Annotated in this window: 46 protein-coding genes (2 of these 46 only partly in view); 28 read left to right on the top strand and 18 right to left on the bottom strand. The window is 66.9% G+C overall.

Features of this window, described 5'->3' with window-relative positions; all coding sequences use genetic code 11:
• The 5 genes from rfbD to HLH29_RS07435 form a co-directional block, all read right to left on the bottom strand.
• Window positions 1-221 carry the 5' end (the start) of a dTDP-4-dehydrorhamnose reductase gene (gene rfbD / locus HLH29_RS07415; RefSeq protein WP_182965314.1) on the bottom strand. Its footprint begins 688 nt before the window's first position, so 221 of the gene's 909 nt are visible here — the first part of the coding sequence; the start codon lies at window positions 219-221; its stop codon lies off the left edge, out of view.
• Window positions 221-772, bottom strand: a complete 552-nt coding sequence (gene rfbC, locus HLH29_RS07420; RefSeq protein WP_182965316.1) for a dTDP-4-dehydrorhamnose 3,5-epimerase — start codon at window positions 770-772, stop codon at window positions 221-223. The genes rfbD and rfbC overlap by 1 nt, the downstream gene beginning before the upstream one ends.
• Window positions 769-1686, bottom strand: a complete 918-nt coding sequence (gene rfbA / locus HLH29_RS07425) for a glucose-1-phosphate thymidylyltransferase RfbA (protein WP_408871947.1) — start codon at window positions 1684-1686, stop codon at window positions 769-771. The genes rfbC and rfbA overlap by 4 nt, the downstream gene beginning before the upstream one ends.
• On the bottom strand, window positions 1683-2753 hold the full coding sequence (rfbB, locus tag HLH29_RS07430) for a dTDP-glucose 4,6-dehydratase (protein ID WP_182965318.1): 1071 nt from the start codon (window positions 2751-2753) through the stop codon (window positions 1683-1685). Before rfbB ends, rfbA begins: the two co-directional genes overlap by 4 nt.
• Window positions 2754-3033: 280 nt before the next feature.
• Window positions 3034-4527, bottom strand: coding sequence for an LTA synthase family protein (locus HLH29_RS07435; protein WP_182965320.1), 1494 nt, complete (start codon window positions 4525-4527; stop codon window positions 3034-3036).
• Window positions 4528-4669: 142 nt separating this feature from the next.
• Here HLH29_RS07435 and HLH29_RS07440 point away from each other — a divergent pair, with 142 nt between their 5' ends.
• From HLH29_RS07440 to HLH29_RS07460, 5 genes are all read left to right on the top strand, one after another.
• Entirely contained in the window at window positions 4670-5845 is a 1176-nt protein-coding gene (locus HLH29_RS07440; RefSeq protein ID WP_246373925.1) for a glycosyltransferase family 4 protein, read from the top strand.
• 123 nt (window positions 5846-5968) lie between these two features.
• On the top strand, window positions 5969-6976 hold the full coding sequence (locus HLH29_RS07445; RefSeq protein WP_182965322.1) for an NAD-dependent epimerase/dehydratase family protein: 1008 nt from the start codon (window positions 5969-5971) through the stop codon (window positions 6974-6976).
• A 247-nt stretch (window positions 6977-7223) separates the two neighbouring features.
• Window positions 7224-8903 (top strand): capsular polysaccharide export protein, LipB/KpsS family, encoded by a 1680-nt coding sequence (locus HLH29_RS07450; RefSeq protein WP_246373927.1) that lies wholly within the window; start codon window positions 7224-7226, stop codon window positions 8901-8903.
• A 41-nt stretch (window positions 8904-8944) separates the two neighbouring features.
• Window positions 8945-10144, top strand: coding sequence for a glycosyltransferase family 4 protein (locus tag HLH29_RS07455; protein ID WP_220791423.1), 1200 nt, complete (start codon window positions 8945-8947; stop codon window positions 10142-10144).
• Between the two features lie 53 nt (window positions 10145-10197).
• Window positions 10198-11391 (top strand): capsule biosynthesis protein, encoded by a 1194-nt coding sequence (locus HLH29_RS07460; RefSeq protein ID WP_182965324.1) that lies wholly within the window; start codon window positions 10198-10200, stop codon window positions 11389-11391.
• Here HLH29_RS07460 and HLH29_RS07465 read toward each other — a convergent pair.
• The 6 genes from HLH29_RS07465 to HLH29_RS07490 form a co-directional block, all read right to left on the bottom strand.
• The gene (locus tag HLH29_RS07465; RefSeq protein WP_182965326.1) at window positions 11364-12650 is read right to left on the bottom strand and encodes an aminotransferase class I/II-fold pyridoxal phosphate-dependent enzyme; all 1287 of its coding nucleotides are present in this window, start codon (window positions 12648-12650) and stop codon (window positions 11364-11366) included. The genes HLH29_RS07460 and HLH29_RS07465 overlap by 28 nt on opposite strands.
• Window positions 12647-19714, bottom strand: coding sequence for a type I polyketide synthase (locus HLH29_RS07470; RefSeq protein ID WP_182965328.1), 7068 nt, complete (start codon window positions 19712-19714; stop codon window positions 12647-12649). The genes HLH29_RS07465 and HLH29_RS07470 overlap by 4 nt, the downstream gene beginning before the upstream one ends.
• A gap of 903 nt (window positions 19715-20617) precedes the next feature.
• Window positions 20618-21634 carry a DNA polymerase III subunit delta gene (holA, locus tag HLH29_RS07475; RefSeq protein WP_182965330.1) on the bottom strand — a complete coding sequence of 339 codons (1017 nt, stop codon included), beginning with the start codon at window positions 21632-21634 and terminating at the stop codon, window positions 20618-20620.
• The gene (locus tag HLH29_RS07480; protein ID WP_182965333.1) at window positions 21631-22380 is read right to left on the bottom strand and encodes an LPS assembly lipoprotein LptE; all 750 of its coding nucleotides are present in this window, start codon (window positions 22378-22380) and stop codon (window positions 21631-21633) included. Before HLH29_RS07480 ends, holA begins: the two co-directional genes overlap by 4 nt.
• 4 nt (window positions 22381-22384) lie before the next feature.
• Complete coding sequence (leuS, locus tag HLH29_RS07485; RefSeq protein WP_182965335.1) at window positions 22385-25000, bottom strand: leucine--tRNA ligase; 2616 nt, start codon at window positions 24998-25000, stop codon at window positions 22385-22387.
• Between the two features lie 120 nt (window positions 25001-25120).
• Window positions 25121-25645 carry a DUF3576 domain-containing protein gene (locus tag HLH29_RS07490; RefSeq protein ID WP_182965337.1) on the bottom strand — a complete coding sequence of 175 codons (525 nt, stop codon included), beginning with the start codon at window positions 25643-25645 and terminating at the stop codon, window positions 25121-25123.
• A gap of 321 nt (window positions 25646-25966) precedes the next feature.
• On the opposite strand from HLH29_RS07490, the gene HLH29_RS19985 reads away from it, so the two are divergent.
• Window positions 25967-27934 carry a glycoside hydrolase family 3 C-terminal domain-containing protein gene (locus HLH29_RS19985; RefSeq protein WP_338030199.1) on the top strand — a complete coding sequence of 656 codons (1968 nt, stop codon included), beginning with the start codon at window positions 25967-25969 and terminating at the stop codon, window positions 27932-27934.
• Between the two features lie 189 nt (window positions 27935-28123).
• Here HLH29_RS19985 and HLH29_RS07500 read toward each other — a convergent pair whose 3' ends face one another.
• Entirely contained in the window at window positions 28124-28879 is a 756-nt protein-coding gene (locus HLH29_RS07500) for a competence/damage-inducible protein A (protein ID WP_182965339.1), read from the bottom strand.
• An 80-nt stretch (window positions 28880-28959) separates the two neighbouring features.
• On the opposite strand from HLH29_RS07500, the gene HLH29_RS07505 reads away from it, so the two are divergent.
• Window positions 28960-29868: an SMP-30/gluconolactonase/LRE family protein gene (locus HLH29_RS07505; RefSeq protein WP_182965341.1), complete on the top strand. Its 909-nt coding sequence runs from the start codon at window positions 28960-28962 to the stop codon at window positions 29866-29868.
• Window positions 29869-29919: 51 nt separating this feature from the next.
• On the opposite strand, the gene HLH29_RS19855 is transcribed toward HLH29_RS07505, so the two are convergent.
• The 3 genes from HLH29_RS19855 to HLH29_RS07520 form a co-directional block, all read right to left on the bottom strand.
• Complete coding sequence (locus HLH29_RS19855) at window positions 29920-30921, bottom strand: bifunctional GNAT family N-acetyltransferase/(deoxy)nucleoside triphosphate pyrophosphohydrolase (RefSeq protein WP_182965342.1); 1002 nt, start codon at window positions 30919-30921, stop codon at window positions 29920-29922.
• A 16-nt stretch (window positions 30922-30937) separates the two neighbouring features.
• Window positions 30938-32023 (bottom strand): aromatic ring-hydroxylating oxygenase subunit alpha, encoded by a 1086-nt coding sequence (locus HLH29_RS07515; RefSeq protein ID WP_182965344.1) that lies wholly within the window; start codon window positions 32021-32023, stop codon window positions 30938-30940.
• A gap of 216 nt (window positions 32024-32239) precedes the next feature.
• On the bottom strand, window positions 32240-33139 hold the full coding sequence (locus tag HLH29_RS07520; protein WP_182965346.1) for an ATP-binding protein: 900 nt from the start codon (window positions 33137-33139) through the stop codon (window positions 32240-32242).
• Window positions 33140-33270: 131 nt separating this feature from the next.
• Between HLH29_RS07520 and yajC the strand changes: the two genes are divergently transcribed.
• Window positions 33271-33651, top strand: a complete 381-nt coding sequence (yajC, locus tag HLH29_RS07525) for a preprotein translocase subunit YajC (protein ID WP_182965348.1) — start codon at window positions 33271-33273, stop codon at window positions 33649-33651.
• A 70-nt stretch (window positions 33652-33721) separates the two neighbouring features.
• The gene (locus HLH29_RS07530; protein WP_246373929.1) at window positions 33722-35143 is read left to right on the top strand and encodes a sugar porter family MFS transporter; all 1422 of its coding nucleotides are present in this window, start codon (window positions 33722-33724) and stop codon (window positions 35141-35143) included.
• Window positions 35144-35216: 73 nt separating this feature from the next.
• On the opposite strand, the gene HLH29_RS07535 is transcribed toward HLH29_RS07530, so the two are convergent.
• Window positions 35217-35825, bottom strand: a complete 609-nt coding sequence (locus HLH29_RS07535) for a superoxide dismutase (RefSeq protein WP_182965350.1) — start codon at window positions 35823-35825, stop codon at window positions 35217-35219.
• A 162-nt stretch (window positions 35826-35987) separates the two neighbouring features.
• On the opposite strand from HLH29_RS07535, the gene HLH29_RS07540 reads away from it, so the two are divergent.
• Window positions 35988-36836 carry a squalene/phytoene synthase family protein gene (locus HLH29_RS07540; protein WP_182965352.1) on the top strand — a complete coding sequence of 283 codons (849 nt, stop codon included), beginning with the start codon at window positions 35988-35990 and terminating at the stop codon, window positions 36834-36836.
• 34 nt (window positions 36837-36870) lie between these two features.
• Here the strand turns inward: HLH29_RS07540 and HLH29_RS07545 are convergent, their stop codons facing one another.
• Window positions 36871-37767: an NAD(P)-dependent oxidoreductase gene (locus HLH29_RS07545; RefSeq protein ID WP_182965367.1), complete on the bottom strand. Its 897-nt coding sequence runs from the start codon at window positions 37765-37767 to the stop codon at window positions 36871-36873.
• Window positions 37768-37880: 113 nt separating this feature from the next.
• On the opposite strand from HLH29_RS07545, the gene msrP reads away from it, so the two are divergent.
• The 3 genes from msrP (at window position 37881) to HLH29_RS07560 (ending at window position 41401) form a co-directional block, all read left to right on the top strand.
• Window positions 37881-38837, top strand: a complete 957-nt coding sequence (gene msrP / locus HLH29_RS07550) for a protein-methionine-sulfoxide reductase catalytic subunit MsrP (RefSeq protein WP_182965369.1) — start codon at window positions 37881-37883, stop codon at window positions 38835-38837.
• The gene (msrQ, locus tag HLH29_RS07555) at window positions 38837-39448 is read left to right on the top strand and encodes a protein-methionine-sulfoxide reductase heme-binding subunit MsrQ (protein WP_182965371.1); all 612 of its coding nucleotides are present in this window, start codon (window positions 38837-38839) and stop codon (window positions 39446-39448) included. The genes msrP and msrQ overlap by 1 nt, the downstream gene beginning before the upstream one ends.
• A 456-nt stretch (window positions 39449-39904) precedes the next feature.
• On the top strand, window positions 39905-41401 hold the full coding sequence (locus HLH29_RS07560; RefSeq protein WP_182965373.1) for a malate:quinone oxidoreductase: 1497 nt from the start codon (window positions 39905-39907) through the stop codon (window positions 41399-41401).
• 65 nt (window positions 41402-41466) lie between these two features.
• On the opposite strand, the gene HLH29_RS07565 is transcribed toward HLH29_RS07560, so the two are convergent.
• Window positions 41467-42081 (bottom strand): LabA-like NYN domain-containing protein, encoded by a 615-nt coding sequence (locus tag HLH29_RS07565; RefSeq protein ID WP_182965375.1) that lies wholly within the window; start codon window positions 42079-42081, stop codon window positions 41467-41469.
• A 219-nt stretch (window positions 42082-42300) separates the two neighbouring features.
• On the opposite strand from HLH29_RS07565, the gene folK reads away from it, so the two are divergent.
• The 15 genes from folK to HLH29_RS07640 all read left to right on the top strand — a co-directional run.
• The gene (gene folK, locus HLH29_RS07570; protein ID WP_182965377.1) at window positions 42301-42798 is read left to right on the top strand and encodes a 2-amino-4-hydroxy-6-hydroxymethyldihydropteridine diphosphokinase; all 498 of its coding nucleotides are present in this window, start codon (window positions 42301-42303) and stop codon (window positions 42796-42798) included.
• Window positions 42799-42873: 75 nt separating this feature from the next.
• On the top strand, window positions 42874-43269 hold the full coding sequence (rpoZ, locus tag HLH29_RS07575) for a DNA-directed RNA polymerase subunit omega (protein WP_182965379.1): 396 nt from the start codon (window positions 42874-42876) through the stop codon (window positions 43267-43269).
• Window positions 43270-43273: 4 nt separating this feature from the next.
• Window positions 43274-45586, top strand: a complete 2313-nt coding sequence (locus HLH29_RS07580; RefSeq protein ID WP_220791424.1) for a RelA/SpoT family protein — start codon at window positions 43274-43276, stop codon at window positions 45584-45586.
• Window positions 45583-45993 carry a holo-ACP synthase gene (gene acpS / locus HLH29_RS07585; RefSeq protein ID WP_182965380.1) on the top strand — a complete coding sequence of 137 codons (411 nt, stop codon included), beginning with the start codon at window positions 45583-45585 and terminating at the stop codon, window positions 45991-45993. Before HLH29_RS07580 ends, acpS begins: the two co-directional genes overlap by 4 nt.
• A 144-nt stretch (window positions 45994-46137) precedes the next feature.
• Window positions 46138-46926, top strand: coding sequence for a signal peptidase I (lepB, locus tag HLH29_RS07590; RefSeq protein WP_246373931.1), 789 nt, complete (start codon window positions 46138-46140; stop codon window positions 46924-46926).
• Window positions 46923-47672, top strand: coding sequence for a ribonuclease III (rnc, locus tag HLH29_RS07595; protein ID WP_182965384.1), 750 nt, complete (start codon window positions 46923-46925; stop codon window positions 47670-47672). The genes lepB and rnc overlap by 4 nt, the downstream gene beginning before the upstream one ends.
• Before the next feature lie 47 nt (window positions 47673-47719).
• Complete coding sequence (gene era, locus HLH29_RS07600; protein WP_182965386.1) at window positions 47720-48613, top strand: GTPase Era; 894 nt, start codon at window positions 47720-47722, stop codon at window positions 48611-48613.
• Between the two features lie 132 nt (window positions 48614-48745).
• Window positions 48746-49486, top strand: coding sequence for a UMP kinase (gene pyrH / locus HLH29_RS07605; RefSeq protein ID WP_182965388.1), 741 nt, complete (start codon window positions 48746-48748; stop codon window positions 49484-49486).
• Between the two features lie 95 nt (window positions 49487-49581).
• Window positions 49582-50148 carry a ribosome recycling factor gene (frr, locus tag HLH29_RS07610; RefSeq protein ID WP_182965390.1) on the top strand — a complete coding sequence of 189 codons (567 nt, stop codon included), beginning with the start codon at window positions 49582-49584 and terminating at the stop codon, window positions 50146-50148.
• A 142-nt stretch (window positions 50149-50290) separates the two neighbouring features.
• Window positions 50291-50968 carry a polyprenyl diphosphate synthase gene (gene uppS / locus HLH29_RS07615; protein WP_220791431.1) on the top strand — a complete coding sequence of 226 codons (678 nt, stop codon included), beginning with the start codon at window positions 50291-50293 and terminating at the stop codon, window positions 50966-50968.
• Window positions 50907-51863 carry a phosphatidate cytidylyltransferase gene (locus HLH29_RS07620; protein ID WP_182965461.1) on the top strand — a complete coding sequence of 319 codons (957 nt, stop codon included), beginning with the start codon at window positions 50907-50909 and terminating at the stop codon, window positions 51861-51863. The genes uppS and HLH29_RS07620 overlap by 62 nt, the downstream gene beginning before the upstream one ends.
• A 37-nt stretch (window positions 51864-51900) precedes the next feature.
• Complete coding sequence (gene dxr, locus HLH29_RS07625) at window positions 51901-53058, top strand: 1-deoxy-D-xylulose-5-phosphate reductoisomerase (RefSeq protein ID WP_182965392.1); 1158 nt, start codon at window positions 51901-51903, stop codon at window positions 53056-53058.
• A gap of 70 nt (window positions 53059-53128) precedes the next feature.
• Window positions 53129-54232: an RIP metalloprotease RseP gene (gene rseP / locus HLH29_RS07630; RefSeq protein WP_182965394.1), complete on the top strand. Its 1104-nt coding sequence runs from the start codon at window positions 53129-53131 to the stop codon at window positions 54230-54232.
• A 292-nt stretch (window positions 54233-54524) separates the two neighbouring features.
• Window positions 54525-56810, top strand: a complete 2286-nt coding sequence (gene bamA, locus HLH29_RS07635; RefSeq protein ID WP_338030200.1) for an outer membrane protein assembly factor BamA — start codon at window positions 54525-54527, stop codon at window positions 56808-56810.
• Between the two features lie 7 nt (window positions 56811-56817).
• On the top strand, window positions 56818-57671 hold the 5' portion of the coding sequence (locus HLH29_RS07640) for an OmpH family outer membrane protein (RefSeq protein ID WP_182965396.1). The gene runs 46 nt beyond the window's last position; the window shows 854 of its 900 coding nt (coding positions 1-854); it begins with the start codon at window positions 56818-56820; its stop codon lies off the right edge, out of view.

Raw genomic sequence — 57671 nt, forward strand, 5'->3', positions numbered from 1 at the left:
CTCTCCGCCGCGTCCACTGCCGTCCAGGCGGCGGCATTCACGACCAGGGCGGGGGAGAATGCGGCGAACGCCGCCGCCAGCGTCTCCGGCCGGTCGAAATCGAGATCCGGCCGGCCGGCGCAGCGCAGACCGGGACGGCCGGAGCCCGCCAGGGCGGTCGCAAGCTGGCCGGACCGGCCGATGACGAGAACCGGGGCGACCGGGATCGGGGCGCCGGTCATCAGAACCAGTCCCGCACCGTGGAGAAGTCCGGCGCTTCGGCGTCCTTGTCGGACAGGATCGCAGCACCCGGTGCCACCGGCCAGGCGATGGCCAGCTCCGGCGAATCCCACCGTACCGACCGCTCGCTGTCGCGATCCCACAGGTCGGTGCATTTATACTGCACTTCGGCATCGTCGGTCAGGGTGCAGAAACCGTGCAGGAAGCCGGGGGGGATCCACAATTGCGATCCATTCTCCGCACTCAGTTCGGCCGCGACCCAGCTGCCGAATGTGGGCGAGGCCTGCCGTGCGTCGACCGCCACATCCCAGATCGCGCCGCTTGTACAGCGTACAAGCTTGCCCTGGGGGTGCGGGGCAAGCTGGCAATGCAGGCCCCGGATCACGCCGCGCTGGCGGGACAGGCTGTGATTGTCCTGCACGAAGGGCTGGGTGATTCCGGCCTCGGCCATCGTGCGGATATTATAGGTTTCGCAAAAGAACCCGCGCGCATCGGCAAAACGACGTGGCGTCAGCAGCAGGATGTCGGGAATGGCCAGGGCTTCGATTTTCATCGTCCGGCCTCCCCGTCCGCCATGTTTCGCAACAGGCGGCCCAGCTCGGTCTTGTGGACTGTCCTGGCGATCTCGCGCAACTGCTCGGCGTCGATGAAACCCATGCGAAAGGCGACCTCGGCGGGTGACCCGACCAGCATGCCCTGCCGGGACTGGATGGTCTGCACGAACATGCCGGCCTGGAGCAGGGCGTCGGGGACGCCGGCATCCAGCCACGCGCAGCCCCTTCCCAGTTTTTCGACCTGGAGCGAGCCTTCCTCGAGATAGATGCGGTTCAGGTCGGTGATTTCCAGCTCGCCCCGGGGCGAGGGGCGGATCTGCCGGGCGAAGGTGCTGACGCGGGCATCGTAGAAATACAGGCCGGTGACCGCCCAGTGCGAGGCCGGATTGGCAGGCTTCTCGACCAGGGTGCTGGCGCGGCCCTCGGCATCGAAAGTCACCACGCCGTAGCGTTCGGGGTCGCGCACCTGGTAGGCGAACACCGTCGCCCCGCTGTCGCGCCTGGCCGCCCCTTGCAGCAATATGCTGAGATGGTCGGCGAAGATCAGATTGTCGCCCAGTGCCAGGGCGCAGGGGGCGCCGGCCAGCCAGTCCTCGGCGATCAGGAAGGCCTGGGCGATGCCGTCGGGGCTGGGCTGGACGCGGTAGCTGAAGCGCACGCCATATTGCGCCCCGTCGCCCAGCAGGCGCTGGAACTGCGGCAGGTCGTCGGGCGTGGAGATGATCATGATGTCGCGGATGCCGGCCAGCATCAGCGTCGACAGCGGGTAGTAGATCATCGGTTTGTCATAGACCGGCAGCAACTGCTTGCTGGTCGCCAGCGTCATGGGGTGCAGCCGCGTGCCCGATCCTCCGGCCAGCAGGATGCCCTTCATCCCGGCCTCCGTTACCGGCTTTCCCACAATCATGCTCATCGGCTGCCCTCTGCCGGGGCCATCCCCAGACGTTTCGTGCTGTCATGCCGGGCCTGGAGCGCGGTCCACCAGTCCCGATGCTCCAGATACCATCGCACGGTGCGGCGCAGGCCGGTTTCGAAATCGTGGCGGGCGCGCCAGCCCAGCGCGGCCTCGGCGTGCGAGGGGTCGATCTCGTAGCGGAAATCGTGCCCCGGCCGGTCGGTGACGTAGCGGATCAGCCGCGCGTGTGGCCCCGCCGGGTCGGGGCGCAGTTCGTCCAGAATCGCGCAGATGGTCTGGACCACCTGAATGTTGGTGCGCGGCTGGCGGGCGCCGATGGCATAGGTCTCACCCGGCCGGCCGCGCTCCACCGCCAGCACCAGGGCCTCGGCATGGTCGTCGACGAACAGCCAGTCGCGCATGTTGCCGCCATCGCCATAAACGGGCAGGGCACGCCCGGCGATGGCGTTGATCGTCACCAGCGGGATCAGCTTCTCGGGGAAATGCCAGAACCCGTAATTGTTGGTGGTATTGGTGACGAAGGCTGGCAGGCCGTAAGTGTGCTGCCAGGCCCGCACCAGATGGTCCGACGCCGCCTTGGACGCCGAATAAGGGCTGCGCGGGTCGTAGGGTGTGGTTTCGGTGAAGGGCGGATCGCCCGGTTGCAATGTGCCGAAGACTTCGTCGGTCGAAATATGATGGAACCGGAACGCCGCCTGGCGGCGTAGGTCTAGCCCCGACCAGTATTCCCGCGCGGCTTCCAGCAGGGTGAAGGTGCCCAGCACGTTGGTCGTCATGAACACGCCAGGGCCGTCGATCGAGCGGTCGACATGGCTTTCGGCCGCCAGATGCATCACCGCGTCCGGCTGATGGGAAGCGAAGATCGCCCGCATCGCCGCCCCATCGGTGATGTCGGCCCGTATATGCAGGTAGCGCGGGTCCGCCGCGACATCCCCTGTCGAATCCCGCGTGGCGGCGTAGGTCATGGCATCGACATTCACCACGGAATGGCCAGTCGACCCGATCACATGCCGCACGATCGCCGAACCGATGAAACCGCATCCACCTGTTACGAGTATGCGCACACTCTTGCCTCGTCTGTTGGTATGGTCATGCTACAATCAAAAAAACACGGCGCAAGAAAATAAATCTTATGGGATGTCCCGTTATTCTATATCTTATTATCCAATCATTATTGTTTATTTAACATCTGTGTGAAGCCGAGTGCATCGCGTCGTCAGGCTCAGGGTGGTGCGCATCTTCTCCCCCCCGTGCCTGCAACGGTTGCGGTGAAACCGAGTTGCGAAATCGGAAAAAAGGGCCGCGAAAACCGCCGGTTCCCGGGCGGATAGGCACAGGGTGCGCCTATCCGCGCAGCCTGTCCGGCAGCGGGATATGCTCCTTCATGCATCCGGCGAGTGCGCGGCCCAACTGGTCGACGCGAATGTCATGGCGTGGGCCGGCGGGGCGCGTGCGGTCCAGAATGAAATAGTCGGTCGAGGCGCCGATATGCGCGCCATCGTTGAGCAGAACCGGCAGGCTGGGCTGGTGGTCGCCATAGAGTGCGAAGATGCCGCCATCCTCGTTCAGCCACCGGGAGGCGGCGAGCTGGCCGATCATGCGATCCGTGCCCATCAGACTGTCCAGGTAACCGCCCAGCATGGGGGCGAACGGGCTGTCGGTTTCCGCCCGGGCGGCCCACGGGCCGTGGTTGGCGACCGTGATGGCGAACACGAAGACCGGCCGTGTCTCGCGGGCGATGAAATCGTTGATCCAGGCACCCAGCGCTTCGTCGGGGACCAGTTGGCCGCGCCGGGAGTCAAATGCCTCGCCGCCGATGAAGTGATCGAAGCCGAGATTGGGCATGACCTTGTGCCGGCCATAGAACCGGCGGTCATAGGGATGCACGCACACGGTCTGGTAGCCGGCCTGGCGCATGCGGGCGGCCAGCGTGTCGAGCGGCCGGCGCGCGAAGGCATAATAGGGATTGAAACGGTCCAGCCCCAGTTCGGACGGCGCCGCCCCGCTGATGGCCGCGAATTCGCTGCGGGTGGTATTGGCCCCCCACGAATCGACATCGAGGCGGCCATGGCGCCACGCCTGGGCGCGGCAGGCCTGGTATTCCGTCAGCGGCGACGACAGGCTCGGGTCCAGCCGGCCGATATCGAAGAATGATTCGGCCTGGACCAGCACGACCGGGGGCTTGTCGGCCGGCACCGTCACGATACCGAAGCTGCAGGCAGCCTGGCGCGCCGGCCGCTCCTGGCGCGAGCAGAGCGTATGGGCGGCGAAGCTGCCCAGCATGCCCAGCGTCTTCGCATCATCGACCGGGTCGCCGGTCGGCCGCAGCCGGCGGATCACGCTGGCCATGACGTTCAGCGACGGCTGCCAGAAATAGGCGGCGATCGGCACGATCAGCAACAACGCCCCGATGAGCCGCGACAGGACCGGGCCACCCGGCATCGAAGCGGGCTCGACGGAAAACAGCCATGCCGTCGCCCCCACCAGCAGGCCGCCGATACCGTAGAAGACGGCTGGATGGACATAGGGCAGGTAGAAGCGCGGGTGGGTAAAGACCAGCAGAAGCTCGCTGGCATCGGCAAACACGATCGGCTCGCGCAGGACCTCCCGCTTGGTATGGTCGGCCAGCAGCAGGCCCGCGGCCAGCACCACCCACAGCAGCGCCGACGAGGCCGGACGACCGGTCAGCAGCGCAAGCGACAGCCATAATATGAGGGCGACCGCCACATCGGGCAGATCGTTCCTGATCGGCCTGAAGGGTCTGCCGCCTGTTATCCTCAGGATGACAAGCGCCACGATCGCGAGGCCCGATACGGCGGCAATGGTCCAGCCCGGCATCCTATCCCCCTGTTTTCTGTGCGTCGTGCGCCACGGCTGGGTGTCGCGTCTTGGCAGTCGGGATCGTGCTCGGCAAAATTCCGGTTCTCGTCGGCAGGTGATCGATGGGGCATGTCCATACAGAGAAGAGGGAGTTTTTGCCATGCCCGTACCCATGCCGAAGATCTGGCTGGATGCCCGCAACACGAATCGGGCCGGCGGCACGGGGGTGGCCCGCTATACCGAGGTGATCGCGGAATGCCTGACGGATGCCGGCATGCCGCCGACATATCTGACCGATTACGCCCCGGGCACGGCCCCGGCCAACCCGCATGCCCTGGGCCGGCAGATATGGCGCAGGTTGCAGAGCATGCGCCCGCGCTACCCTGCGGCCCTGCGGGGGGAAGGGCCCATGCCCTATGCGGTCTGCCCCGACATCTTCCGGATCGCCCATGTCACATTCACCCATCAGGGCAGGCTGGCGCGGGTCGGCACATCGGCGCCGCCGGACATCATGCACTGGACCTATCCCCTGCCCATCCGGCTGGAAGGCGCGCGGAATGTGGTCACGGTCCACGACGCCGTTCCGCTGACCCACCCGGACCTGACCGGCATCGATCCCGAGCGCTATCGGCGCCTGATGCAGGCCCTGGCCGAGAGCGCCGATGCGATCGTGACGGTTTCGGAGACCGCGCGACAGGATATTGCCGCCCAGTGCGGCATTTCGCCGTCACGCATCCACAACCTCTCCCAGGCTGTCGCGTTCTCGGAGGAGGAATTGCGGCTGGCGCGCGCTGCCCGGCCGCCGGCGCCGCCCGGCTATTTCGTGCATGTCGGCCGGGTCGAGCAGCGCAAGAACATCTGTCGCCTCGTCGCCGCCCATGCACGCAGCGGAACGCGCCGGCCGCTGGTCCTGATCGGCCCCGACGGGGATGACAGGCCGGATTACGAGCCCTTGGTGGGGGATGTGCCGGTCATACGCCTGCCCTGGAGCGATCGCGCCACCCTGATCCGGACGATGCAGGATGCGCACGCCCTGCTGTTTCCCTCGCTGGCCGAAGGGTTCGGCCTGCCGATCATCGAGGCGATGGCGCTGGGCACGCCGGTTCTCACCGCGCGGGGGGGCGCGACGGGGGAAGTCGCCACGGAAGATGCCGCCATCCTGGTCGATCCGCTGGACGTGTCCGATATCGCGGAGGGAATCAGGCTATTGGATGGCTGGGGTGGGAATGATCCGGCCCGTCTGGCCCTGATCGCCAGGGGAGCGGCGCATGCGACCCGGTTTTCGCCCGACGCTTATGTCGACCGGTTGCGTCGGTTCTATTGTTCGCTGATGTGACCCGCGCCGTGGCGACCTGCCCATCCACGGGGGGTGGTGTATAGACCTCCCGGTATGTTGGTCCGGGACCGGTCCGGCCAGGGCCTGGAATGGCTTGTCCGGGGTCTTTCTGGGAGGTTCCCGATGCGTGTTCTCGTGACCGGCACCGCTGGATTTATCGGGTTTCATATTGCCAGGCGGTTGCTGGAGGAAGGATACACCGTCATCGGTCTCGATGGCATCACGGATTATTATGATGTTTCATTGAAACGCAGGCGCCACGCCCTCCTGCATCGGTTCGATAATTTTTCGTCCCATGAATTCATGCTGGAGGATGCGCAGGCCCTGCATGACGTGTTCGCGCGACGGACACCGGACATGGTCATGCATCTTGCGGGCCAGGCGGGTGTTTCCCACAGCCTGGATGCTCCCGGCACCTATGTCGATTCCAATATCGTCGGAACGTACACGCTGCTGGAAGCAATGCGTCGGAACCCGCCCAGGCATTTCATGATGGCATCCTCGTCCTCGGTCTATGGGGCGAACACGGTTCTGCCTTTTTCCGAAACGCATCGTTGCGATCATCCGCTGAGCCTGTATGCGGCGACGAAGAAAGCGGCCGAGGACCTTGCGCATTCCTATGCCTGCGTCTGGAAAATTCCGACGACGGTCCTGCGTTTCTTCACGGCCTATGGTCCGTGGGGACGGCCGGACATGGCGCTTTTCCGGTTCATTGCCGGCATATATGCCGGCAAGCCGATCGCGGTTTACAATAACGGCAATATGGAGCGCGATTTCACCTATATCGACGATGTGGTGGAGGCAATCTTCCGGCTCTCCCGGGTGGCGCCCGAAAAAGCGGCAGAGAGCGATCCGGGGAGCAGCCCCGTGGCGCCCTATCGCGTGGTCAATATCGGGAACGGTCAGCCCGTCAGCCTGACGGCATTTATCGAGGCGATCGAAAAAGCGACCGGTCGGCCATGCGTGCGCCATTATCTGCCGATGCAGAAGGGCGACGTACCGCGCACCTGGGCTGACTGCTCCACCCTCAAGGCTCTGACCGGCTTTCGCCCCTCGACGCCGCTTCAGGTCGGCATCGATGCGTCCGTCGGCTGGTACAGGCGCCATTACGCAACGGCCTCCACCCCGTGAACGAACCGGCGGTCATCGGCGTCGTGGCTGTTGATGACACTTTCCCTTCAACGAGAAACGACTGATCCTGTTCCGTCTTTTTCGTGGCGGCGCATCCTGTTGCAGGACCGGAGATTTTTTCGTGCAGGAACATGCGTGCTAAGAAGCTGTCCTACGCGTTTTCGACCGGGGAGGGGTGAATGCTGGCAGGAAAGGTCCCGGAGGCTACGATCTGGTCCATTGTCCAGTCGATCGGTTGGCCCCGTCCATGACCGGATTGCTGCGGATACCACCTTTCCATCGGTCGGTGCCCATCCTCGCCCGTGCATGTCGGCATGCGGCGCCAACCTTCCCCGTGCCGGAGTCGGAGCGGGAGGAACTGGTCGGCCGGATCGTGCGCGAGCGGGTCGGCGGATGTTTCTGGGCGCCCGATCCGGGGCAGCGCCGCCCGGTCCTGGTCGTTCTCTCCCGGAAAGGGCCCGAACGAAGCCGCCTGGCGACCATGCTGAAACAGGTACTGGCGGTGCATGCCGCGCGGGATGTCATGCTGGTCCGGCGGGGGCCGAGGCAGCCGGCAGCCGGCCTGGCACGCCGGCTGGGCATTGCGCATGTGCCTTGGGAGAGCGACCCCCATGCGCTGCTGGACGGCGCGGTGCGCGTCTATGCCGATGCCGTGGGCGATATTGCCCGGCTGGCGACCCTGCGCGGCCTGCCCGTTGTCCTGCTCGGGCCGGAAGGAGGGCGCGAGGAGCCCTTCCTGCGCACTGATGTGCTGGCGGATCTTCTGGATCGCACGGCGTATGTGTGCCCCTTCACATCCTCTCCGATATCCTGTGCCGAGGCGATCGCGCTGCTGGCCGGCTGGCGCCGCACGATCATGGCCAATCGCCAGATCGGCGCCTGTCTGGCCATGTCGCGATGGAAACGGCGGCGGATCGCCGATTTCCTGGCAACCGCGCCCGGCGCGCCACCCTTTATCGAGGATTTTCGCGCCGGGCTGCAGGGGGCTCTCGCGGTCTGGGCAACACGCCAGCCGCCGGGCCTGGATGAGGCCGCCCGCAGGACCGGAACACCCGTCTGGCGTGTGGAGGACGGCTTCGTCCGCTCCATAGGGCTGGGCAGCGCACTGATGCCGCCATCCTCGATCACCATCGATACGCGCGGGATCTATTATGATCCGGCGCGGGAAAGCGACCTGGAACATATCCTGCAGACCGCCACCTTCGACCCCGCGCTGCGCGCCCGGGCCGGAAAGCTGGTCGAATCCCTGGTCCGGCGGGGCATTTCCAAATATGGCGCGGGTCGTGCGGTGGCCTTGCGCGAATCGTGGGACACCGGGGGGCGGCGGACGATTCTGGTGCCCGGACAGGTGGCGGACGATCAGTCGGTACGGTGCGGAGGCGGCCGGATCGGTGGAAACCTGGAACTGCTGCAGACCGTCCGGCGACATAATCCTGACGCGTTTGTCGTCTACAGGCCTCACCCGGATGTCGAGGCAACCCACAGATTGGGCCACATGGATGATTCCATTGTCATGCAACTGGCTGATCGAATCGATCGGGGCGGCGCAATCCTCGATACGATCTCTCGGGTCGACGAGGTACATACCCTGACTTCCCTCGCCGGGTTCGAGGCGCTTATGCGCGGACGGCGGGTTGTTACGTATGGCGCGCCGTTCTATGCCGGCTGGGGACTGACGGTTGATCTGGGGGACGTGCCTGCACGCCGGACACGGCACCTGTCCCTGGAAGAACTCGTTGCCGGAGTGCTGATCCTGTTCCCGCGCTATCTCGATCCGGTCACGCGCCTGCCGTGCGGGCCGGAAGTTCTGATCGACCGATTGCAGACCCCCGATCTCTGGCGACCCACCCCATGGATGCGCGCATTGGCCACGCAGACGGCCCTGCGCAAGGCATGGGCACGCATCCGGGCGGCCTGGACCTCATGATCGATGGCCAGGTTCAAGGTTCGCGACGACGCGCCGATATCATGCCCCGTCCGGTCCTGCTGGATATCTCCCGCCTGCTGTCGCGCGCCGGTAGTGCGGTACCGACGGGGATCGACCGCGTGGAACTGGAATATGCGCTGTATCTCATGCGCTTTCCGTCTTCGCGGGTCATGTTCGTGGCCTGGCATCCGATCGGGCGGATCGGCGTCCTACCGCGCCGCCTGACGGATTGCTTCCTGCGGATTCTGGCGCGGGCCTGGGCAAGCGGCACGCGGCCGTCGCGCGCCGCATCGCTGATGGCCGGAATGCTGCTGCAGGCCGCGGCACTCGGGGCGGTCGGCAATACGAAACAGCGCCGGACATATCTTCTTCTTTCGCATCATCACCTGATGCGCCAGGACGTGATCGAGGCGTTCCTGAAACGTGCGGATGCCGGGATGGCGGTCATGGTCCATGACCTGATCCCGATCGAATATCCCGAATATGCCCGTCCCACCGAACCTGACCGCCATCGCCGGCGCATGGATACGGTGGGACGACTGGCGGAGGCCGTGATCGTGCCGTCTCGGCCGGTTGAGGAGTCCCTGCGGACCTATCTGGCCCCGCACGGACACTGCCCGCCGGTCAGCGTGGTGCATCACGGGTGCCTCGTCCCCTCCAATGTCCCTGCGTCCGTCGGTAGCCTGGCGCCGGATGCGCCCTATTTCGTCATCCTGGGGACGATCGAGCCGCGAAAGAATCACCTGCTGCTGCTGAATCTCTGGCGCCAGATGGCAGCCGAGGGCGGTTCCGCCCCGCTGCCGCATCTGGTGATCATCGGGCGGCGCGGATGGGAAAATGAAAATATCCTGGACATGATCGAGCGATGCCCGGCTCTGCAGGGGATCGTGCATGAATATGCCACCTTGTCCGACAAGGCTGTCGCCGGTCTGGTCCATGGCGCGCGCGCGCTGCTGTTCCCGTCGTTCGCCGAAGGGTTCGGTCTTCCGCTGCTGGAGGCCCTGGCGATGGGTATCCCGTGCCTGTGCAGCGATCTGCCGGTTTTCCGCGAGATCGCCGGAGACCTGCCCGTCTATCTCGACCCTCTGGATGGGCCTGGCTGGCGGCGTGCGATCCGGGAATTGAGCGCGGATGACAGCGCGGCGGGCAGGGTCGCCGCACCGTCATTCGCCGACTGGCCGACCCAGGTGGTGGCCGGACTGACCGCCCTGGCCGTACTCGACGGCAGGGATGGGGGATAGCGGGCATGCGCGCCATGGCGCGTTCATGTGACGGATAGGAAGGTGGGGACGGTTTGCTGAGTTTTCTGATGCTGCAGGGGAATGCCACGCCGTTCTTCTCTGAACTGGCGGTGGCGCTCCGGGCTGCCGGTCATCATGTCCGCCGCATCGCCTTCAATGGCGGGGATGTCGTCTTTTCACACGATGTCACGTGGTTTCGTGGACGGCAGGACGACCTGCCTGGCTTTCTCGAAAAGATCGTCGATGAGGACAGGCCGGATGCGATCATCCTGTTTGGTGACTGTCGCCCGATTCATCTGGTGGCGACCGACATCGCACGGGCGCGCGGGATCGCCATCTGGGTGTTCGAGGAAGGATATCTGAGGCCCGGCTGGATCACGCTGGAGCCCCATGGCGTCAACGGATTTTCGGCCCTGCCGCGCGATGCCGCGGCGATCCGCGAACGGGGCAGGCCGCCATGGCCGCCCATGCGCTACAACCCGCATTCCGATTTCCTGCGGCGCGCTGTCTATGATGTGTCCTACCATGGGCTGCGCGTGGCCATGACGCCGCTGTTTCCCCACGCGCGCTTTCATGCCGTGGTCAGTCCGTTCGTGGAATATGCGGGCTGGCTGCGGGACTGGGCGGGGCGATTGCTGCGCAAGCCGAAGGAAGCGACGCTGCCCGACGGGCCGTTCATGCTGGTGCCCATGCAACTGGATGGCGATTACCAGTTGCGGGTCCATTCGCCGTTCCACAGCATGGCCGAGGCGCTGGAGCGTATCCTGGTCTCCTTCGCCAGGCATGCGCCCGCATCGCTCTCCCTGGTCATCCGCCGGCATCCGCTCGATCCGCGCCTGACTGATTGGGATGGGCTGATCGGGCGGCACGCGCGCGCGCTGGGCATCGCGCAGCGGGTCTATTTCATGGCCGACGGCCCGCTCGATCCCGTTCTGGATGCCAGCGAGGGGATTGTGACGGTCAACAGCACGGTCGGGTTGCTGGCGCTGCGGCGCAACAGGCCGGTCAAGATCCTGGGCGAAGCCATCTACGATGTCGAAGGGCTGACGTTCCAGAAACCCCTGGATCGCTTCTGGCAGGAGGCGAGCAAGCCGGACAGCGAACTGCTCGACGCGTTCTGCCGCATGCTGATTCAGGAAGTACTGGTCGAGGGCGATTTCTTCACCCCCGAGGGGCGAGCCCTCGCGGTCGAGGGCTCGGTGCGGCGGATCCTGTCGGCCTATTCCGACAGGGCCCGCATGGCCTGACCGACCAGGGATACGGTCTGTTCGATCTGCTCGGGCGTGTGCGATGCGCTGACGAAAAAGCGCAGGCGCGCCGCCTTTTCCGGCACTGCCGGGTGAATGATGGGCTGGACGTTAAGTCCCCGTTCGAACAGGGCCTGCGACAGGCGGCCGGCCAGCAGGGAACTGCCGGTGACCAGCGGCACGATGCCGTAACCCTCGGAGGTACCGGTATCGAACCCGGCCTCGCAGAACAGGCGCAGCAACTGGGTTGAATTCTCGCGCAGGCGCGCGATGCGCCAGGGCTCCTCGCGAATGATGTCCAGCGCCGCCATCGAGGCGGCGGCATTGGTCGGCGGCAGCCCGACGGAATAGACGAAGCCGGCGGCAGTACGCTTCAGATAGGTGATGATGTCGGCACGGCCGGCGATGTAGCCGCCGCAGGAGATCAGGCTCTTGCTGAGCGTGCCCATCCACAGATCAATCGACTCGGGCGCCACGCCTGCCTCTTCGGCAATGCCATGCCCGCGCGCGCCGAGCACGCCGGTCGAATGCGCCTCGTCCACCAGCGTCATGCAGTCGAATTCGCGCGCCAGATCGACGAAGGCCGCCAGGTCGGGGATGTCGCCATCCATGCTGTAATGGCCTTCAAGGACCAGCAGCGCGCGCTTGTGGGCCCGGCGATGCATCCAGAGCTGCTCGCGCGCCGCCGCGACATCGTTATGGGTAAAGGCGATGCGCCGCGCGCCCGACAGGATCGCGCCCTGGATCAGGCTGTTATGGGCCAGCGCATCATGGATGATCAGGTCGCCCGGCCGCATCAGCTGCGCCAGCGTGGTCACGTTGGTGGCGTGGCCCGACACCATCACGACGCAATCTTCGGCGCCATGCCATTCGGCCAGGGCGCGCTCCAGCTCCCGATGGAACGGGCGTTCGCCCGAGACCATGCGGCTGGCCGAAACCGTTGTGCCGAAGCGATGGAGCGCCTCCTCCACCCGCCCGATCACGCGCGGATCGCCGTTCAGGCCCAGATAATCGTAGGACGAGAAATTGATGTATTCGCGCCCGTCGATCAGGGTCGTGGCCGCGGCCAGCCCGTCATGCTGGCGGAAGAACGGATCGGAGACGCCCAGCGCCGCCGCCCGCTTCGCCATGAACTCCATTTCCTCCACGCCCGGCAGCGACCAGCCGCGCGTGCCGGTCTCGGCCGGCGCGGCGCCCGAGAGGCTGGCGAGGAGCTTGATGCGCTCGCCCAGCCGCCGGCCGAATTTCGGTCCCGTCATCGGATGGTTTCTTCTTCGTTCGAAAGAGCAGGCTCGGGGGCCTCTGGTGCTTCGGCGGCCTCTGGTGCTTCGGCGGCCTCGGCCACGACGTGCCGCTCCTCATCCGACAGGTGACGGGCCATCACGGCCTCGTCCGGCGTGGCGGCGGGGGCATCCTGTCCCTTGTTGCCCAGCAGGGTGGACACCTGGCGCGCGACGCGCCGGACCGTCATTTCCTGCCAGGCGAAGCCGGGCAGCGACACGCCCAGCCGGCGTTCCAGCCCCAGCGCCAGTTCGACCGCCGTCAGCGAATCCATCCCCAGTTCGGCCAGCGGCTGGTCCATGGGCAGGGCCTCGCGGTCGGTCTGCATGATGCGGGTCAGTTCGCCCAGGATCAGGTCGGCGACGATTTCCTCCCGCCGGTCCTCGCTGGCCGTGGCCAGCAGGCTCATCAGGTCGCCGGTGTCGCTGTCCTCGTCCCGGCGTCGCGCCACGGCACCGAACAGCGGCTCGCTCAGGATCGGCAGGCTGCCGGTGGCCTGCCAGTCCATTTCGGCCAGGACCGGCCAGGGATCGGACGAGGCCAGCAGGTCGGGCAGGGCATCCAGCGCGGCCATCGAACGCATCGAGCGCGCACCCAGCCGCCGGTCCAGCGCCTCGCGCGCCGCCTCGTTGCGTTCCAGGAAGCCGGCATCGGCGATCGGCCCCCAGCGGACGGCGCAGCCGGGCAGGCCCGCATCGCGCCGACGCTGGATCATGGCCTCGACCGCCGCGTTGGCCGCCACATACGCACCCTGGCCCGGCGCGCCGAGCGTGATGGTGGCGGACGAGAAGACCAGGAACAGCGACAGAGGATCGTCGCGCGTCAGCGCGTCCAGCGACAGGGCGCCGGCCAGCTTGGCCTGGACCGATGCGGTGACCTGCTCCTCGGAGAGGGTCGCGACCAGCCCGTCCGCCACGGTGACGGCGGCATGCACGATCCCGCCCAGGGGCGGCATCGTGGCACGGATCTCAGCAACCAGGGCGCCCAGGCGCGCGCGGTCGGTCACGTCGCAGGCACGGACCTCCACCGCCTGCGCACCGGCCTCCAGCAGCGTCTCGCGCAGCGCCGCGACGCCCTCGGCCGCCGGCCCACGCCGGCTGACCAGCACCAGGTGGCGGGCCCCACGGGCGACAAGCCACCGCGCCGCGCGCGCACCGAAACCGCCGATGCCGCCCGTGACCAGCACGGTGCGGTCAGCCGGGACATCCAGCGTCGGCGGCACATGGACCGGCCCCATCGTCAGCACGATCTTGCCGACATGGGCCGAGGTCCGCATCAGGGCGAACGCATCGGTCGCGGCAGAGGCCGGGAAGGCGGTATAAGGCAGCGGCCCGATCGCACCGTCCTCGAGCAGGGCGTGCAGGCGGTCCGTCACGGTCGAGACCAGATCCGGGCGATGCCGCACCAGCGCATCGACGTCGATCGCGTGATAGCTGACATTCTGCCGCATCGGGCCAATGCCGACCCGCGTATTGGCCAGGAAGTCGCGCTTGCCCAGTTCCAGGAAGCGGCCGAAGGGGCGCACCAGCTCAAGGCTGCGCTCCATGGCCTCGCCGCTGAGGGCATTGAGCACCACGTCCACACCCTGCCCACCGGTGGCAGCCAGGACATCGGCCCCGAAACGCAGCGACCGGCTGTCCAGGACGGTTTCGATCCCCAGTTCGCGCAGGGCCGCCCGCTTGGCGGGCGAACCGGCGGTGGCGATGATGCGCGCCCCGACATGGCTGGCATATTGAATCGCGGCCATGCCGACACCGCCGGCGGCACCGTGGATCAGGATCGTCTCGCCGGCCCGCAGCGCGCCAACGGTCTCCAGCGCATACAGCACGGTCAGATAGGTGACGGGAATGGTCGCGCCGGCCGCGAAGGACAACCATTCCGGCAGCGCGAAGACGCTGCGCCGGTCGGTGACCACACGGCTGGCATGCGCGGCGGCGGCCAGGGCCATGACGCGGTCGCCGGGGGCCAGGTCGGTGACCTCCGCCCCGACTTCCAGCACGGTGCCCGCGCATTCCATGCCCAGCGTCGCGCCGGCAAAACCGTCCAGCAGCAATTCGTCGGGCAGCATGCCGATGGCCGACAGCACATCGCGATAATTCAGCCCGCTGGCCTGGACGTCGATCACCACGTCACGCGGGCCGGGCTCGATCCGGGGCTCCGGCATCCAGCACAGGCGGTCGAGCGGACCGGGCACGGGCTGGATCAGCCGCACATCCACCGCCGCCGCCGCCGCGCGCGCCGGCAGGCCCTCGCGCAGGCGGCGGACCAGCCGGCCTTCTTCCGTCCAGCGCACTTCGCGCTCATCGTCCGTGGCGTTGCGCTCCGCATCCAGGGCGGCCGTGATCGCAGCCTCCGACAGGGTGGCGGACAGGTCGATCCGGCGACAGCGCAGGGCAGGGAACTCGTTGGCGATCGTCCGGCCCATGGCGACGCGCGCGGCCTCGTGCGGCGTGGTGGCCGCATCACGAGTCACGACGGCCAGACATTCTCCAGCCTCGGCCGCCGCACGGGCGTCACCGGCCAGGGCCAGCATCGCACGGGCGGTGAGCGTGGCCTCATCCGCGCCCTCATCATGCGCGGGCGCATGGGACAGGCGAATCGCGGGCGGCGCGGGCACGCTCTCGGCGTCCGCTTCGGCATCCTCGGCTTCGACCGCGACCGCCGCCAGCACGGCGAGCGGGAAGGGCGCCTGGGCGGGCACGCTTTCGGCCACCGCGCGCAGGCGGTGCGGCAGGTCGCGCCAGGCGGCAATCGTCAGCAGCGGCTCGGGCGACAGGTCGCGCAACGTGGCCCAGCCCGCATCCTCGGCCGCCTCGGCCACCAGGATCAGCCCCCCCGGCGCAAGGCGGTCGGCATGGGCGAGCGTCGTCGCCGGCACCATGCCGTGCAGGCCGGGGGCATAGGCGACCAGCACGTCATACACACCCTCGGGCACGGTCTCGGCCATGACGATGCCGGGCAGGTGGGCCAGCACGGTCGGGCGCAACCGGGCCTGTCGCTCGCGATTCGGCTCCAGGATCGTATAGTCCAGCCGGCCCGGCAGGCTCGCGAGGCGCGGGGCAAGCGCGCGGGTCAGGGCCGCACGGTCGGCATGCAGTTCCAGCACGCGGATCGGCCGGTCCTGCGGCCAGTCCTGCACATAGGCGGCGATGGTGGTCGCGATCTGCTCGGCCGCCAGTTCCACGCTGCGGCCGGAGAGCAGCTGCCGGAAGGCGATATCGGGGAACGAATCGTCGCCGCGCGCCGCATCGGGGGCAGTGCCCGCGCTCTTCCGCTCCTGTAACCAGGCGAGCAGCAGGGCCGCCGGCAACCATTGCGGCAGGTCGAGGAAAAGGGTCTGCCAAAGACGGGCAAGGTCCGGCGCATCCTCGGTGGCCGGAGCCTTCGAGGCGCGGAGTCCGGCCAGGATCGTATGGGCCAGCAGGCCGGCATCCTTGTCATCCGCATCGCCAGCCGGCGTCTCCATGGCCGGGCGCAGGGCCAGGAACCGCTCGTCGGACAGCGGGGCCGACGCGACAGGCGCCGGCAGCCAGATCTCATGGAAGCTGCGTTCGGCGACCGGCACCGGGCGTTCGCCCGGCATGCGGGTGAACCAGCAGCCGGTGGCCGACAGCACGGCGCGGCCGGTGGCATCCAGCATCACGATATCGGCCTCGGTCTCGCGCGGGCCGGAGGTCGTAACGACCGCCTGGCCGCGTGCGGGCGCGCCGGCGGTCAGGTCCAGCCGGATGATGCCGAATTTGCGCGGCAGCGGGGCTTCGGTGGACTGGGCATCGGCATGGTTGACGGCCAGCCCGACCAGGGCCTGGAAGGTGCCGTCCAGCGCCGTCGGGTCCAGGGTCAGGCCGTCGATCGGCGCCTCGCCGGTCAGGGTGGCCTCCACCCGGCCCGTAGCCATGGAGATCCCGCCAACCCGGCGGAAGGCCGGCCCATAGGCCAGCCCGGCAGCGCGGGCCGTGGCGTAAAGCGCGTCGCCCGTCATGTCGGTATCGGTGGCGGCCGACGGCAGGGCGGCCGGGGCGACCGGCGACAGCCCGGCGCGGGCGGTGGCATGGCGCGTCCAGACCGCGTGGGACAGCCGGGGACGGCTGTCGATGGTCACGGCGCCGTCCGCCGACAGCCGGACCCGGATTTCGCGCAGTTGCGTCTGCTCGATGATGACGGGGCGCAGGATCTGGAAATCGCGCAGTTCCAGCATCTGCGCGTCCGGCCATGTCGCCCGCGCGGCCGTGAAGGCGAATTCGATCAGGCAGGCCGCGGCCAGGACGATCGTGTCGCCAACCTTGTGGTCGGCCAGCCAGGGCTGCACCGCGCCGTCCAGGTGCGCGGTCCACTCGCTTGCGTCCGTCTTGCCGTGGTCGCCCAGCAGGGGGTGCGTGCCCTGCTGGTTCCACAGTACCGCCAGGGCTTCCTCGGTGGGTTCGTACCAGTGCCGCTCGCGCTGCCACTGCACGCCGGGCAGGCCCCGGACCTGGGTCGGACCGGCGAAATGCGACGCGGACAGGATGTCGCAACCCGCCGCAAAGCACGCCAGTGCGGTGCGGGGGAACGGATCGGTCGTGATCTTGGCCGGGACCGCCGGCATGACGCGGGTTTGCGCGTCGCCACCCTTCAGGATGTCGCGCAGATAATGCTGCAGGACCGGACGGGGACCGATCTCGACGAAGACCGTGCCGCCTTCCGCCGCCGCCTGGCGCACCGATTCGGCAAACAGAACCGGCGCGCGGACATTACGCCACCAGTAATCGGCATCGGGCAGGGTCGTGAAGGACTGGCTGGTCACGGTCGAGATCATCAGCCGGTCCGGCTGACGGGCGGTGATCTCACCCAGATCGCGGATCAGCGCGTCGGCGATCCGGTCCATCTGGCTGCTGTGATAGGCATAACCCACCTTAAGGCGGTGGATCAGCAGCGAGGAACCACCCTTCGCCGCCTCCAGCCGATCGAGCGCTTCGGCCTCGCCGGCCACAGCCAGCGCATTCGGCGCATTGAAGGCCGCGATTTCCAGGGTCGGCGCCGCTTCGGCCAGCAGACGCCTGGCCTCTTCGACATCGCCATGCAGCGCGGCCATGCCGCCACCGGGTGCCGTTGCCTGATGGCGGCTGCGCAGGGCGACGATACGCGCGGCTTCGTCCATTTCCAGCATGCCGGCATGGACCCCGGCCGCGATTTCGCCGACGCTGTGGCCGACGACGATATCGGCCTTGAGCCCCTGCCGCTCCAGCCCGCGCAGAACGCCGATCTGGAAGGCGAACAGCATGGGCTGCGCGATGTCGGCCGGATCGGCCGACCAGTCGCCCGACCGCATCGCCTCCAGAACCGACCATCCGAGATGCGGACGCAGGGCGGCATCCGCCTCGCCCACCCCGGCAGCGAAGACAGGGCTGATCTCCAGCAGATCCTGCCCCATGCCCGAGAACTGGCTGCCATTGCCGGAAAACACGAAGACGGTGCGCGCCTGGGCGAGCGCCTGCCCGGTCACCACATCCGCATGGGCGTGCGTATCGACCCACGCGGCCAGCGCCGCGCGCATCTCCGCCGCGTCTCCCGCCGGAACGCCCAGGCGATGAGACAGGTGTGTCCGCCGGGTCGCCAGACCGCGCAGCTCGGCATCGGTCCACGTCCGGGTGGACCAGACGCGCGCAAGGCTGGCCAGGCCGGCTTCGGAGCGGGCGGACAGCAGCAGCGGCACCGCGTCACCCGACGGGGTCGCGACAGGTGGCGCAACAGCGGGCTCCGGTGCGCTGGCAAGGATCACATGGGCGTTGGCGCCGCCGAAACCGAAATTGTTGACGCCGGCGATCAGCGGTCCATCCGCGAGAGGCCGGGCCTCGGTGACGACTTCCAGGTTGAGTTCGGCGAAGGGGATGGCCGGATTCGGGTTCGTGCAATGCAGCGAGGCAGGCAGGCGCCGGTTCTGCAGGGCCAGCATGGCCTTTAGCATGCTGACCAGGCCCGACGCCGGTTCCAGATGCCCGAGATTGGTCTTGACCGAACCAATCGGCAGGGGCGTATCGCGCAACTGGCCCAGGGCAGTGCCGAGCGCGTTCGTCTCCACCGGGTCACCCGCCTGGGTGCCGGTGCCATGCGCCTCGACGAAGGCGACCTGGTCCGCCGAGACACCGGCCTTCCCGTAGACCTCGCGCAGCAGCTCGGCCTGGGCCTGGGCGCTGGGGAATGTCAGGCCCGGCGTCCGGCCATCGGCATTGATCCCGCTGGCCATGATCACGGCACGGATGTCGTCGCCATCCCGCTGCGCGGCCGACAGGGGCTTGAGCAGCAGCATGACGCCGCCCTCGCCACGGACATAGCCGTCCGCATCGGCGCTGAAGGCATGGCACCGCCCCGTCGGGGACAGCATGCTCGCGGCGCAGAAGCCGATGAAGGGGTAAGGCGTCAGCAGCATGCTGACACCGCCGACCAGAGCCACGCCCGTCCGGCCCGCACGCAGGTCCTCGCACGCCTCGTGAAGGGCGAACAGCGAGGATGAGCAGGCGGTATCGATGGTCATGCTCGGCCCGTGCAGGCCCAGAGCGTAGGAGACGCGGTTCGAGAAGATGCTCAGCGTGTTGCCGGGCATGAAATAGGCATTGCCCGATGACGGGTCGGTCAGGCGGAGGTTGGCATATTCCAGGCCCGACGCGCCGACATAGACGCCGGCCGACGCGATGCGGTCCGCCGTCGTGCCCGCGTCTTCCAGGGCTTCCCAGGCCAGTTCCAGCAGCAGTCGCTGCTGCGGGTCCATCTGCCTGGCCTCGCGGGCCGAAATGCCGAAAAAGGCGGCATCGAACAGTTCGATCTCATCCAGTGTCGACGCCCGCGTGGCATAGAACTTGCCCGTCTCGCCGCGACGAGGATGCCAGAAATCCCGGAGCGGAAAACGATTCGCCGGGATCGGGCGCACACTTTCGCGCTCCTCGTCCAGCAACTGCCACAGGCTGGTGACGTCCGGCGCCCCGGGAAGGCGGCAGGATGCGCCGATGATGGCGATGGGCTCATCCCGAGTAGTGGTATTCGGCTCGGACGTCGAACTGTTATGCATGAAGAGATATGTGTCCCAATGCGATGATCGGACTACGATGTAACGCGGTCGGGTCGGGGGGAAAAGCCATATCGGCGTTGAAAAAATAGTACAGCTGGTTTCATGAGACACAGCGTCCGGCGAGATGGGGGTCAAGGCCGGCCGGGCCGCTTGATATCCTGCGCGAAGTATATGAGGGAATTTGGAATTTCCCCCATCTGGGCCATAGCGTGCGGCGGGCGACTGGGTCCCACCGTGCCGCGTCAGTGCAGGACTATTTGGCAATCATTCAAACGATGGCTGTGATTTTCTTTCATGCCTCCGGGCGCGTTTATCGAAGGTACATATAACCTCTTGGGCTGCGGATCTGTTATCCGTCACCCGATTACTGACGAATAACCGGCATCGTCTGTGGTTTTTTTATGTCTTTCGACGCCTCGGGCATAAGAATGTCACCGTCATGCATGCTTGCCGAAAAGCAATGGCTGCCCCGCTCGCGCGGCATGGCAATGAACAGGCTGACAGGGTGCAACGCATCTGCGGCGTCTTGTGGTGTCCGCGGCGGGATTCGAACCCACGGCCCCAGGATTCATCCCACTTCGGCTTTCGCCGCCGCCATCCGGAAATGGCGTTCGTGGTCTGGACTGTCCCTTCACCCTGGGCCCGAAGGCCGACAGGTGCCGCCCGTCCAGTCTCTACACCTTCCCAGCAGGGCCGGGCTTGGCTCGGGATCGGCACGACACATCGTGTCAGAGCGTTCCCCGAATTTGAGCGGATCCGTCATGAGGTTTCCCGCCATGACGCCCAATTTGAAAACCAGGAATCCTGTGCTCTATCCTGCTGAGCTACGCGGACACACAGCCTGTTTCTAACCGAGCACAGAGATTCGGGCAAGCGCCCCGCGAAGGGAAAGGGGACGACGCGTCAGCGCTCGCGGCGCAGCATCGTCGCGGTCGCGGCCAGGCGCGCGATGTGACGGCGACACAGCGCGAGGTCCGGCGCACCGGTCTGCTTGCACTCTTTCTCCAGCGCCTGGGTCTGTTCGGCGGCGTCCATCAGGCGTTCTTCCGTCCACAGCGACAGGGCCTGGCCAAAGGATTCGGTCCGCTTGAAGAAAACCGGCGGGCGCAGTCCGCGCATGGCGTCCGCCCGGCTTTGCCCCGCATCCATCGCGATTCGCGCGCGGCGCAGCCGGTGCAGATGCGACAGCAGCGCCCGCGCGACGGCAATGGGGCTGGTGCCCTCGGCCAAAGCCCGCTCGATGGCGGTATCCGCGCCGGCCCGATCACCGGCCGTAGCGGCAAAGGCCGCGTCTTCCAGCGATACGCCGGCGGCATCGCCGATGCAGGTGCGGACATCATCCAGCGTCAGATGCCCGCCCCGACCGGCATAGAGAGCCAGTTTCTCGACCTCACCGCGCATCGCGGCACGATCCGGACCCAGAAGTCCGGCGAACCAGGACAGCGCATCGGCGTCGATGCGGATGTCCTCTTCCCCCAGGCTCTGGCGGATCGTGCCCTCCAGGGCCCGCCCTTCCTCCGGGTAACAGCCGATCGCGGCGCAATCGGCCTGCGCTTCGGCCAGGGCACGCAGGCGCGAACGGCTGGCGAGGCCGGGGGCTTCGATGATGACCAGCGTGTCGGAATTGCGGGCCAGGCTTGCCTTCAGCGGCGCCGTCAGGCTGTCGCCGCCGTCACGCACCCAGACGACCCGCCGCCCGCCGCTGAGGGAAAGCGCGAAAATCTCTTCTTCCAGCCGATCCGCCGCCTCGCGATCCAGCACCGCGACGCGGAACGGATCGTCCAGTTGCGGCGCGATGGCGGTTGCGGCCAGGCGCGCGCGCTCGCGGATCAGGCCGCTATCCTCGCCATGCAGAAGGATGGCCCGCAGCGTACCGGGGTCGCGCAGGATGCGGGCGACCGAGCGGGCATCGACCTTCACTGGTTGTTGACTGTTCCGTTGCCCGGTTCGCTTCCCGCCGTGCCGGAAGGATCGGGGGAGGAACGGCCGATCGCCATGCCGGGCAGGCCGTCCTCGCCGACCGACTGGCGCGGGATTTCGGTGCTGGAATTGGGCATGGCGTTCGGGTCGACATAGGTAGCCTGCGGCATGACCGTCCTCTGGGCAGGCGCGGCGCGGGTCTTGAACCAGATCGCGAGCTGCTGGGTAATGCGCTCGGCGACAGCCTGCGCGACCCGACGCGCGAGAGCCGCCTGATTCAGGTTCTGGGCGAAATATTGCTCGAACGTCTCGTTCTCGCCATCCATGACCTGCGTGTCGCCCTGCGTCACCAGCACCGGGGTCGGTGCGACGGTATAGAGCATCCAGTGCGCATGGGCCGTGGCCCGGGTGCGGCCGGTCGTGTTGTCCGAATGGATGTCGATCGCCTCGTTCATCACATAGGAACTGACGCGCAGCGTATAGCCGGTCGGGTCTTCCTGCTCGGCGCCGGCCAGGTTCTGTTGCAGGAACAGCCGCAATTCCTGCCCGTACCGTTCCGGGATGCTGGCCACGTAGATCTGGCGCAACTGGTCGGGGATCGTCCCGTCTGCGGCAACACTGCCGGCCGGCGATCCGTAAAGGGGCTGGAAGCCGCACCCGCCCAGCATCGTCACCATGGCCATCAGCACCGCCCGGCGGAGCGGACGATACGAACGGGGCGCGTCGGGGTGGGGCAGGTGCAACATGCGATCAGCCCGCGATCACGAAATTGACGATGCGGTTGGGCACATGGATGCGCTTGACGATGCGCTTGCCCTCCAGCAGGCGCGCCACATTGGGCTCGTTTTCCGCCAGGGCGATCACCGTTTCGGCCGGCGCTTCGGGCGGCGCGGCCACCGTGCCGCGCAGCTTGCCCATGATCTGGACCGCGATGGTCAGCTCGCGCGCCACCAGCAGCTCGGGCTCGGCCTCCGGCCAGGGGCGATCGACGGCCGGCGCCTGGCCCGGTTCCAGCAGGGCCAGCATGTCTTCCGCCTGATGGGGAACCATCGGGGCGGCCAGCAGGCACAGGGCGAGCGCGGCCTCGCGCCGCGCATGGTCCATGCCGGCATCGGCCGACGCACGCTCGGCTTCCGCCAGGGCGGAGGTCAGCTCGTGCAGGCGGGCCACCGCGACATTGATCGCGAAGCTTTCCAGCGCCTCGCTCACGGCCGCGATGGCGCGGTGGGTGGCACGGCGCAGCGTATCGGCGGCTTCGGACGGCGCGGCCTCGGCAGGCGCGGCGGCCGGCACGGTCTCGGCCACCGTCCGCACCACGCGGTAGAGCCGTTGCAGGAAGCGCGCGGCGCCGGCAACGCCGGCCTCGGTCCATTCCATGTCGCGTTCCGGCGGGCTGTCCGACAGCACGAACCAGCGCGCGGTATCGGCACCGAACCGCTCGATGATCGCCACCGGCGCCACGGTGTTGCGCTTGGATTTGGACATTTTCTCGACACGGCCGATCGTCACCGGGGCACCGGTCTCACGATGCACCGCGCCGTCGCCACGCCGCTCGACTTCCTCCGGGTACAACCACAGCCCGTCCGCGTCGCGGTAGCTCTCGTGATTGACCATGCCCTGCGTGAACAGCCCGTCGAACGGCTCGTCCAGCCCCAGATGCCCGGTCTCCCGCATCGCCCGGGTAAAGAAGCGCGCATAGAGCAGATGCAGGATCGCATGCTCGATCCCGCCGATATACTGGTCGACCGGCAGCCAGCCGTTGGCAGCCGGAAGGACGGTCGGCTCGGAGGCATGCGGAGCGGTGAAGCGGGCGAAATACCACGAACTGTCGACGAACGTGTCGAACGTGTCGGTTTCGCGCGTCGCATCAGCGCCGCAGCGCGGACAGGCCACATGCTTCCAGGTCGGATGGTGATCCAGCGGGTTGCCCGGCCGGTCGAACGTCACATCCTCGGGCAGCGTGACGGGCAACTGGTCGTCGGGCACCGGCACCGGGCCGCAGGCGGCACAATGAATGACCGGGATCGGACAGCCCCAGTAGCGTTGGCGCGAGATGCCCCAGTCGCGCAGGCGCCAGTTTTCCACGCCCCGCCCGACGCCCATCCCTTCCAGGCGGCTGATGGCCTCGGCCCGGGCGGCCTTGGTGTCCAGACCGTCCAGGAAGCCGGAATTGATCAGCGTGCCGTCACCATCCCACGCCTTGCCGGTGATGGCGAAGGTCGAGGCGTCCTCGCCCGCCGGCAGGATGACCGGGCGGAAGGGCAGGTGATAGACATTGGCGAAATCCAGGTCGCGCTGGTCGCCGCACGGGCAGCCGAAGATGGCGCCGGTACCGTACTCCATCAGCACGAAATTGGCGATCCAGACCGGAAAGCTCTGATCGGGCATGAAGGGATGCGACACGCGCAGGCCGGTATCGAAACCGCGCTTCTCGGCCTTCTCGATCGCTTCCTCGGAGGTGCCCAGGCGACGGCACTCGGCGATGAAGGCGGCGGCATCGGGATTGTTTTCCGCGACTTTCGCGGCCAGCGGATGGTCGGCCGCAACAGCCAGGAACGCCATGCCGAACAGCGTGTCGGGCCGGGTGGTATAGACCTCGACCGAATCCAGATCGGTATCGAACCCCTGGGGCGGCGTATGCAGCGCAAAGCGCACGCGCGCACCGACCGAGCGGCCGATCCAGCGTTCCTGCATGATGCGGACCCGCTCAGGCCAGCGCGGCAGGTGCGAAAGGCCCTCCAGCAGCTCAGGGGCGAATTTGGTGATGCGCAGGAACCACTGCGAAAGTTTCTTCTTCTCGATCAGCGCGCCCGACCGCCAGCCGCGCCCGTCCACCACCTGCTCGTTCGCCAGCACGGTGTGGTCCACCGGGTCCCAGTTGACCCAGCTCTCACGCCGCTCGACCAGATCGCCCTGCAGCATGTCCAGGAACAGCTTCTGCTGCTTGCCGTAATATTCGGGCAGGCAGGTCGCGATCTCGCGGTCCCAGTTGAACGAGAAGCCCAGCCGCTTGAGCGTGCCGCGCATGGCGGCGATATTGTCCAGCGTCCAGGCCTGCGGATGCACGCCCCGTTCCCGCGCCGCGTTTTCCGCCGGCAGGCCGAACGCGTCCCACCCCATCGGGTGCAGCACCGAAAACCCCTTGGCCCGCTTGTAGCGCGCGACCACGTCGCCCAGCGTGTAGTTGCGGACATGGCCCATATGGAGCTGCCCCGACGGATAGGGGAACATCTCCAGCACGTAATATTTCGGGCGATCGGCCGGCGGCACGTCGGGCACGTCGAAGGCGCCCGCCCGCTCCCACTCGGCCTGCCAGCGCGGTTCGGCCGTGCGGAAATCGTAGGAAGCGGGGGTCATTTCAGTCATGGCAGGGTCCAGGAGCATGGGCCGGAGCGTCACGGTCTGTCACGACCGGCCGATACGAAGAAGGGATGCCGGGCACGGGCCCGGCATCGTCCCCGGCGCGGTGCGCCGGGGGGGAGGGGCTTACTTGCCGCCGCCACTGTCGGCGCGAAGCTGGCGCGCCCGGGTCAGGATTCGGGTCGTGATGTCCGACACCGTGTTCGGGGCGACCGGGGTATCGACCCACTGCCCGTCGGTCAGCGCCTGGCGGAAGACGGACACGCGCAGCGCGTCCGAACGCAGGTTGCGCGACAGGACATAGGCCGTGATCTTGAAACGCTCGTTCTTGGTCGCCGGCGGGGTGTACCAGTCGGTCAGGATCACGCCGCCGATCGCGTCGGCCGAGGCGAAGGGCATGAAGGACAGCGTGTCGATCGCACCGCGCCACAGATAGGCGTTCACGCCGCTCTTGCCGATCTGGTCGTCACCGCCGCTGGCGGACCGATCCTCGGTGATCAGGTGGTTCTGCGGCATCGCCAGCCCCGCATCGGCACGGCGATGCGACGAGGAACAAGCGGTCAGGCCCAGGAGCGACGACAGCGCCAGCCCGCCCAGCAGGCGGGCCGACGGTGAAAGGCGGTGAATGGCGAATGGCGGTCGAACGGTCATGTTGCCCCTGTGGTCCCCTCGGGTCTGGCCCCGCTGATGGATCGGCGGCCGTGGCCTGTCCTGCCCGTCCGGGGCCTGCGGTCGGGCCACGGTTCAGCCGGTTTCACTGCCATCTTCATATCCCGGCCCGCCATCCCCGCCAAGCCGGCCGGTGATTTTCTCCGTGCCGCCCGCGACGGCGATCGGTACCGGGGCACGAATGGGGGCGGCGATGGCGATCCCAAGCCTTGCCTTCCCTGTGCCCGGCGGTTTGAAAAGGGCCATCATACGGGGCCGCGCGAGGAGTCGCCGCGCGACGGGACGAAGGATCGGAGGGGCGGCGTGGCAGGCATTGCGGGCAGGCGGACATGGCGGCGGTCCCCTGGGCGGCTCCACGGGCAATGGCGGCGCGTGGCCTTTCTGGCGGCCCTGTCGCTGCTGGCGGCCCCGCATGCCGGCGCGGCCGACCGGCCGGCGCGGGCCACGCTCCTGGCCGCCCGCCTGACCCAGGCCGAGAAACTGATGCTGGTCCGGGCGGATGTCGTGCCCGCACCCGCACCAGCCGAGGGCGTGTCGATCATAACCCTGCCCGGCGTCCCGCGCGCCGGCCTGCCGGCCCTGCGCTTGGCCATGGTGGATGGCGAGGCGGGCCAGTCCTCCCCGCTGGCGCTGATGGCGACCTGGGACCGCGATCTGGCCCGGCGGGTGGGGCAGGCCCAGGCCCGCGCAATCCGGGCCGGCGGGCGCGCGCTCGCAGCGGTCGGCGGAATTGGCCCACTGCCGGCGGGTCGGGCCTATGATGGCGAGGACCCGCTGCTGGCCGGCCGGATGATGGGCGAGGTCGCATCCGGGCTGATCTCGGGCCATGTGCTGCCGCTGTTCGGCGGCCGTGGCCGGCCCGGCGCCGACGACATGTCCGAGGACCGCATGCTGGCGCTCTCCATCGCGCTGGGGCAGGCCAGGGGGGCGGGCATGCTCTGCCAGGTCGCCACCGTGGGGCTCCGGCCGTGCGGGGGGCTGGACGGCATGGAGCGCACGCTCCGCGACGGATGGCGATATGGCGGCATGATTGCCCTGCTGGCGGACCATGCGACGCCGGACGACCTGCCGGCCCGTCGCCATGCCCTGCTGTCCGCGCTGGCGGCCGGCGTCGACGCGGAGGGCGAGCCCGGACCCGCCGACACGGGTTTGTTCGGCGCCACCCTGCGGCAGGCGGTAATGAAGGGCGGCTTCGTGCCGCCCGTCCGGCTGGATCACATGGCTGCCCATGTCATGCAGTCGATGGACGAAGCCGGGGTGACCGAGCATCCGCCTCCCTTCGGCGCGCTGCGCGCCCCCACCTCCTACCGCGACCCGCTGGCGGAAGAGATGGTGGCCGAGGGGGCGGTCCTGCTGCGGAATGAAAACGCGGTCCTGCCGCTGGCCGGCACCCCAGCCGAGCCGATCCTCGTCCTGGGCGGGGGGACGGCCCGTACGGCGGCGCGGGCGGTAATCGATGCCCTGAGCCGCACGGGACGGACCGTGCGACTGGCCGATGCGCCCGAAAACGGGCCGCTGCCGCCCGATATCGCGCAGGCCAGCCATATCGTGATCCTGTCCGCCGGCCCCGAGGATGACCGGCTGATCGGCGCGGTGGCCGATAATGGGGGGCACGTGGTCGTCGTCCTGCTGTCGGACGATCCCGACCGGCGCATGCCCTGGCTGGATCTGGTCGACGGGCTTGTGCAGGCCTGGTCATGGCGCGACGGCGGCGAGGATGTCCTGGCGGAGCTGCTGATCGGGCAGCGCGATTTCTCCGGGCGGCTGCCGGTGACCTTTACCGGCGGCGTGGCGCCGCCCCAGGAGCATCTGGCGGGCTACAAGGCGTTCGACCGGGCGCATGTCGCGCCGCTGTTTCCATTCGGATACGGGCTGTCGGTCCGCGCGCGTTTTACCTATGGCGACCTGAAGGCGACGCGGGACGGGTCTCGGCTGCTGGTCGCCTTCAGCGTGACCAATCGCGGCGCCGCGCCCGGGCGCGACGTGCCGCAGATCTATCTGGACCTGCCGGAAGGAAGCGGCGGGGCACCCAAGCGGCTGGTCGGCTGGCGCCCCGTACAGCTCGCGCCCGGACAGACCACGCATCTCACGCTGGCGGTCGATGCGCGGATGCTGGGGCGATGGAACCCGGCCACGCTGGAATGGGTGGTGCCCGCCGGCGATTACGGGGTGTCGCTCGGCGGCCATTCCGCCAATCTGGTCCGGCAGGTGATGATCCACCTGCCGGACCTGCACGCCCCCGGCGCGTTGCCGGATGGCGAAGGCGGGTAGGAAACCGGATGGAGATTCGACCTTAGTGAGAGCCTGATCGAAAATGTGGGCTGATGAGCGAGAGCGGCCCAGAGGGCCGCGCCCGGCGTGTGTTTCCGAGCGTCGGAGCGGAGCGGCCTTGATGGAAGTGAGCACCGAAGCACAGGAAACGCGCGTCGGATCGCCACCAGCGCGCATTTTCGGTCAGGCTCAGGGCGGCGGTTCGCCTTCCTGCGGCGTAAAGCCCAGATGGGTGATCAGGTCGCGCGTCGCCTCCGCCGCTGCCAGCACGGCATCGCGGTCCAGGCCCTTGCTGACCAGGGCGACGCCCCGTCGCCCATCCGGCCGCCGGAACGGATAGGACCCGATATCGAGGTCCGGATGATGGTCCTGGATCTCGGACAGGCCGGCGGCCAGCGCGCCCTCATACAGGTCCAGCGCGTACCAGCTGCGCGAGGTCACGGGCGTGCCGTGCGGCAGGGTGGGGGCCAGGGAATCGAACATCGCCTGCATGATCCGCGGCACGCCGGCCAGCACATGGACATTGCCGATGCTGAAGCCCGGCGCGATCGAGACGCTGTTGGTGATCGGGGTCGCCCCCTGTGGCAGGGTGGCCATGCGCTGGCGGGCGGCGTTGAATTCGCCCGGGGCGAAATGGGCTTCCAGCGCGCGGAAGGTTTCGGGGTGAACGGTCCACGGCACGCCAAACGCCTCGGCCACGCAGGGCGCGGTGATGTCGTCATGGGTCGGGCCGATGCCGCCGGTGGTGAACACCATGTCGAATCGGGCCCGCACGTCGCACAGCGTGGTCACGATAATTTCGCGGCGGTCGGGGATGATCCGCACTTCGGACAGCGTGATCCCCAGTTCGGACAGGCGTCGTGCGATATATTGCACATTGACGTCCTGCGTCCGGCCCGAAAGAATCTCATTGCCGATGACCAGAATGCAGGCTGTCGGGTTCATGGCGGCAGGTCCCTGTCCGATGGCATGGACCATCATTATGGGCCCGGAATCCGCTTCCGGCCAGACAGGAGGAATGGGCGATGAGGGAAGGACCGATGTGCGGCGTGCCGCGCTGCGTGTGGGAGCTCCCAGCCATGCTGGGCGAAGGCCCCGTCTGGTCGGAAGCCGAGCAGGCCCTGTATTTCGTCGATATCGTCGGAAAGGCGATCCACCGCTACCGGCCGGAAAGCGGGGAGCGGACATCCTGGGCCGCGCCGGACCGGCCGGGCTTCCTGGTACCGCTGACCGACGGCACCTTCCTGTGCGGGCTGCGCGACGGGCTGCACCGGTTTTCGCCCGCCACCGGCCGATTCGGCCTGGACCTGCCGGTCGAGCCCGACCAGCCCGGCAACCGCATCAATGACGGCCATGTGGACCGGTTCGGCCGCCTCTGGTTCGGCACCATGCATGACGCGGAAACCGACCCGACCGGCTCGCTCTATTCCGTCCGCCAGGATCGCGGCGCGCTGTCGATCCGGCGCGAGGATACGGGCTATGTCGTCAGCAACGGCCCGGCCCTGTCGCCCGACGGGCGCACGCTCTATCACAATCATTCACCGGCCCGGACCGTCTACGCGTTCGACGTGGCGCCCGACGGCAGCCTGTCGAACCGGCGGGTCTTCGCCACCCTGCGCGACGGCTATCCCGACGGCATCGCGGTGGACAGCGCGGGTTTCCTGTGGATCGGCGTGTGGGATGGCGGCCGGATCGAACGCCTGGCCCCCGACGGCACGAAGGTCGAACCCATTCCCATGCCGGCCCGCAACGTCACCAAGGTGGCCTTCGGCGGCGCCGATTACCGCACCGTCTTCGTTACCACCGCCCGCAAGGGCCTGTCGGCGCAGCAGATCGCGGACCAGCCCCTCAGCGGCAGCCTGTTCGCCTTCGGCACCAGCATCGCCGGGCAGAAACAGGCCACCTTCACACTCGACGCCCCGTTCGCGCTGTAGGGAACAGGTTTGAAAGTCGCCTGCGGCTAAGCGCGGCTTTGCAACCGTCTCTCAGACCAGATCGCGCAGTAACGGCACCAGCGGCAGATCGGCCTCGGGCATCGGATAAGCCGACAGCTCGTTCCCCCGAACCCACGCCAGGGTCTGACCCTCACGCGGGCGCGGAATGTTCTTCCAGCGCCGGCAGACATAAACGGGCATCAGCAGGTGAAAATGCCCGTAATCGTGCGACACGAAAGTGTAGGGCGCGAGGCAGGAACGGCTGACATCCAGCCCCAGCTCCTCGTCCAGTTCGCGGATCAGCGCCGCTTCGGGCGTCTCGCCGGCCTCGACCTTGCCGCCGGGGAACTCCCACAGACCGGCCATCGGCTTGCCTTCCGGCCGCCGGGCCAGGAGGATGCGCCCGTCGGTATCGATCAACGCGACGGCGGCCACCAGTACCACGCGCTTCTGTTCCGCCGCGTGGGTGGGAGAACCCGCCGATGGAGCATCCATCGCCATATCCGCCCGCGTCGCTTCGAACAGCAGGACCGGATGCTCGCCGCCGCGCGAGACGAATTCCTGGTGCCCGGTGCCCGTTTCGCGAAAACCCAGCCGGCGCAGCACGGCGATCGAAGCCGGATTGTCATGCGCGACGGCAGCCGCGACCCGGTCGACCGGCATGTTGGCCAGCGCCCAGCGCGTGATCCGCCCCACCGCGCTGGTGGCGACCTTGCGGTTCCAGTAGGGGCGCCCGACCCAGTAACCGACAGTGGCCGAACGGCGCCCACGATCGACCTGCAACCCGATGCAGCCGATCAGCGAATCGGGCGTCTCCGATTCGGGGTGGGTGATGGCGAAATGATAGGCCGCCCCCCGCCGGGACAGATCGGCGGTCGAGGCGATCCATTCATCCGTCAGCCCGCGCGGATAGGGAAACGGGACGCGGCTGAGCATCCGGATGACGCTCCAGTCATTGACCAGCCGGTGCATCGCGCCCGCGTCCGAGGACAGAAGGGTCCGCAGCCGGAACGGGCCGGCCTGCAGGGTGGTATCCGTCCGTTCGTCGCTCATGGATGTGACGACACCCTCAACCGGCGGTAGGGGCGCGGATGCCGCATTCGGCCAGAAGCTGGCGCAGGTCGCGGATCACCGGGAACACTTCCTGGTTGTGATCGCCACCCAGCTCGTTCCACGCGTTCTGCTCCAGTTCCACGATCTCGCGATCCTCGCGGAAGATCCGCTCGGTAAAGGCGACCAGGAACGGCCATGCCAGGTCCAGCACGCCCGGCAGCTTGGGGCGCTTGATCGACAGCAGCCCGAAGACGCGGTTGGTCAGCTGCTCCTCGTCCTGCGGAACGTAGGCGATCCACAGATCCATCACTGCCTCGCCGCCGGTCGGCTCGATCTTCAGCGTCTGGTACGGATATTCGGTGCGGATCGTCATGACGTCGCGATGGGCGAATTTCGCGCTGTTGTCGCGCTTCTGCCCGAATACCAGCGCCTCGCCGATCGGCTGCTTGCCGCCGGTGCGGGCAAAGGTATAGCGCGCCTCGATCATGCCGGGCCCGCGATCCTGTCCCAGGAAGCGGGGCTTCATCTGGCCCATCTGCTTCATGTGCATGAACTGATGGTTCATATCCATCAGGTTCTCATGCATGAAGCTGTAATGGCATTTCACATGCCGGCCGAAGCGCCTGGTCTTGTATTCGGGATTGGCGACCTGCGACAGCTTGGGCAGCGGCACGGACTCGGCCTTCTCGGCATCACCGGGGAAGACGAAGATCAGCCCGTCCTGTTCGCGGCACGGATAGGTGCGCACGCCATTGGGCAGCTTGCCCTTGCCCAGATAGGGCACGTCGATGCAGCGGCCCGACCGGCCATACGCCCAGCCATGATAGCAGCACTGCACCGCCTGGCCCTTCACGGTGCCCTTGCTCAGCGGCACCTGCCGGTGGGCGCAGCGATCCTCCAGCGCGAAGACCTCGCCTTCGACGGGGCGGACCAACGCGATCGGCAGGCCAGCATAGCGGGTGCCGATCGTCTTGCCGGCCTTGAGTTCGTGCGACCAGGCCACGGGGTACCAGAAATCGGGATCACAGCGAATGCGTCGCAGGTCCTCCCCCAGGGTCAGGGCGGGGCGGGGCATGCTGTCCGTCGAAAGAATCTGGTTCATCGTCTCTCTATATGCTCGGTCGCCTGCTTCTGTCCGGCGGGTCGTGCGGTACCAGGACATAAGCCACACACATTAAAGAGGCATCTCATCGTGTCGTGCAATTGATAACGCGTATCAATGCTCCGGAACGATACGGGCCCGGTTCCCCTTCCGGCCGGCAGGGCCGGAGGGCATCAAGATATCAGGGATGGAATCGGTCGCCGGCCTTGATCCGGATCAAGGACGTGTCGATTCCCCAACGTGCGGTGCGGTGGCGAGTTCGGCGGTCAGGTCCTCGACGAACTGCCAGGCGACACGGCCCGACCGCCCGCCCCGGGCGACGGACCACGCATTGGCGCGCCGGGCCAGATCCTCTTCCCCGATCGCCAGGTCGCGGGCTCTTGCATAGGTCCGCACCATGTCCAGGAAGATATCCTGGGCACAATTGTGAAAGCCGATCCACAGCCCGAACCGATCGGACAGCGAGACCTTCTCCTCGACCGCCTCGGACGGGTTGATGGCGGTCGAGCGCTCATTGTCGATCATGTCGCGGGGCATCAGGTGCCGCCGGTTGGAGGTCGCGTAGAACAGCACGTTCTCCGGACGGCCGGAAATGCCGCCGTCCAGCACCGATTTCAGGGCCTTGTAATCGGCATCCTCGCTCTCGAACGACAGATCGTCGCAGAAGACGATGAAGCGGCGCGGGCTGGTCCGCAGCAGGGCCAGCAGGTCGGGCAGGGTGGCGAGGTCCTCGCGCTGGATCTCGATCAGCACCAGCCGGCCCGCGCCGGGCTCGGCCGGCACGCCGCGGATCCGGTTGGCCTGGGCGTGGGCGGCCTTGACCAGCGATGATTTGCCCATGCCGCGCGCGCCCCACAGCATGACGTTGTTGGCCGGCAGGCCGCGGGCGAAATGCAGCGTATTGTCCAGCACCAGCCGGCTCTGGATCTCGACACCGCGCAGCAGGCCGATATCGACATGCGCCACATGGGCCACCGGCGCCAGCCGCCCCTGGGCGGGATGCCAGACGAAGGCATCGGCCGCATCGAGGCCCGCAAGGCTCGGCGGCGGCGGGGACAGCCGCTCCAGCGCCTGGGCGATACGGTCGAGAACGGGCAGCAGAGGGTGGGACTCCATCGTCGGTCCTGTGGCTGGGTGGCTGGGAAAAGCGCCGCTACCGGCGAACCGACGCCTTGACGGGAAACGGACGAAAACTATGGTCCACTGCCTCAGCCCGCAACCCACTAAATGACGGCCGGAAACGCGACATGACCTCAGTTTCGGATTTCCTTGTAACCCCGGCATACGCCCAGACCGCCGGAGGCGAGGGAGGATTCCTGAGCGCCGGCGGCCTGATGTCGATCCTGCCCTATGTCGCGATGTTCGCGATCTTCTACTTCCTCCTGATCCGCCCGCAGCAGCAGAAGCAGAAGCAGCTCCGCGCCCAGCTCGCGGCGCTGCGCCGTGGCGACCGGGTGCTGACGGCCGGCGGCATCGTCGGCGTCGTGCAGAAGGTGCGTGACGATTCGAACGAGCTGGAGGTCGAGATCGCCCCCAATGTCCGGGTGACGGTCCTGCGCGAGACCCTGACCTCGGTCGTCACCAGCACGGCCAAGCCGGCCAACGACGCCGCCCCCAAGGCCGACTGACGGCAAGCCTCCCCCCGAACGGGCGAACCGGCGGCGTCGCCCGCCGTTATGCCCATTCGGGGGAGGGGGAATGACGCTGTACGGAGAACTCGACGCGATGAAGGCCGGGCGCTTCGCGGTCACCAGTGCACCGGGCCGGGCCGGCGTGGCCTCGGGCCTCGCGGCGGTGGCCGGCCTGATGTTCGGCCTCGATATCGGCGTCATTTCCGGCGCCCTCGCCCCGATCGCGCGGGAATTCCACGCCAATCGTCTCCTGCAGGAATGGATCGTCGCGGCCATGATGCTGGGCGCGGCGCTGGGCGTGCCCATTGCGGCGCGCCTCTCCTTCGGCTGGGGGCGCAAGCACACGCTCCTCATCGGCGCGGCCCTGTTCGTGGCGGGGTCGCTGTTCTGCGCCGTGGCCGGATCGGTGGGGACGCTGATCGCGGGACGGGTGATGATGGGGCTGGCGGTCGGCATTTCGACCTTCACCGCGCCGCTCTATATCGCCGAGATCGCCGATCCCCTGCACCGGGGCGCCATGGTGTCGATCTATCAGCTCATGATCACCCTCGGCATCATGGCGGCCTTCGTCTCGAACGCGCTGTTTTCCTATTTCGATACCTGGCGCTGGATGCTGGGGATCGTGGCGTTTCCCGGCATCGTCTTCATGATCGGTGTCGCCTTCCTGCCGTCCAGCCCGCGCTGGCTGATGATGCGCGGCAAGCGCGAGGCGGCGCGGCGCGCGCTGCAGGACCTGCGCGGCCAGGGGCACAGCGTGGCCCGCGAACTGCGCGAGATCGACGCCCGCCTGCATGTCCGCACGTCGGGCTGGGCGCTGCTGCGCGCGGACCGGAATTTCCGCCGCTCGGTCTTGCTGGGGGTCACGTTGCAACTCGTCCAGCAATTTACCGGCATGAATGTGGTCATGTATTACGCGCCGCGTATCCTCGGGCTGGCCGGCTTCATCGACCATGCGCGGCTGTGGGGCACGGTCAGCGTGGGGGCGGTGAACGTGGCCGCCACCTTCCTGGCGATCGGGCTGGTCGATCGGTGGGGCCGCCGGCCCCTGCTGATCTGCGGGCTGGTCGTGATGAGCATCGGCATGGTGCTGCTCGCCCTTTCGCCCTCCGCCGAGGTGCGAGAGGCGACCGCGCAGGCATTGACCATCGGCGGAATGGTCTGCTTCGTTTCGGGGTTCGCGTTTTCGGCCGGGCCGATCGTCTGGGTGCTGTGCGCGGAAATCCAGCCGCTTCAGGGCCGGGAGTTCGGCGTCGGCTGTTCGACCGCGGCCAACTGGATCGCCAACATGATCGTGGGCGTGTCGTTCCTCACCCTGGTGGACCGGCTGGGCCTGTCCGGCACCTTCTGGCTCTATGCGGGGCTGAATGCGCTGTTCGTGGTGCTGGTCGCCCTGTTCGTGCCCGAGACAAAGGGCCTGACGCTGGAGCGGATCGAGCGTGACCTCACCGCCGGCGTGCGCCTGCGCGATATTGGGCGCGGTCCCCGGTAACAGGCGGCCGGACATGAAAAACCCGGCCCCAAACGGGGCCGGGCATTCCAGAACAGAAGCTGCCGTCGGCCGTTCAGGCGGCCTTGAGCTGCGCCTCGGCGAACTCGTAGTTCGCCAGCTTGTCCAGATAGTTGGTCACGTAGTCGGGGCGACGGTTGCGGAAGTCGAGATAGTAGGAATGCTCCCACACATCCAGACCCAGCAGCACCTTGCCCTGGCCTTCGGCCAGCGGGTTGGAGCCGTTGGCGCTCTTGGTCACCTTGAGCTTGCCGTCGGAACCCAGGACCAGCCACGCCCAGCCCGAGCCGAACTGCGACGTCGCCGCCGCCTTGAAATCGGTCTTGAACGTGTCGACGCTGCCGAAATCCTCGGTGATCTTGGCCGCCAGCGCGTCGGGGATCGTGCCGCCGGTCGGCGACAGGTTCTGCCAGAACAGGATGTGGTTCCAATGCTGGCCGGCATTGTTGAACACCGGCGCCAGGGCCGCATCGCCCTTGACCGCCAGGATGATCTCTTCCAGCGACTTGCCCTGCAGTTCGGGCTTGGCCTCGACGAAGCCGTTCAGCGCGGTGACATAGGCCTGATGGTGCTTGCCGTGATGCAGCTCCAGCGTTTCCTGGCACATGCCGCGCGCCGCCAGCGCGTTGGTCTGGAACGGAAGGGTGGGCAATTCGAAAGCCATGGACGTTCTCCTTGGAATTGCAGCGGCGGAAACGCCGCCCGTCAGAGCTATGAGGGCGGGGAAGGGGCGTCAAGTGACGGAACAGGGACGGCCGACCCGCCGGCCGAAACTCTTGCGCCACGCCGTTGCGCGCGGCAAGTCGTTGTCATGACAATCGCTGCCATGCCAGCCTCCCCTGAAAGACGCGCCGCCGGGGCCGGAGTTTCCCCCGGCGCGGCAGCCGCCCGGCGGGCCGATCCCGACCGGTTCCTGTGCGCCCTGTTCCTGCCCCAGGCAGCGCGCGAGGACGCCTTCACGCTGATCGCGTTCAATCACGAAACCGTTCGCGCCCTGGGCGGCATGCAGTCCCGTGCGGTCGCTGGGCCGATGGCGGGGCTGATTCGCCTGCAATGGTGGCGCGAGATCGTCGAGGGCGCGGGCCACCCGCACGCGGTCGCCGGGCCGCTGCGCGCGCTGATCGCGGCCGGCAGGGTGCGGGCGGAAACGCTGCTGGGCATTCTGGACGCGCGTGAGGCCGAACTGGACGGGCTGGCGGACTGGCCCGCCTGGCGCGCCGCGATGCTTGGCGGGGCGGGCGGCGTGCAGGTCGCGATCGCCCAGGCGGCCGGCGTGACCGACCCCGATCTGCTGAAAGCCGTCGAATCGCACGGTGCCGCCTATGGCGCGGGCGGCTTGGTGCGGCATCTGGACATCGTGCTGGCCAGTGGCCGATGCCCGGTGCCGGACTCCGCACTGGCCGAAGCCGGCCTGTCGGGGGATGCGATTCGCGACGGCGCGACGCTGACGCCGGACATCCTGCGGGGCCTGCGCGCCGCCCTGTGTCGCGAAGGGGCGGCTTTTCTGGCCGAGGCCGGGCGCCCGCGCCTGCCGCGCGCCGCCCGGGCGGCGGGGCTGCCCGGAATTCTGGCACGGCGGGACCTGGCCCGGGGGGCGGCCGATGCGCCGGTCGGATTCGCACCCCGCGGCCTGGGCGACCGGCTGGCGGTCATGGCCGCAATGGCGTTCGGCTGACCCAGCCGTCCGGCCGGCCCCCCCCGGTCGCGTCTTACGGCGTGTTGGCCACCGTGCTTTCCAGCACGGCGAACAGCGCGGAATAATCGTCGTTCGGATGCAGCCGCCGCGTCAGGGACAGCAATTGGGTGGTAGCCGCCATGGTTGCCACCGGTGCCGCCACGCGGGCAGCGTCGTCCAGCAGCAGCCGCATGTCCTTCTGCATCAGCCGGGTCGGGAATTGCGGCCGGAAATCGCCGGTCCGCGCCGCCTTCAGCTTGCGCTTGTGGTGGGGCGAGATCACCGCGACCGAATCCAGGGCCTCGAACAGCATGTCGCGCTCCAGCCCGGCGGCCAGCCCGTAGCACACGCCCTCGGCAACTGCCGCCAGCCCCACGCCCATAATGCCGTTGATCACCAACTTCAGCTTCGAGCCGCTGCCCGCCGGCCCGGCATGGATCGTCGTCTTGCCGATAATGTCGAAAATCGGCTGGGCCCGCGCGACGCTCTGCGCATCCCCGCCGACCAGCACCACCAGCGCCCCGGCATCGGCCTCGGGCGTGCTGCCGGAGACCGGGGCATCCAGCGCGGCGATCCCGCGTTCCCCGGCGGCGGCGGCCAGCGCCAGCGATGCCTCGGGCGATACCGAACTGGTGTTGATCAGCAATTGTCCCGCCGCCATGCCCGCCAGTGCGCCGTCAGGCCCATAGGCGGCACTGGCCAGCGCCTCGTCGTCCGGGACGCAGAGAATGACGGTCCCGCCGGCTGCTTCGGCCAGCAGGCGAGGCGAGGGCAGGAAGCGCGTATTGCCGTCGCCGCCCTTGCCGGAAGGAGTATAGGCCACGATCTGGTATCCTGCGGCCTGAAGATTGCGGCCCATGCGGCTGGCCATGGCGCCGAAGCCGATAAAGCCGACAGTGCCTGCCGTGCCGCGCTCAGAGAAATCGGGCATGATCCTGCTCCTTTTCTTTTTCGTCCCGTTTCCGGCAGGGTGCCGGACGATCCCGGCGGTGTCACCTCCCCGGGCCGCCCGCCGACCCGGCTCCATTCCAGAAGGCGTCCAGCATGCGTGTCTTCCGCTACCCTTCTCCGCCACCCTCCTCGATCACGCCGCACGCTCTCTGGCTGTCGCGGCGCGACCTGCTGGCGGCGGGTGCCGCCGCCGGCCTCGTCGGCGGCAGCCTGCCCTCCCGCGCGGCCAGGGCGGTGGATCTGGCCGCGCAGCCTGGCCCCCTGTCGGGCGAGGGGCTGAAGCCCACACCGCTGCGCGACGTGACGCACTACAATAATTTCTACGAATTCGGGCTGGAGAAGACCGACCCCGCCGAGCGCTCGGGCGACTTCCATCCGCGTCCGTGGACCGTGCGGGTCGAAGGCATGGTGGCCAAACCGCGCACCTATGACATCGACGCGCTGCTGGGGCGGAAGCTGGAAGAGCGGATCTACCGCATGCGCTGTGTCGAGGCATGGTCGATGGTCATCCCCTGGATCGGATTCGCGCTGCGCGACCTTCTGGCCGAGGTCGAACCGCTGGGCAGCGCGAAATATGTCGCCTTCGAATCGGTGGTGCGCCCGTCGGAAATGCCGGGGCAGGGCGGGGTGCTGCCGGTGCTGGACTGGCCCTATGTCGAGGGGCTGCGCCTGGACGAGGCCATGCATCCGCTGACGATCCTGGCCGTCGGCCTGTATGGCCAGACGCTGCCCAACCAGAACGGCGCGCCGGTGCGGCTGGTCGTGCCGTGGAAATACGGGTTCAAGGGCATCAAGTCGATCGTGCGCATCCGGCTGACCGACCGGCAGCCCCGTACCTCATGGAATGTCCGCGCACCCGACGAATACGGGTTCTACGCCAACGTCAATCCCGCCGTGGACCACCCGCGCTGGAGCCAGGCGAGCGAGCGGCCGATCGGGGCCGGCGGCGGGTTTTTCGGCGCAGGCCGGCAGCCGACCCTGCCGTTCAACGGCTATGGCGAGCAGGTGGCGGGCCTGTATGCCGGCATGGACCTGCGGCGCGACTTCTGATGGTGGCGCGGCGCGTGCGATCGGCCGGCCTGATCCGGCTGGCGTTGTATGGCATCGGGCTGGTGCCGGCGGTGGTCTCGTTCGTCCTGGGGGCGACGAACCGGCTGGGGGCCGACCCGGTCAACACGTTCGAGCGCACGCTGGGCCTGTGGGCCTTGCGGTTCCTGATCCTCTCGCTTTGCATCACGCCGCTGCGGGACCTGGCCGGGGTCAATCTGCTCCGCTACCGGCGGGCGGTGGGGCTGCTGGCCTTCTGGTATGCGCTGTTCCATCTGTCGGCCTATGTGGCGCTCGATCAGGGATTCGACCTGCATACCCTGCTGGCCGACGTGACCACGCGGCCCTTCATCATCCTGGGCATGGTCGCCTTCACCATCCTGTCCGCGCTGGCCGCGACGTCCAATGGCTGGGCCATCCGCAGGCTGGGGCGGCGCTGGAAGGTCCTGCATCGCTGGGTCTATGCCGCCGCGATCTGCGCCGCCATCCATTTCATCCTGTCTTTCAAGGTCATACGGGTCGAAACGCTGCTCTATGGCCTGATCGTGGCCGCCCTGCTGGCCTTCCGGGTCTATCGGGCCGTGCCCCACCGCGTGAAGACACCGCCCGTTTGAGCGGGCGTTCCGCATTGTGGCAGGTGGTTCCTTGCCATGATGCGGGAAAAGCCTGACAGTCATGCGGTAAAGGAATGGACAGAAGTGCCATTCCGGCGGGAAAGTCCAAAAAATGGAAGAAATAAAAAGGAAGAGGCGGAATCTGTATTCACCCCCCGCTTGCGGCGGCGGGCGAGGCGGCTCGGGACCGGCTCGCGCAGAGATGATGTCTCGGAAAGCCGGTTCAGGTGGCAAGAGGTTGGAGCGTTCCGGTGGACCGGACCGGGTGATGGCTGTGCGATACCGTATGTGCGATGTGCGGACTGTCCGCGACGATACGGCCCGCATGGCACCCGGTTCAGGTTCGTCCGGTTCATGGACGATCACCCTTTCCCGCCTTCGGCCCGCCGCGATGGGACCGGCGGCCCAGACCGTATTCACAGGCCTCGGCCTGCGCGCCTCGTTCCGGAGAATGTCATGACCTCGAATCCGACCCGAACCGAATCCGCCTATGACGTCGTCCTGATCGGCGGAGGGGTCATGAGCGCGACATTGGGCGCGCTTCTGAAGTTTTTGCAGCCGGATTGGTCGATCGGGATGTTCGGGCGGCTGGACGACGTGGCGAAGGAGAGTTCCAATGCCTGGAACAACGCCGGCACGGGCCATGCCGCGCTGTGCGAGCTGAATTACACGCCGTCGCGCGCCGACGGCACGATCGACATTTCCAAGGCCGTCGGCGTGAACGAGGCATTCCAGCTTTCGCGCCAGTTCTGGGCCTATCTGGTCGAATCGGGCGTGATCCCCTCGCCCCGGACGTTCCTCAACCCGATTCCGCACATGAGCTTCGTCTGGGGCGACGAGAATTCCGATTACCTGCGCCGCCGCTACGAGGCGCTGAAGGATCATCCGCTGTTCAGCGGCATGCGCTTCTCGACCGACCCGGCGCAGCTCGCCCAGTGGATGCCGCTGGTGATGGAGGGCCGCACCGCCGGCACCAGCCTGGCCGCGACCTGGATCGCGTCGGGGACCGACGTGAATTTCGGCGCGCTGACGCATCTGCTGGTGAATTTCCTGTCGGGCCAGCCGGGTTTCGACCTGAAACTGTCGCATGAGGTCGAGGATCTGAAGCAGGACGCCTCCGGCGCCTGGCGCGTTTCGGTGCGCGACCTCACGACGAACACCACCGTGCCGGTGGCCGCGCGCTTCGTCTTCATCGGCGCCGGCGGCGGCGCGCTGCCGCTGCTGCAGAAGACCGGCATCCCCGAATCGAAGGGGGTCGGCGGCTTCCCGGTCAGCGGGCAGTTCCTGCGCTGCACCAACCCCGATATCATCGCCCGTCACCATGCCAAGGTCTATGGCAAGGCATCGGTCGGCGCGCCGCCCATGTCGGTGCCGCATCTGGATACCCGCGTGATCGACGGCAGGGAGGGTCTGCTGTTCGGCCCCTATGCCGGCTTCTCGACCAAGTTCCTGAAGCAGGGGTCGCTGTGGGACCTGCCGAAATCGATTCGCATGGACAATCTGGGCGCCATGCTGGCCGTGGCCCGCGACAATATGCCGCTGACCCGCTACCTGGTGCAGCAGGTCCTGCAATCCAACGAGACGCGCCTCAACGCCCTGCGCGATTTCGTCCCCAATGCCCGGGCCGAGGATTGGGAACTGATCACCGCCGGCCAGCGCGTGCAGGTGATCAAGAAGGACGAAAAGAAGGGCGGCGTCCTGCAATTCGGCACCGAAGTCATCACCGGCGCCAACGGCACGGTCGCGGCCCTGCTGGGGGCCTCGCCGGGTGCCTCGACCGCCGTGTCGATCATGCTGACCGTGATCAGCAAATGCTTTGCCGGCGAACTGCCGCGCTGGGACACGAAGCTGAAGGAAATGATTCCGTCCTATGGCGGCCCGCTGGCCGACCGGCCCGAACTGTGCGCCCACGTGCATGACTGGACGACGCGGGCCCTGCAACTCGAGGGCTGAGGCCCAACAAGACTCGGGCCGGGCAGGGCGCCGCGTGCGGCGGCCCTGCCCGGCTCCGGGGTTCGTCAGTCTTCGTCGTGGTCCAGTTCGCTGAACTGGTCCGCCGGGTGGCGGACGGGGGCCTGCTGCTGGCGGGTCACGCGGGCCTCGCCCTGGCGGCGGGTGAACTGCGCCGCGATGTCGGCGAGTTCGATGAACTGGTCCGCCTGGCGCCGCAGATCATCGCCGATCAGCGGCGGCGAGGTGCGGACGGACGAGACGACCGTGGTCCGCACGCCCTGGCGCTGAACGCTTTCCAGCAGGCGCCGGAAATCCGCATCGCCACTGAACAGGACGGCATGGTCGATCTTGGGAGCCATCTCCATCATGTCGACGGCAAGCTCGATATCCATGCTGCCTTTCACGCGCCGCCGCCCGTTCTGGTCGACGAATTCCCGTGCCGTCTTGGTGACGAGCGAATAGCCGTTATAGACCAGCCAGTCGGTCAGGGGCTTGAGGGGCGAATATTCCTCGCTTTCCAGGATCGCGGAATAATAGTAGGCGCGGATGATGTGACATTTGGAACGGAAGAATGTCAGCAGATTGCGGTAATCGACGTCGAACCCCAGATGACGGGAAGCCGAGTAGAGACTTGAGCCGTCGATAAAAAGACATGTACGTTCGTCTGGTTGAAAAAACATGGGCCTTGAATCCTTGTAGTATGGCCTGAGCTAGAAATGTCGCGCGGATTGATTGCCGCACTTAACAATATGCCCACCAGGCGGAAGGGTAGAGCCGCCGGGGGCAAATTGATATGGGCGAGTAAGGCATATGATATTCCTTTTGCAAAACGCTGAAACGCCACCGCCATCGGGTGGACTCCATGGAATTGCGGCGCTGCCTGCGCGGCGGTGGGCCCGATGATCCTGATCGCGATCGGGGCCAATCTGCCGCGCGAAGGGGGCAGCGCGCCGATCGAGACCTGCCGCTGGGCGGTCGGGCGGATCGCCGCCATTCCCGGATTGCGGGTCACAGCGGTCTCGGCATGGTATGAAAGCGCGCCGGTCCCGCCATCCGGCCAGCCGCCCTATGTCAATGGCATGGTGGCGGCGGAAGGGGAGGTCGACCCGGTGACGCTGCTGGCCGCCCTGCAGGCGATCGAGGCCGAAGCCGGGCGGCGGCGTACGGTCGCCAACGCCGCAAGGCCGCTCGACCTGGATATCGTGGCGATGGGGGATTGCGTGCGCGATGCCCCCGATCCCATCCTGCCGCATCCCCGGGCGGAAGAGCGGGCGTTCGTCCTGATGCCGTTGCGCGATGTGGCGCCGGACTGGTGCAATCCCAGGACCGGGCATGATATCGGGGCGTCGATCGCGGCCCTCGCGGACCAGCAGATCCGCCGCCTGGAAGGCGCGTGACACGCGGACCTTGCGTTTGACGTTCGTTGTGGATAAAATTGTTTTTTTAACTAATTTACTCCGGAGGCCTGCCTCATGGCTCGCGTCACCGTCGAAGATTGCGTCGAACGGGTTCCCAATCGCTTCGAGCTGGTTCTGCTGGCGGCGCAGCGCGCGCGCGGCCTGTCGCGTGGCGAGGAGCTGACGATCGACCGCGACAACGACAAGAACCCGGTCGTTGCACTACGTGAAATCGCGGACCAGACGATCGAACTGGAACAGATCCGCAGCGACCTGGTCCGTTCGCTGGCCCGCGCGCCCGAGCCCGAGCCCGCGGATGAGGAAGTGATGGACCTGATCCCGACCGAGCAGAACATTTTCGGTCTTCAGGACGTTTCGGCCGAGGAAGAGGCGGCCCACGGGGCCGGCATGTCGGCCGAGGAACTGGAGGCCGCGATCGAGGCCGAGCTGGGCGGCCGTTCGCGGCGATAAGCCCATGGCAGCGGACGCGGCCGGCCCTGCCGACACGGTACCTGTCGCCGCTCAGGCGCCGGCCTCGCCCGCGTCCGCGCCTGAACCGGAAGAGGGTGAACCCGCCGGGACCACACAGCCTCCCGCCCGCGTCATTTCCTGCGAAGGGCTTGTGCGGCGTGTCCGCGCCTATGCCCCGGATGCCGATCTCGACCTGATCCGCCGGGCCTTCGCCGTCGCGCAGGAGGCCCATGCCGGGCAGGTCCGCGACAACGGCGATCCTTACATTACCCATCCGCTGGCGGTGGCCAGCATCCTCGCCGGCTTCCATCTCGACCCGTCCTCGATCGCAACCGCGCTGCTGCACGACACGATCGAGGATACCGGCGTCACGCATGAGCGGCTGCGCGCCGAATTCGGGCCTGCCATCGCCGACCTGGTGGATGGCGTCACCAAGCTGACCCGGCTGGAGCTCCAGTCCGACCGCACCAAGCAGGCCGAGAATTTCCGCAAGCTGGTGCTCGCGATGTCCAAGGACATCCGGGTGCTGATCGTCAAGCTGGCGGACCGGCTGCACAATATGCGCACGCTGCATTATGTGCAGCGGCTCGACCGGCGCCAGCGCATCGCGCGCGAGACCATGGAAATCTATGCGCCCCTGGCCGGGCGCATCGGCATGGACAAGGTCAAGACCGAACTCCAGAACCTGTCCTTCGCGGAGCTGGAGCCGGAAGCCAATGCGACCATCCGCGCACGGCTGAACTATCTGCGCGGCCAGGGCGCCGACGTGATCGAAGAGGTGCGGCGCGAGCTGGTCCGGCTGTGCCGCGAGGCCGGGCTGGGCGAGGTCGAGGTGTCGGGGCGTGAAAAATCGCCGTTCTCGATCTGGGAAAAGATGCAGAAGCGCAATGTCGCCTTCGAGCAGCTTTCCGACATCATGGCCTTCCGCATCATCGTACCGACGCGTGAGGCCTGCTACGTGGCATTGGGGGCAGTCCATGCCGCTTTCCCCGTCATCGTCGGCCGGTTCAAGGACTACATCTCCACGCCCAAGGCCAACGGCTATCAGAGCCTGCATACGGGCGTGACGCTGCGCTATCCGCGCAACCAGAAGATCGAGGTGCAGATCCGCACCGCCGAGATGCACGACATCGCCGAGAACGGCGTGGCGTCGCACTGGATGTACAAGCAGTTGCCCGGCGCCGGCGGTGCCGCACAGGTCGTCACCGGCCTGCGCTGGGTGCAGGACCTGCTGGATATCCTGGAGGATTCGGCGGCACCCGACGAATTCCTGGAAAACACCAAGCTCGAGCTATACCAGGACCAGGTCTTCTGCTTCACCCCCAAGGGGCAGCTCATCTCGCTGCCACGGGGGGCCACGCCGGTCGATTTCGCCTACGCGGTGCACAGCCAGGTCGGCGACACCTGTGTGGGCGCACGGATCAACGGGCGGCTGATGCCGCTGCGTCACGAATTGCAGAACGGCGACCAGGTCGAGATCATGACGGCACGCGGCGGCACGCCGTCGCCGTCGTGGGAGCGGTTCGTCGTCACCGGCAAGGCGCGGGCGCGCATCCGCCGTCATGTCGCCGCCCAGCAGCGCGAGGCCCATGTCGATGGCGGCCGCGCCGCCTTGGCCAAGGCCTTCCGGCAGGAGGGCGTGGACGGGTCGGAAAAGGTGCTGGAGAGCATCCTGTCCGACCTGAAACAGGCTTCGGTCGAAGATCTGTACGTCGCGGTCGGCAACGGCAATATCGGGCCGCGCGACGTGGTGCATGCGGCCTATCCCGAACTGCGCCAGACGCCGCGCGCGCCGCGCATGGTGCCGGGCATCCCCATGCGCGCACCCACCCGCACCGGGCGGCCCAAATCGGGCGGCGGCATGGCGCTGGCCGGCATCGGCCCCGGCATCGCGGTCCATTTCGCGGGCTGCTGCCATCCGCTGCCCGGGGACCGGATCGTGGGGATCGTCGCGACCGGCAAGGGCATCACCATCCACACCGCCGGCTGCCAGACGCTGGAGAGCTTCGCGGCCACGCCCGAGCGTTTCATGGACGTGGACTGGGATTACGACGTGATCGCCCGAGGCACGAGCGAGCCGCATATCGGGCGGCTCAGCATCGTCGCCGCCAACGAGCCCTCGATCCTGGCGACCCTGACCAATGTCGCCTCCAAGCATGACGGCACCATCGTCAATCTGCGCATCGTCAACCGCCAGCTCGATTTCATGGAGATCCTGGCGGATATCGAGGTGCGCGACCTGCGCCATCTGTCGTCGCTGATCGCCGCGATGCGCGCCTCCAGCAGCGTCGTCCAGGTGGAGCGGGCGAAAGGATGAGCCTGCTCGGCATCGGGTCCGACCTGTGCGATATCCGGCGCATCGAACGCGCGCTGGATCGCCACGGCGAGCGGTTTCTGGACCGGGTCTTCACCGAAGCCGAGCGGCGGCGGGCCGATCGGCGGAAGGGGCAGGCGCGGCTCGGGGCCTATGCCAAGCGGTGGGCGGCGAAGGAAGCCTGCGCCAAGGCACTGGGGACCGGATTTTCGCTCGGCGTGTTCCATCGCGACCTGGGGGTCGACAATCTGCCGACCGGCCAGCCCGTCATGGTCCTGACCGGCGGAGCCCGGGCCCGGCTGGACGCCCTGCTGCCACCCGGCGAGGCCGCCCGGATTCTGCTGACCATGACCGACGAATATCCCTATGCGTTCGCGCAGGTGATGATCGACGCTGGTCCAGCCCCCTAGGATCGGGCTAAGGTCGGCGCGCCGGGTGGGGATGGTCCCCCTCGCTTCATCCGCGGGCTTGCCGTCCGGCCCCCTCGGGCGGACCCCTCCGCATCACTTCCGGATTCAGACATCATCCCTATGGACGACCCGCATAAGACCCACATGTCCCCCCTCTCCTCAGGGGGTATTCTTCCGGCCTTGCGCGGCGTCTGGGACCTGGTCCGCACCATCGTCATTGCCGGCGTGCTGGCGATCGGGGTGCGCACCGTGCTGTTCGAGCCGTTCAACATTCCATCCGGATCGATGATTCCCACCTTGCAGGTCGGGGACTATCTCTGGGTCGCCAAATACAGCTACGGCTACTCCCATTTCTCGCTGCCATGGTCTCCCGATCTGTTCAGCGGGCGAATCTTCGAAAGCGTGCCTCATCGTGGCGATGTCGCGGTCTTCCGCTTCACCAGGGACACGTCGATCGACTATATCAAACGCATCGTCGGCCTGCCGGGCGACCGCGTGCAGGTCCGGGGGGGCGAGCTCTACCTCAACGACGTGCTGGTACCCCGCGTGGGCAAGGGCGATTACGTCGCGGTCGACGAGCATCGCACCCGCATGGAAGGCCAGCGCTTCCAGGAAACGCTCCCGGGCAGCGCCGGCGCACCGCCGGTCGAGCACGATATCCTGAAGCTGACAAACGAGGGATTTCAGAACGATACTCCTGTCTATGTCGTGCCGCCGGGCTATTTCTTCGCAATGGGTGACAATCGCGACGACAGCGCCGACAGCCGCTTCATGGGCGACGACCCGGAGGATCTGGGCTTCGTGCCGATGGAGAATTTGATCGGCCAGGCCAAATGGATCTTCCTGTCGCTCGACGCGCGCTATCCGGTATGGGAATTCTGGATGTGGCCGGCCGAAATCCGCTGGAACCGTCTCTTCATGGGCGTGAGATGAGCGGAGAAGGTCTTCTGGATGATGGTGCGCCGGGCGCGGACGTAGTGGCGGTCGAGGCGCGTCTGGGCTATCATTTCCGCCGAACCGACCTGCTGCGCGAGGCGCTGACCCACCGCTCGGCCGCGCACCAGCGCAGCGCCGGGTCGGGCCGCCGCAGCCGCCAGCCGGCATCGCGGCGCGGTGCCGGATCGAACGAACGGCTGGAATTCATCGGTGACCGCGTTCTGGGTCTGCTGATGGCCGAATGGCTGCTCGAGCGGTTCCCCGACGAGCAGGAAGGCGCGCTCGGACCCCGCCATGCCCATCTGGTCTCGCGCCCGGTCCTGGCCGCCATAGCCGGCGCGATGGACCTGACACAGGCCCTGGATGTGGCCGAACACGAGGCCCGCGCCGGCGTGCGGCAGATGGCCAATGTGCTGGCCGACGCGGTCGAAGCGATTCTGGGCGCGATGTATCTGGATGGCGGGCTGGAACCCGCGCGCCGTTTCGTGCGTGCGGCCTGGAACGATGCGATTATCGCCCAGGCCCGCCCGCCCAAGGACCCCAAGACCGCCTTGCAGGAATGGGTGCTGGCCCGTGGGCAGCCGCTGCCATCCTATCGGACGGTCTTGGTCGACGGGCCGTCGCATGCCCCCCGGTTCGTGATCGCAGTGACGGCCGGTGGCCAGTCAGGCGAAGGGGAGGCCGGCAGCAAGCGCGCTGCCGAAAGCGCTGCGGCGGCAGATCTGCTGCGGCGGATCGGATGACGGATTATTGTGGCGAGGGGACGACCTCGCCGGAAAGGGTAAAGAATATGACCACCCGCTGCGGCTTTGTCGCTATCGTCGGTGCGCCGAATGCCGGGAAATCGACATTGCTGAACCGGATGGCGGGGGCGAAACTCTCCATCGTCAGCCCAAAGGCGCAGACGACGCGCTTTCGCGTGCTGGGCATCCTGATGCGTGGCGCCAGCCAGATCCTGCTGGTGGACACACCTGGTATCTTCAAGCCCCGGCGCAAGCTGGACCGCGCAATGGTCGCGGCGGCGTGGACCGGGGCCGAGGACGCCGACATAACGCTGCTGCTGATCGACGCGCGTCGCGGCCTGTGTGACACGGTGCGCCCCATTGTCGAGCAGTTGGCCAAGACGCGCCGCCGAGTCTGGCTGGTGCTGAACAAGACCGACCTGGTGGACCGCCAGGCGCTGCTGCCGCTGACGGCCGAACTGTCCGGCCTGCTGGACGTTGAGCATGTCTACATGGTCAGCGCGCGCAGTGGTGACGGGGTGGACGACTTGCTGGACGCACTGGGTGCCGCGGTGCCCGAGGGACCGTACCTCTATCCCGAGGATGACCTGACCGATCTGCCGGACCGCCTGCTGGCTGCTGAACTGGTGCGCGAGCAGATCTTTCTCCAGACGCACGAAGAAGTGCCCTATGCCGCGACCGCCGAAACCGAAAGCTTCCGCGAGCAGCCCGACGGTTCGGTGCGGATCGAGGTGACGATCTATGTGGCGCGAGCGGGGCACAAGGCGATCCTGATCGGCGAGAAAGGCAGCCGTATCCGCTCGATCGGCGAGAAAGCGCGCAAGGATCTGTCTCGTCTGCTGGGCAGGACATGCCATCTGTTTCTGAACGTGAAGGAACGCGCCGGTTGGGACGAGGAGAAGGCGCGCCTGCGCGCGATCGGACTGGACGACGCCCCTTGAACCGGGAATGATTGCGGAACGACGAGCGTGCTTGTGACCGATCCTAAGGGGGGATAAGAGGATCGGCGTAAGTATGGCCCGGATGGGGGATCCCCCCGTGAGGAGCCATCATGTGAGCAATCGGGGGACCTCGTGACGGATCGTGAAGCACAAGACGTTCAGGGTTACCGCCGTGTCCTGCTGAAAATTTCGGGCGAAGCCCTGATGGGCGACGGCTCGTACGGCATCGACCCTGAAATGGTGGATACCATCGCCAGCGATGTGGCCACCGTGGCCCGTGCCGGGGTCGAGGTCTGCCTGGTGATCGGCGGCGGCAATATCTTCCGCGGTGTCGCGGCTGCCGCGCGGGGCATGGACCGCGCGCAGGGCGATTATGCCGGCATGCTGGCGACCGTGATCAACGCCCTGATGGTGCAGAACGCACTGGAGCGGCACGGCGTGCCGACCCGCGTGATGTCGGCCATCCATATGTCGTCGGTGGCGGAGCCCTATATCCGCCGGCGGGCGGTCCGCCATATGGAAAAAGGCCGTGTGGTCATTTTCGCGGCGGGAACGGGTAATCCTTTCTTTACCACCGACACGGCAGCCGCCTTGCGCGCTGCCGAAATGGAGTGCGATGCGCTGCTGAAGGGCACGCAGGTCGATGGCGTCTATTCGGCCGACCCGCGCAAGGTCGCGGACGCCACGCGCTTCGAGACGCTGACCTATCTCGACGTCCTGGCGCGCGATCTGCACGTGATGGACGCTGCGGCTATCAGTCTGGCGCGCGAAAACCGGCTGCCCATCCTCGTGTTCAATATCCATGCGCCGGGGGCGTTTCCCCAGGTGATGCGGGGTGAGGGGCTGTATACCAAGATCGTCGAGGCATCCTGACGGCTTCGCTGACCCGGCGATCACGCGGCGGGATATGATATGTTGTGACGGGTGGCCGCTCCGGCGGCTGCCCTGCTTGAGTGTGGAGGGCCATTGTGGCTGCAGATCAGAAGACACTGCTGGATGACCTTGTCCGCCGGATGGACGGCGCGCTGGACAGCCTGCGCCGCGATTTCGCGGGATTGCGGTCGGGACGGGCCAGCCCCGCCCTGATCGAACCGGTGCGGGTCGAGGCTTATGGTGGTGAGGTGCCGTTGACGCAGGTTGGGTCGATCGCGGTGCCCGAGGCCCGGATGTTGACCGTACAGGTGTGGGACCGGTCGCTGGTCGGCGCGGTAGAACGTGCGATTCGCGATAGCGGGCTTGGGCTGAACCCGGCGGCGGACGGGCAGACCGTGCGGGTGCCCATTCCGCAGTTGACCGAGGAGCGCCGAAACGATTTGGCCCGCACCGCCGGAAAATATTCCGAGAACGCGAAGATCGCGGTGCGCGGCGTGCGGCGTGACGGCATGGACCAGACGAAGACGCTCGAAAAGAAAAGCGAGATCAGCCAGGATGAGGTGAAGGTCTGGTCCGAGGCGATTCAGAAGCTGACCGACCAGTATGTGAAGCGAATCGACGACATGCTCGCGGAAAAGGAACGCGAGATCAAGCAGGTCTGACCTCGCTGTGACTGTGGGCTCCGTACCCGGCCCGGCGGCCGGGACAACAGACGCGCAGACACCTCCGACGCCCCCGCCGACTGTGGCGGGGCGCGGCAATGGCGGTGCCGTTCCGGCCCCGCCGGGGCATGTCGCATTGATCATGGACGGCAATGGGCGCTGGGCGATGGCCCGCGGGCTGCCCCGTGCTGCGGGGCATAACGCGGGTGCCGAGGCAGTGCGGCGTTGCGTCCAGGCTGCGATCAAGCGCGGAGTCCGATATCTGACATTATATGCCTTTTCCTCGGAAAACTGGCGCCGGACGCCCGACGAGGTGGCGGACCTGACATCTCTGCTCCGCTATTATCTGCGGCACAAAGTGGCTGAGCTGTCGCGCGAGGGGGTGCGGATCCGCATTATCGGCGATCTGTCGCGCTTTGACGTCGAGGTACGAGCCGAAGCAAAACGGGCAGAAGATGCAACCGCCGCAAACCGTCGGCTGACGCTGGTGCTGGCATTGTCCTATGGCGGACGGGCCGACATTATGCAGGCAGCGAAGCATGTGGCTCTGGCCGTACGTGATGGCACGCTGGACCCAGACCGGCTGGACGAGGCCCTGTTCGGGCGTTTCCTGCTCACAGCCGATCTGCCCGATCCCGATCTGATCATCCGGACCAGCGGCGAATGCCGGTTGTCCAACTTTCTGCTCTGGCAGTCGGCCTATGCCGAGTTGGTGTTTCTCGACACGCTCTGGCCGGATTTCAATGAGCAGCATTTCGATGCTGCGCTGGACATGTTCGCCCGGCGTGAAAGGCGATTCGGTGCCCGACCCACGCTCTGAGCCTCCCGCCATTCCAAGTGGGGGTAGGAACTGGAAGGACCTTCGTGCCCGTCTGATTTCTGCCGCCGTGCTGGTCCCCATGGCTGCGCTATGCATATGGGCGGGAGGAACTGCTTATGCCGTGCTTGTCCTGCTGGCCACGGCTGGCATGGCGGTGGAGTGGGGGCGCCTGTTCGGGTTGCACGCCTGGTCCTGGCGCGGCGCGCTGTATGTCGCCTGGCCGGTTGCCGCCATGGCGGCGGCGTTGGACGGACATTGGCTGGAGGCCTTCCTGGTCATTGGCGGAGCGTTCGTATTTGGTCCGGCGCTGTGGAGCGGCCAGGTAGTGATCGGCTGTGCAGGGCTGGCACTGCTGTGGCTGCGGCTGATGACAGTGCCGGGTGCCGGTGTCGTGCTGTTCGTCATCACCTGTGTCGCTATCAGCGACAGCGGGGCCTATCTGATCGGCCGCCTGATCGGCGGGCCCAAGCTGGCGCCTGCGATCTCGCCGGCCAAGACATGGTCCGGATCGTTGGGAGGGCTGGCCAGCGCCATGGTGGCCGGTGGATTGGTCTGCGGGCTGGTGTCCGGACCCGATGCGTGGGGGCGCGGGGTGGCGTTCGGCGCGTTGATGGCTGTCGCGGCCCAGATTGGCGACCTGGCGGAAAGCGCGTTGAAGCGGGCGCGTGGGGTTAAGGATTCCGGCGCGATTATTCCAGGGCATGGTGGGTTGCTCGATCGTTTCGACGGGCTGCTGGTCGCAGCACCGCTGGCTGCCCTGCTGTCTCTGGGGGCGGCGGGTGGCGGGGCGTTCTGGTATGTGACGCCCGCCGGTCTGGTTTCGGCCCTGTTCGCGGCGTACGCGGATGCAGTACCGCACGTGCTGGACGGCGGGCGTACGATCGGATTGGGATGATGGCGTGTCGACGCCGAACGGCAGGGAAGAAAGAAGCATGAAGTCAGTCACCGTTCTGGGCAGCACCGGTAGTATTGGGTGCTCCACGGTCGATCTGCTGTTGCAGGCACCGGAGCGTTTTCGCGCTGTCGCTCTGGTCGGCGGGCGCAATGTCCAGCGCCTGGCCGAGCAGGCCCGGGCATTGCGGGCCGAGCATGCCGTCATCGCTGACGAGGCCTGCCTGCCGGAACTGCGCACATTGCTGGACGGTACGGGCATTGCGGCGTCAGGTGGTCGCCAGGCGGTGATTGAAGCCGCTGCGCAACCGGTGGACTGGACCATGGCCGCTATCACCGGGGCGATCGGGCTTGAGCCCACGCTGGCGGCGGTAAAGAACGGTGGTTCCGTCGCACTGGCAAACAAGGAAGCCCTTGTCTGCGCGGGTGACGTCATGCTGCGGGCGGTGGAGCTGGCCGGTGCCACGTTGCTGCCGGTCGATTCCGAACATAACGCGATCTTCCAGTCGATGGCCGACCGTCAGGTCTTTGAAGTGGAGAAGATCGTGTTGACCGCCTCGGGCGGGCCATTCCGCCAGTCCACGCTTGCCGAGATGGAAAAGGCGACGCTGGAAGCGGCGCTGAAGCATCCGACATGGACGATGGGCGCCAAGATCACCATCGATTCGGCCACCATGTTCAACAAGGGGCTGGAAGTGATCGAGGCGGCGCGCCTGTTTGCGCTAACCGAGGACCGGATCGGCGTCGTGGTACATCCGCAATCGGTGGTGCATGGCCTGGTCCAATACAGCGACGGCAGCATCGTGGCGCAGATGGGATCGGCCGATATGCGTATCCCGATTGCCCATACCCTGGCCTGGCCGGCACGCATGGCGACGAACTCGCCCCGCCTGGATCTGGCGGCGTTGGGACGGATGGACTTCGAGGAGCCCGACGAGGTGCGCTTTCCCGCACTGCGGTTGGCGCGTGAATCCTTGCGCGCGGGCGGTGCCGTCCCCACTATTTTGTCGGCGGCAAACGAGATTGCGGTCGAGGCGTTCCTGGGTGGCTCCATCGGGTTCCTCGACATCGCGCGGGTGGTCGAGGATGTAATGCGGGTTCTTGGACGCCAGAGTGCCGATTCGTTGGAGGAGGTGCTGCATTGGGACGAGGAATCCCGTCGCGCGGCACGCCTGCGCACGACATCGCTTGCTGCCTGACTCATGCCCGGGCTCGTGTGTCCCGGGGATACGGAGCGGCAATATCGTTATGAGGAGCTGACCCATCACTATGCCCGAGCTGCTTCGGACCCTTCTGGCCTTTGCCCTCGTTTTGGGTGTCTTGGTCTTCATTCACGAACTGGGCCACTATCTGGCCGCCCGCTGGCGGGGAGTGCATGTCGAAGTCTTCTCGATCGGCTTCGGGCGGCCCCTGCTGCGCTGGCATGACCGGGTGGGAACCGAATGGCGGCTCTGTCCCGTTCCACTGGGCGGATACGTTAAGCCGCACGGGTTCGAAGGGCCGGAAGAAGCGACGCCGGAGCAGATGGCCGCTTGGCTGCCGGGGCGCACCTTTCATGACAAGCCGGTATTGTCCAGGGCGATCGTGATTGCCGCCGGGCCGGTGTTCAATTTTCTTCTGGCCATCGTTCTGTTCGCCGGCCTGTTCATGGCGACGGGACGGCCGGAGATTCGCGACGTCGTGGGTCAGGTCGTGCCGGGCAGTGCGGCGGAGGCGGCCGGGGTGAAGCCGGAGGACGTGATCGTACGCATAGGCGCTCATGCGGTCTCCGACGTCGCAGATATCCAGGCCCGCATCACCGCGGAGCCAGGTGCGCACACCGAACTGGGCGTCCGGCGAGGTGATCAGGTGGTGGCATTGCCGGTGACCGTCGGAATTGTGATGGACAAGAACGGCGGCCGGACTGGCCAGCTTGGGGTGATGTTCACAGCGACGATCGGCAAGCCGATGGCGCCACTAGCGGCGCTTGGCGCGGCCGTGCAGGAGACGTGGCGCCTGACGGTTCAGACGCTGGATGGGCTGTGGCAGATGCTGACTGGCCAGCATAGCGCGAAGGATCTCGGCGGACCACTGCGCATCGCGCAGATGTCGGGGCAGGTCGCGCAATATGGGGTGGCGAGCCTAGTGTCGTTCATGGCGCTTCTGTCGGTCAATCTGGGTCTGATCAACCTGTTCCCGATTCCCGTGCTGGATGGCGGGAGGCTGGTGTTCTACGGGCTGGAGGCTCTGCTCGGCCGCCCAGTTTCGCGCCGGGTACGCGATATCAGTTTTCAGGCGGGGTTTGCGGTCATCGCGGGATTGTTTCTGTTTTCTACATTTAATGATCTGTCCCATTTCGGCCTGTTTCGCTGGGTTGCGTCGCTGAGCGGTTGACGCCTCTGCATGTTGCGACATGCGGGCGCTTGCGCGAGGGGGGGGATTTCGGATACGTCCGCCAAGCGGATATGATCGATCTCGTGCCCGGCGACTCTGTTCGCGCGGCGTGGCGTCGGGGTTCGCGGAGCGTCTGGTTTGGGGGAAGCCGAATTTGCCGACTAAACGTTCAACGCTTCTTGCGTCGGTTTGCCTCGTGCCGTTGTTTTTTGCCGGGACCGCCGAGGCTCGGCGCGGCGTTGCCGCGGCAGGTCATTCCTCGGCGACGCAATCGGCCCGGTCCGGTGGCGTCATCGAATCCATCCAGGTCACCGGCAACGACCGGATCGAGACCAGTACCGTCCTGTCCTATATGGTGGTGCAGCCGGGGGACCCGTTCAATCAGGACGAGCTCGATCGTTCGCTGAAGACGCTGTACGCTACGGGTCTCTTCCGCGACGTGACGCTGCATCGCGCCGGTAACGTGCTTCAGGTGCGCCTGGCCGAGAATCCGATTGTCAATCGCATCGTCTTCGAGGGCAATCACGCTGCGAAGGACGAGGATTTGCGCAAGGTGATTTCGCTGCGGCCGCGCGCTGTGTTCTCGACCCAGATCACAGCGGCTGATCGTCAGAAGATCCTGGAGGTGTATGCAGGCAAGGCTCGCTATGCCGCGACTGTGACACCTCAGATCATCCGCTTGGCCCATAACCGGGTCGATGTGGTCTTCCTGATCAACGAAGCCCAGCAGACCCTGATCCACAAGATCTCATTCGTCGGCAACAAGGCGTTTAGCGAAGCCCGGTTGGCACAGGTCATTTCGTCGAAAGAAACGGCTTGGTACCGATTCTTCGCGTCCTCCGACGAATATAACCCCGAGCGTATTCGCTACGATTCGGAGCTGCTGCGCCGGTTTTATCTGCGCAACGGATTCGTCGATTTCCAGGTGCGCAACCAGACGGGCGAGCTGTCTCCGGACCGCAAGTCCTTCTACGTGACCTTTACGGTGGACGAAGGGCCCCGCTACCGGCTGGGCAAGGTGAACATCCGTTCGTCACTGAAACATGTCAGTGCGGCGTCGATGCGCAAATATATCGAGTTGTTTGCGAATCAGTGGTACGATGGCAGCGCAGTGCAGCATAACGCCACCGACATGCAGGAAATCCTGCAGGGGCAGGGTTATCCGTTCGCCATGGTGCGGCCTGAAATCGCCCGAAACCCCGAACGTCACGTTGTGGACCTGCTGTTCGATGTCAGCGAAGGGCCGCGCGCTTATGTCGAGCGGATCGACATCAACGGCAACACGATCACGCAGGATGCCGTGATCCGTCGCCAACTCCCAATGTCCGAAGGCGACCCGTACACGCCCACCGAACGGAAATACGCCAAGGCGATCCTGCAGGATCTTGGCTTCTTCAGCACCGTTTCGGTTGATCAGACCACCGGCTCCGCCCCGGACCGGACGAACGTGGCGATCAATGTTGTTGAGAAGCCGACAGGCGAATTCTCGCTGGGCGGCGGTTATTCGACCGATGTGGGTATTCTGGGCAATATCGGCCTGAAGCAGCATAATCTGTTGGGGTCGGGCGTCGATGCCGGCATTTCAGGTACGATGGCATATTACCAGAGGCAGGCAGATATATCGGTCAGCGACCCGTATTTTCTTAACCGCAACCTAGTGGCCGGCGTCGACCTGTTCGTCATCGAAAACAATTACCAGACCTATCAGAACTATTCGGAAGGGCGGTACGGCATCACGCTACGGATGGGGTATGCCTATACCAACCGCCTGTCCCAATCGTGGAGCTACACGCTGACGGATCGTCATGTCGACAATGCTTACAACGACGCGTCGTGGTACATTCTGGACCAGACTGGCTGGTCGCTACTCTCGCAGCTCAGCACCACCCTGACCTACGACACGCGTGACAACCGGATGCAGCCGCATAGCGGCTACGTGGTGCGGCTCGGCGGTGATTTCGCCGGTCTGGGCGGCAATGAGCGTTACGTGCGCGGCAAGGTGGATCTCGGCTACTATATTCCGATGGATGACCTGACGGGCAACCATGATTGGACGCTGGCACTAACGGCTGGCGCGGGTGAGATCGCCAACTGGGGTGGCGGCCGCAGCGACATCATCGATAACTTCTATCTGGGCGGTAACACGCTGCGCGGTTTTCTGGACGGTGGTGCCGGGCCGCGCAGCATGGGTATCCCTGCCTATACGTGGAACGGCCAGTCCTATGCGATGCATTCGCAGGAGGATTTCATCGGTGGCCGCTTCCTCTACACCGCCTCTGCCACCCTTAATTTCCCGATGCCGTTCGGGGCCGATATGGGGATTCGCGGCCGCTATTTCGTTGATATGGGTGGGTTGGACGGGCTGCGTGTGTCGCGGCGCTATACATCTTATCCGCAGGACATGCCCCGTTACACGCCTGTTTATGGCGACACACTAACGCCCCGCGTCAGTACCGGTGTCGGCTTTGCGTGGAAAAGCCCGTTTGGCCTGATCAATATCGACCTTGGTATTCCGGTCCTGAAGCAGAAACATGACCGGACCCAATTGTTCCGCTTCGGCTTCGGCCAGCAATTCTGAGGTGACAATGCTTCGTTCACGTGGCGTATCCGCTTTGATCGCGGCCGTCGTGCTGTCATGCGCCGGCACCTCCTGTGTTCCGGCCTGGGCGCAGGGAGCCGCGCCCGCCGGCGGAAATGCCGGCTGGTTCGTGCCCAAGACCGCCCAGCCGGCGCCGGCGGCTTCCGCCCCTCGTGGCCCGGCGCGTACGGCCCCCGTCCCCATGCCTGCGGCTCCCGCCGATGGTGATGAGACCCAGTCCCAGACCCCGCCTGTGCTGCCGCTGCCGCCCGTGCCGCCGTCGCCCGATATTCCGCGCGGCGTCGCCCCGCCGGTGCCGGTGATCGGCGTGATCAGCGTGCCTGACGTGATGCGTCTGTCGACCGCCGCGCAGCAGGCCGAGCGCGTGCTCGGCAGCCGGCGCGACGAACTGGCGCGCGACGCGCAGAAGGAGCAGGCTGGCTGGCGGGACGAGCAGCAGAAGCTGCAGGCCCAGGCGAAGAACATGGCCTCGGACCAAATCCAGCAACGTGAGCGCCACTTGCAGGAGCGTGTGATCAGCGCCCAACGTGACTTCCGCAACCGCAACCGGATCGTCCAGGAAGCGGCCCAGGTCTCGCTGGGGCAGATCGAGCGCGAGCTAGTCCAGATCATCCGTCAGGTTGCGAGCAGCCGGGGGATGAATCTGGTCCTGCATCGTGAACAGGTGGCCTTGAGCCAAGATGGGCTGGACATCACCCAGCAGGTCGCCGACCAACTGAACAAGGTGCTGCCGACGGTGTTCATCCCGGCGGCGAATGTTGATCCGGAAGTGCTGGCGAAGTCGGGCACGATGCCGACCACTGCCGATGTCGAACGCCAGCAGCAGGAAGCTCCCGCCCC

This window comes from Gluconacetobacter tumulicola, assembly GCF_014174215.1.
In the GTDB taxonomy this organism is placed as follows: domain Bacteria; phylum Pseudomonadota; class Alphaproteobacteria; order Acetobacterales; family Acetobacteraceae; genus Gluconacetobacter; species Gluconacetobacter tumulicola.

What these genes read in the sequence shown, in the direction of transcription:
- rfbC (WP_182965316.1), bottom strand. Translation starts at nt 772, where the DNA reads ATGAAAATCGAAGCCCTGGCCATTCCCGACATCCTGCTGCTGACGCCA.
- rfbA (WP_408871947.1), bottom strand. Translation starts at nt 1,686, where the DNA reads ATGAGCATGATTGTGGGAAAGCCGGTAACGGAGGCCGGGATGAAGGGC.
- HLH29_RS07435 (WP_182965320.1), bottom strand. Translation starts at nt 4,527, where the DNA reads ATGCCGGGCTGGACCATTGCCGCCGTATCGGGCCTCGCGATCGTGGCG.
- HLH29_RS07440 (WP_246373925.1), top strand. Translation starts at nt 4,670, where the DNA reads ATGCCCGTACCCATGCCGAAGATCTGGCTGGATGCCCGCAACACGAAT.
- HLH29_RS07445 (WP_182965322.1), top strand. Translation starts at nt 5,969, where the DNA reads ATGCGTGTTCTCGTGACCGGCACCGCTGGATTTATCGGGTTTCATATT.
- HLH29_RS07450 (WP_246373927.1), top strand. Translation starts at nt 7,224, where the DNA reads ATGACCGGATTGCTGCGGATACCACCTTTCCATCGGTCGGTGCCCATC.
- HLH29_RS07455 (WP_220791423.1), top strand. Translation starts at nt 8,945, where the DNA reads ATGCCCCGTCCGGTCCTGCTGGATATCTCCCGCCTGCTGTCGCGCGCC.
- HLH29_RS07465 (WP_182965326.1), bottom strand. Translation starts at nt 12,650, where the DNA reads ATGACGGGACCGAAATTCGGCCGGCGGCTGGGCGAGCGCATCAAGCTC.
- HLH29_RS07470 (WP_182965328.1), bottom strand. Translation starts at nt 19,714, where the DNA reads ATGCATAACAGTTCGACGTCCGAGCCGAATACCACTACTCGGGATGAG.
- HLH29_RS07480 (WP_182965333.1), bottom strand. Translation starts at nt 22,380, where the DNA reads ATGTTGCACCTGCCCCACCCCGACGCGCCCCGTTCGTATCGTCCGCTC.
- leuS (WP_182965335.1), bottom strand. Translation starts at nt 25,000, where the DNA reads ATGACTGAAATGACCCCCGCTTCCTACGATTTCCGCACGGCCGAACCG.
- HLH29_RS07490 (WP_182965337.1), bottom strand. Translation starts at nt 25,645, where the DNA reads ATGACCGTTCGACCGCCATTCGCCATTCACCGCCTTTCACCGTCGGCC.
- HLH29_RS07500 (WP_182965339.1), bottom strand. Translation starts at nt 28,879, where the DNA reads ATGAACCCGACAGCCTGCATTCTGGTCATCGGCAATGAGATTCTTTCG.
- HLH29_RS07505 (WP_182965341.1), top strand. Translation starts at nt 28,960, where the DNA reads ATGAGGGAAGGACCGATGTGCGGCGTGCCGCGCTGCGTGTGGGAGCTC.
- HLH29_RS19855 (WP_182965342.1), bottom strand. Translation starts at nt 30,921, where the DNA reads ATGAGCGACGAACGGACGGATACCACCCTGCAGGCCGGCCCGTTCCGG.
- HLH29_RS07515 (WP_182965344.1), bottom strand. Translation starts at nt 32,023, where the DNA reads ATGAACCAGATTCTTTCGACGGACAGCATGCCCCGCCCCGCCCTGACC.
- HLH29_RS07520 (WP_182965346.1), bottom strand. Translation starts at nt 33,139, where the DNA reads ATGGAGTCCCACCCTCTGCTGCCCGTTCTCGACCGTATCGCCCAGGCG.
- yajC (WP_182965348.1), top strand. Translation starts at nt 33,271, where the DNA reads ATGACCTCAGTTTCGGATTTCCTTGTAACCCCGGCATACGCCCAGACC.
- HLH29_RS07530 (WP_246373929.1), top strand. Translation starts at nt 33,722, where the DNA reads ATGACGCTGTACGGAGAACTCGACGCGATGAAGGCCGGGCGCTTCGCG.
- HLH29_RS07535 (WP_182965350.1), bottom strand. Translation starts at nt 35,825, where the DNA reads ATGGCTTTCGAATTGCCCACCCTTCCGTTCCAGACCAACGCGCTGGCG.
- HLH29_RS07540 (WP_182965352.1), top strand. Translation starts at nt 35,988, where the DNA reads ATGCCAGCCTCCCCTGAAAGACGCGCCGCCGGGGCCGGAGTTTCCCCC.
- HLH29_RS07545 (WP_182965367.1), bottom strand. Translation starts at nt 37,767, where the DNA reads ATGCCCGATTTCTCTGAGCGCGGCACGGCAGGCACTGTCGGCTTTATC.
- msrP (WP_182965369.1), top strand. Translation starts at nt 37,881, where the DNA reads ATGCGTGTCTTCCGCTACCCTTCTCCGCCACCCTCCTCGATCACGCCG.
- msrQ (WP_182965371.1), top strand. Translation starts at nt 38,837, where the DNA reads ATGGTGGCGCGGCGCGTGCGATCGGCCGGCCTGATCCGGCTGGCGTTG.
- HLH29_RS07560 (WP_182965373.1), top strand. Translation starts at nt 39,905, where the DNA reads ATGACCTCGAATCCGACCCGAACCGAATCCGCCTATGACGTCGTCCTG.
- HLH29_RS07565 (WP_182965375.1), bottom strand. Translation starts at nt 42,081, where the DNA reads ATGTTTTTTCAACCAGACGAACGTACATGTCTTTTTATCGACGGCTCA.
- folK (WP_182965377.1), top strand. Translation starts at nt 42,301, where the DNA reads ATGATCCTGATCGCGATCGGGGCCAATCTGCCGCGCGAAGGGGGCAGC.
- rpoZ (WP_182965379.1), top strand. Translation starts at nt 42,874, where the DNA reads ATGGCTCGCGTCACCGTCGAAGATTGCGTCGAACGGGTTCCCAATCGC.
- HLH29_RS07580 (WP_220791424.1), top strand. Translation starts at nt 43,274, where the DNA reads ATGGCAGCGGACGCGGCCGGCCCTGCCGACACGGTACCTGTCGCCGCT.
- acpS (WP_182965380.1), top strand. Translation starts at nt 45,583, where the DNA reads ATGAGCCTGCTCGGCATCGGGTCCGACCTGTGCGATATCCGGCGCATC.
- lepB (WP_246373931.1), top strand. Translation starts at nt 46,138, where the DNA reads ATGTCCCCCCTCTCCTCAGGGGGTATTCTTCCGGCCTTGCGCGGCGTC.
- rnc (WP_182965384.1), top strand. Translation starts at nt 46,923, where the DNA reads ATGAGCGGAGAAGGTCTTCTGGATGATGGTGCGCCGGGCGCGGACGTA.
- era (WP_182965386.1), top strand. Translation starts at nt 47,720, where the DNA reads ATGACCACCCGCTGCGGCTTTGTCGCTATCGTCGGTGCGCCGAATGCC.
- uppS (WP_220791431.1), top strand. Translation starts at nt 50,291, where the DNA reads ATGGACGGCAATGGGCGCTGGGCGATGGCCCGCGGGCTGCCCCGTGCT.
- HLH29_RS07620 (WP_182965461.1), top strand. Translation starts at nt 50,907, where the DNA reads ATGCTGCGCTGGACATGTTCGCCCGGCGTGAAAGGCGATTCGGTGCCC.
- dxr (WP_182965392.1), top strand. Translation starts at nt 51,901, where the DNA reads ATGAAGTCAGTCACCGTTCTGGGCAGCACCGGTAGTATTGGGTGCTCC.
- rseP (WP_182965394.1), top strand. Translation starts at nt 53,129, where the DNA reads ATGCCCGAGCTGCTTCGGACCCTTCTGGCCTTTGCCCTCGTTTTGGGT.